Annotated in this window: 47 protein-coding genes (1 of these 47 running past the window's edge); 35 read left to right on the top strand and 12 right to left on the bottom strand. The window is 38.8% G+C overall.

The genetic code is table 11. From position 1 onward, the window contains the following. Window positions 1-132: 132 nt before the first annotated feature. Window positions 133-927 (bottom strand): patatin-like phospholipase family protein, encoded by a 795-nt coding sequence (locus ACKTS5_RS13515; protein WP_408044410.1) that lies wholly within the window; start codon window positions 925-927, stop codon window positions 133-135. A gap of 383 nt (window positions 928-1,310) precedes the next feature. Between ACKTS5_RS13515 and ACKTS5_RS13510 the strand changes: the two genes are divergently transcribed. The 11 genes from ACKTS5_RS13510 (at window position 1,311) to ACKTS5_RS13460 (ending at window position 10,709) form a co-directional block, all read left to right on the top strand. Further along, window positions 1,311-2,285 carry a WD40/YVTN/BNR-like repeat-containing protein gene (locus ACKTS5_RS13510; protein WP_408044409.1) on the top strand — a complete coding sequence of 325 codons (975 nt, stop codon included), beginning with the start codon at window positions 1,311-1,313 and terminating at the stop codon, window positions 2,283-2,285. 384 nt (window positions 2,286-2,669) lie between these two features. Further along, entirely contained in the window at window positions 2,670-4,268 is a 1,599-nt protein-coding gene (locus ACKTS5_RS13505) for an alpha/beta hydrolase (protein ID WP_408044408.1), read from the top strand. A gap of 55 nt (window positions 4,269-4,323) precedes the next feature. Further along, complete coding sequence (locus ACKTS5_RS13500; protein WP_408044407.1) at window positions 4,324-4,857, top strand: hypothetical protein; 534 nt, start codon at window positions 4,324-4,326, stop codon at window positions 4,855-4,857. A 195-nt stretch (window positions 4,858-5,052) separates the two neighbouring features. Beyond that, on the top strand, window positions 5,053-5,595 hold the full coding sequence (locus ACKTS5_RS13495; protein ID WP_408044406.1) for a GNAT family N-acetyltransferase: 543 nt from the start codon (window positions 5,053-5,055) through the stop codon (window positions 5,593-5,595). Window positions 5,596-5,667: 72 nt separating this feature from the next. Then, a complete protein-coding gene (locus tag ACKTS5_RS13490; protein WP_408044405.1) occupies window positions 5,668-6,567 on the top strand; it encodes a hypothetical protein in 900 nt (299 codons plus the stop codon). A gap of 115 nt (window positions 6,568-6,682) precedes the next feature. Further along, the gene (locus ACKTS5_RS13485) at window positions 6,683-7,249 is read left to right on the top strand and encodes a Crp/Fnr family transcriptional regulator (protein WP_408044404.1); all 567 of its coding nucleotides are present in this window, start codon (window positions 6,683-6,685) and stop codon (window positions 7,247-7,249) included. A gap of 64 nt (window positions 7,250-7,313) precedes the next feature. Then, window positions 7,314-7,769 (top strand): DoxX family protein, encoded by a 456-nt coding sequence (locus tag ACKTS5_RS13480; RefSeq protein WP_408044403.1) that lies wholly within the window; start codon window positions 7,314-7,316, stop codon window positions 7,767-7,769. 91 nt (window positions 7,770-7,860) lie between these two features. Continuing rightward, window positions 7,861-8,727 carry a DUF4349 domain-containing protein gene (locus ACKTS5_RS13475; RefSeq protein WP_408044402.1) on the top strand — a complete coding sequence of 289 codons (867 nt, stop codon included), beginning with the start codon at window positions 7,861-7,863 and terminating at the stop codon, window positions 8,725-8,727. Window positions 8,728-8,846: 119 nt separating this feature from the next. Beyond that, window positions 8,847-9,452 (top strand): short chain dehydrogenase, encoded by a 606-nt coding sequence (locus tag ACKTS5_RS13470; protein ID WP_408044401.1) that lies wholly within the window; start codon window positions 8,847-8,849, stop codon window positions 9,450-9,452. Continuing rightward, complete coding sequence (locus ACKTS5_RS13465) at window positions 9,421-10,029, top strand: Crp/Fnr family transcriptional regulator (RefSeq protein WP_408044400.1); 609 nt, start codon at window positions 9,421-9,423, stop codon at window positions 10,027-10,029. Before ACKTS5_RS13470 ends, ACKTS5_RS13465 begins: the two co-directional genes overlap by 32 nt. Window positions 10,030-10,133: 104 nt before the next feature. After that, window positions 10,134-10,709 (top strand): YceI family protein, encoded by a 576-nt coding sequence (locus tag ACKTS5_RS13460; protein WP_408044399.1) that lies wholly within the window; start codon window positions 10,134-10,136, stop codon window positions 10,707-10,709. Between the two features lie 90 nt (window positions 10,710-10,799). Here the strand turns inward: ACKTS5_RS13460 and ACKTS5_RS13455 are convergent, their stop codons facing one another. Next, window positions 10,800-11,795: a helix-turn-helix domain-containing protein gene (locus ACKTS5_RS13455; protein ID WP_408044398.1), complete on the bottom strand. Its 996-nt coding sequence runs from the start codon at window positions 11,793-11,795 to the stop codon at window positions 10,800-10,802. A 353-nt stretch (window positions 11,796-12,148) separates the two neighbouring features. Between ACKTS5_RS13455 and ACKTS5_RS13450 the strand changes: the two genes are divergently transcribed. From ACKTS5_RS13450 to ACKTS5_RS13400, 11 genes are all read left to right on the top strand, one after another. After that, entirely contained in the window at window positions 12,149-13,162 is a 1,014-nt protein-coding gene (locus tag ACKTS5_RS13450; RefSeq protein WP_408044397.1) for a helix-turn-helix domain-containing protein, read from the top strand. Between the two features lie 874 nt (window positions 13,163-14,036). Further along, entirely contained in the window at window positions 14,037-14,282 is a 246-nt protein-coding gene (locus ACKTS5_RS13445; RefSeq protein ID WP_408044396.1) for a DUF2798 domain-containing protein, read from the top strand. Window positions 14,283-14,347: 65 nt separating this feature from the next. Further along, window positions 14,348-15,499: a DUF3500 domain-containing protein gene (locus tag ACKTS5_RS13440; RefSeq protein WP_408044395.1), complete on the top strand. Its 1,152-nt coding sequence runs from the start codon at window positions 14,348-14,350 to the stop codon at window positions 15,497-15,499. 44 nt (window positions 15,500-15,543) lie between these two features. After that, a complete protein-coding gene (locus tag ACKTS5_RS13435) occupies window positions 15,544-16,287 on the top strand; it encodes a hypothetical protein (protein WP_408044394.1) in 744 nt (247 codons plus the stop codon). Continuing rightward, a complete protein-coding gene (locus ACKTS5_RS13430; RefSeq protein WP_408044393.1) occupies window positions 16,280-17,317 on the top strand; it encodes a hypothetical protein in 1,038 nt (345 codons plus the stop codon). The genes ACKTS5_RS13435 and ACKTS5_RS13430 overlap by 8 nt, the downstream gene beginning before the upstream one ends. A gap of 404 nt (window positions 17,318-17,721) precedes the next feature. After that, a complete protein-coding gene (locus ACKTS5_RS13425; protein WP_408044392.1) occupies window positions 17,722-18,654 on the top strand; it encodes a hypothetical protein in 933 nt (310 codons plus the stop codon). A 181-nt stretch (window positions 18,655-18,835) separates the two neighbouring features. Then, a complete protein-coding gene (locus ACKTS5_RS13420) occupies window positions 18,836-19,768 on the top strand; it encodes a hypothetical protein (protein ID WP_408044391.1) in 933 nt (310 codons plus the stop codon). A gap of 2 nt (window positions 19,769-19,770) precedes the next feature. Continuing rightward, window positions 19,771-20,313, top strand: coding sequence for a hypothetical protein (locus tag ACKTS5_RS13415; RefSeq protein WP_408044390.1), 543 nt, complete (start codon window positions 19,771-19,773; stop codon window positions 20,311-20,313). Between the two features lie 10 nt (window positions 20,314-20,323). Next, a complete protein-coding gene (locus ACKTS5_RS13410; RefSeq protein WP_408044389.1) occupies window positions 20,324-29,212 on the top strand; it encodes a LamG-like jellyroll fold domain-containing protein in 8,889 nt (2,962 codons plus the stop codon). A 486-nt stretch (window positions 29,213-29,698) separates the two neighbouring features. Continuing rightward, window positions 29,699-32,032 (top strand): LamG-like jellyroll fold domain-containing protein, encoded by a 2,334-nt coding sequence (locus ACKTS5_RS13405; RefSeq protein ID WP_408044388.1) that lies wholly within the window; start codon window positions 29,699-29,701, stop codon window positions 32,030-32,032. Window positions 32,033-32,182: 150 nt separating this feature from the next. Beyond that, window positions 32,183-32,857, top strand: coding sequence for a hypothetical protein (locus ACKTS5_RS13400; RefSeq protein WP_408044387.1), 675 nt, complete (start codon window positions 32,183-32,185; stop codon window positions 32,855-32,857). Between the two features lie 284 nt (window positions 32,858-33,141). Here the strand turns inward: ACKTS5_RS13400 and ACKTS5_RS13395 are convergent, their stop codons facing one another. The 5 genes from ACKTS5_RS13395 to ACKTS5_RS13375 all read right to left on the bottom strand — a co-directional run bounded on the left by ACKTS5_RS13395 (window position 33,142) and on the right by ACKTS5_RS13375 (window position 37,539). Continuing rightward, complete coding sequence (locus ACKTS5_RS13395) at window positions 33,142-33,573, bottom strand: hypothetical protein (protein ID WP_408044386.1); 432 nt, start codon at window positions 33,571-33,573, stop codon at window positions 33,142-33,144. Window positions 33,574-34,475: 902 nt separating this feature from the next. Continuing rightward, the gene (locus tag ACKTS5_RS13390) at window positions 34,476-35,063 is read right to left on the bottom strand and encodes a CopD family protein (RefSeq protein ID WP_408044641.1); all 588 of its coding nucleotides are present in this window, start codon (window positions 35,061-35,063) and stop codon (window positions 34,476-34,478) included. A gap of 26 nt (window positions 35,064-35,089) precedes the next feature. Next, window positions 35,090-36,106, bottom strand: a complete 1,017-nt coding sequence (gene hemH, locus ACKTS5_RS13385) for a ferrochelatase (protein ID WP_408044385.1) — start codon at window positions 36,104-36,106, stop codon at window positions 35,090-35,092. Window position 36,107: 1 nt separating this feature from the next. Then, entirely contained in the window at window positions 36,108-36,635 is a 528-nt protein-coding gene (locus tag ACKTS5_RS13380; RefSeq protein ID WP_408044384.1) for a TrmH family RNA methyltransferase, read from the bottom strand. Window positions 36,636-36,654: 19 nt separating this feature from the next. After that, a complete protein-coding gene (locus tag ACKTS5_RS13375) occupies window positions 36,655-37,539 on the bottom strand; it encodes a helix-turn-helix domain-containing protein (protein ID WP_408044383.1) in 885 nt (294 codons plus the stop codon). 211 nt (window positions 37,540-37,750) lie between these two features. On the opposite strand from ACKTS5_RS13375, the gene hemA reads away from it, so the two are divergent. The 9 genes from hemA to ACKTS5_RS13330 all read left to right on the top strand — a co-directional run bounded on the left by hemA (window position 37,751) and on the right by ACKTS5_RS13330 (window position 48,072). Continuing rightward, on the top strand, window positions 37,751-39,019 hold the full coding sequence (gene hemA / locus ACKTS5_RS13370; protein WP_408044382.1) for a glutamyl-tRNA reductase: 1,269 nt from the start codon (window positions 37,751-37,753) through the stop codon (window positions 39,017-39,019). Further along, window positions 39,003-40,592 carry a hydroxymethylbilane synthase gene (gene hemC, locus ACKTS5_RS13365; protein WP_408044381.1) on the top strand — a complete coding sequence of 530 codons (1,590 nt, stop codon included), beginning with the start codon at window positions 39,003-39,005 and terminating at the stop codon, window positions 40,590-40,592. Before hemA ends, hemC begins: the two co-directional genes overlap by 17 nt. Before the next feature lie 66 nt (window positions 40,593-40,658). Then, a complete protein-coding gene (gene hemB / locus ACKTS5_RS13360) occupies window positions 40,659-41,624 on the top strand; it encodes a porphobilinogen synthase (RefSeq protein WP_408044380.1) in 966 nt (321 codons plus the stop codon). A 59-nt stretch (window positions 41,625-41,683) separates the two neighbouring features. Beyond that, window positions 41,684-42,973, top strand: a complete 1,290-nt coding sequence (gene hemL / locus ACKTS5_RS13355) for a glutamate-1-semialdehyde 2,1-aminomutase (protein ID WP_408044379.1) — start codon at window positions 41,684-41,686, stop codon at window positions 42,971-42,973. Between the two features lie 90 nt (window positions 42,974-43,063). Then, window positions 43,064-44,089: a uroporphyrinogen decarboxylase gene (gene hemE / locus ACKTS5_RS13350; protein WP_408044640.1), complete on the top strand. Its 1,026-nt coding sequence runs from the start codon at window positions 43,064-43,066 to the stop codon at window positions 44,087-44,089. Window positions 44,090-44,114: 25 nt separating this feature from the next. Next, window positions 44,115-44,732: a TlpA family protein disulfide reductase gene (locus tag ACKTS5_RS13345; RefSeq protein WP_408044378.1), complete on the top strand. Its 618-nt coding sequence runs from the start codon at window positions 44,115-44,117 to the stop codon at window positions 44,730-44,732. Window positions 44,733-44,820: 88 nt separating this feature from the next. Further along, window positions 44,821-45,564, top strand: a complete 744-nt coding sequence (locus ACKTS5_RS13340; protein ID WP_408044377.1) for an EI24 domain-containing protein — start codon at window positions 44,821-44,823, stop codon at window positions 45,562-45,564. A 33-nt stretch (window positions 45,565-45,597) separates the two neighbouring features. After that, window positions 45,598-46,506 carry an oxygen-dependent coproporphyrinogen oxidase gene (gene hemF / locus ACKTS5_RS13335; RefSeq protein WP_408044376.1) on the top strand — a complete coding sequence of 303 codons (909 nt, stop codon included), beginning with the start codon at window positions 45,598-45,600 and terminating at the stop codon, window positions 46,504-46,506. Window positions 46,507-46,755: 249 nt separating this feature from the next. Next, window positions 46,756-48,072: a dihydrolipoamide acetyltransferase family protein gene (locus ACKTS5_RS13330; protein ID WP_408044375.1), complete on the top strand. Its 1,317-nt coding sequence runs from the start codon at window positions 46,756-46,758 to the stop codon at window positions 48,070-48,072. 54 nt (window positions 48,073-48,126) lie between these two features. Here ACKTS5_RS13330 and ACKTS5_RS13325 read toward each other — a convergent pair whose 3' ends face one another. Next, on the bottom strand, window positions 48,127-50,139 hold the full coding sequence (locus tag ACKTS5_RS13325) for an alpha-ketoacid dehydrogenase subunit alpha/beta (RefSeq protein ID WP_408044374.1): 2,013 nt from the start codon (window positions 50,137-50,139) through the stop codon (window positions 48,127-48,129). A 117-nt stretch (window positions 50,140-50,256) separates the two neighbouring features. Here ACKTS5_RS13325 and ACKTS5_RS13320 point away from each other — a divergent pair, with 117 nt between their 5' ends. From ACKTS5_RS13320 to ACKTS5_RS13310, 3 genes are all read left to right on the top strand, one after another. Beyond that, window positions 50,257-50,994 (top strand): DUF6263 family protein, encoded by a 738-nt coding sequence (locus ACKTS5_RS13320; RefSeq protein WP_408044373.1) that lies wholly within the window; start codon window positions 50,257-50,259, stop codon window positions 50,992-50,994. Between the two features lie 225 nt (window positions 50,995-51,219). Next, window positions 51,220-52,152: a helix-turn-helix domain-containing protein gene (locus ACKTS5_RS13315; protein WP_408044372.1), complete on the top strand. Its 933-nt coding sequence runs from the start codon at window positions 51,220-51,222 to the stop codon at window positions 52,150-52,152. 81 nt (window positions 52,153-52,233) lie between these two features. After that, complete coding sequence (locus ACKTS5_RS13310) at window positions 52,234-53,364, top strand: nuclear transport factor 2 family protein (protein ID WP_408044371.1); 1,131 nt, start codon at window positions 52,234-52,236, stop codon at window positions 53,362-53,364. On the opposite strand, the gene ACKTS5_RS13305 is transcribed toward ACKTS5_RS13310, so the two are convergent. The 4 genes from ACKTS5_RS13305 to ACKTS5_RS13290 all read right to left on the bottom strand — a co-directional run bounded on the left by ACKTS5_RS13305 (window position 53,361) and on the right by ACKTS5_RS13290 (window position 57,401). Beyond that, on the bottom strand, window positions 53,361-54,251 hold the full coding sequence (locus ACKTS5_RS13305; protein ID WP_408044370.1) for a TIGR01777 family oxidoreductase: 891 nt from the start codon (window positions 54,249-54,251) through the stop codon (window positions 53,361-53,363). The genes ACKTS5_RS13310 and ACKTS5_RS13305 overlap by 4 nt on opposite strands. 50 nt (window positions 54,252-54,301) lie before the next feature. Continuing rightward, complete coding sequence (locus ACKTS5_RS13300; RefSeq protein ID WP_408044369.1) at window positions 54,302-55,630, bottom strand: M28 family peptidase; 1,329 nt, start codon at window positions 55,628-55,630, stop codon at window positions 54,302-54,304. 5 nt (window positions 55,631-55,635) lie between these two features. Further along, window positions 55,636-56,961, bottom strand: coding sequence for a hypothetical protein (locus tag ACKTS5_RS13295; RefSeq protein ID WP_408044368.1), 1,326 nt, complete (start codon window positions 56,959-56,961; stop codon window positions 55,636-55,638). Between the two features lie 92 nt (window positions 56,962-57,053). After that, the gene (locus ACKTS5_RS13290; protein ID WP_408044367.1) at window positions 57,054-57,401 is read right to left on the bottom strand and encodes a DUF6249 domain-containing protein; all 348 of its coding nucleotides are present in this window, start codon (window positions 57,399-57,401) and stop codon (window positions 57,054-57,056) included. A gap of 141 nt (window positions 57,402-57,542) precedes the next feature. On the opposite strand from ACKTS5_RS13290, the gene ACKTS5_RS13285 reads away from it, so the two are divergent. Beyond that, on the top strand, window positions 57,543-57,671 hold the beginning of the coding sequence (locus tag ACKTS5_RS13285; RefSeq protein ID WP_408044366.1) for an RNA polymerase sigma factor. 465 nt of this gene lie beyond the right edge of the window; 129 of the gene's 594 nt are visible here — the first part of the coding sequence; its start codon is at window positions 57,543-57,545; its stop codon lies beyond the right edge, outside the window.

The following is a 57,671-nucleotide window of genomic DNA, read 5'->3' as shown; positions in this document are numbered from 1 at the left end:
ACGATCTAATTAGCAGTGCCCTAAGCTTACTTATTACTGTAGTAGTTTGTAAGAAAATTCTAAATTGTCCTTATTTAGGAGCAAGTGTCCCCAAAGTAAAAACAGCTCAATTTCCGTTTTATTAGAAATGTGTTAAGCCAATGATTTTTCAAGATAGTCTTTGGCGGAGTTGTATATTTCAGGTACCTCTTTCATAGTAAATCCACTGAATTCACCTAAAGGAAAGCAAACGGTCAAGGTAGTGCTGAAAAATTTGTGTTCTTCAGAGGAGAGCATCAGTAATTTAGAGGCATGACTGATCACTTTAAAGGTACTGTTAAGCTCGGTATTGGTTTTTTCTGACGGATAATCGACATAGCTTCCTATGAGGGGGAGTTTGGAGTCTTTAAAAGGATCGATGGGAAAATTGTCTAAAACACCGCCATCTGAATACAACTCACCTTCGATGCGAATTGGATTGAAAAGTCCGGGAATAGCACAAGACGCCAAAACTGGTTTAATTAAAGCTCCTTTATTAAAATACTGAGTACATCCTTTATTTAAATTTGTGGTACTGATAGTGATCGGAATATCGAGCGCTTCAAAAGTGGTAGCAACTTTTCCCTCCAGTAAATTCGAATAATTGTACGAATTAAAAATCCCTGGTTTTTTAAGGGTGATCCACGAGTATTTAAAGAGTTCTGTAGTTTTAAAAAAATATAGAATTTCTTGTGGACGCATGCCTGAAGCATACATGGCGGCAACTAAACTTCCTGCGCTACAGGCAGAAATATGCGCAATAGGGATTCCGAGCTCTTCTAGTTTTTCTAGTAAAACGAGATGAGCAACACCTTTTTCTGCTCCGCCACTCAATACCAGATTAATAGGGGAGCCCGAAGGTAGTTCTGATAAGATTTTTAAATTACTGTGGTATTTTTCTTTAATCATATGGCTTCTTTTACATCGTCAATACAAGAGAAGAAATTCGCAGTATAGCTAGCATTTATTATAAAAACTAAGCAGACGAATGCAACGTTGGAGCTTGGTAGCAAACTGAGCAAGCTGAACAGGAATTGCCTTCGTAACAGTGAATCCTTGTCGAGGATTGAACTTGCTAAAAGTACTATTTATCGTATAGAAATGGTAGCAAAAAATTAATTTTTTACTGGTAATTATTAAAAGGTAGCGCTGTTGGTTTTAGCCGATTTTATCGGGATTGTTCCGTGCGTATCGCTAATTTTTGTGGGGTGAAAAAAGTAATTTAGTGTAGGGTAATAGGTTGCAATACAGTAGTATTATATATAAACCAAAGAAGTCAAAGTATGAGAAGTATGAGTAAATCTGTAATCTGGGGTGGTCTAATGTTGATGCTTGGAGCTTGTAGCAATGATCCTGCACAGATAGGGGCAGCGGCACCACAAACATCCATTTCGAAAGAGTGGAAAAAGTATGATCTAGGAACTCGAGAAAAGTTAAATACAGTGTATTTTGTAAACGAAAACCTCGGTTTTATTGCAGGGAACAAAGGGCTGTTGTATAAAACGGTTAATGGAGGTGTCGATTGGAAGAAGCTAACTACTGGAGTAAATCACGATTTGGTTAGTATTAGTTTTAACGGTAAGAATAGAGGTGTGGTCAATGGTTTGGTGTCCAGTGATTTGGGTAGCTCTTGGGTAAAGAGTGCCAGTACAGCATCGTATTATTGTTACTACGCAGGAGAAAATAATTTGATAGGAGGAAGCAATTCTTCTTTTGAGGGCACGGTTTTCTTGTCTAAAAATCACGGCGCAACCTGGTCAAAAGCACACCAAATACGACCGAAAACGGGGTTTTATAGCCGTGGATCTTTCTTAGGGAACACAGGGTATTTGGCATCTTGGTATTCGGGGAGGTTGTTAAAAACGAATGATAGTGGAGCTTCTTGGAATGTGATAACAAAAGGAACGACCGTTCCTACTGGAGGAAAACAAATATTCGATGATTTTTTTGATGTACAAGCCATATCAGCGACAACGGTTTATGCGGTATCAAACAGGTACTTGTCAATAAGTGAGGATGGAGGACGAACGTTTAGGGTGCTGTATACCCTAGTTCCGAGTGGAGCAAGTTTAAGAAGCGTTTATGTAGAGGCTGATAGGCTAGTACTTACAGATAGCGATGGCACAGTGCTCTTGAGTACCGATGGTGGAAAAAACTGGACTTTAAAAACACTGAATAAAGGGACCATTTTTACTGATGTTACTATTCATAAAAAGGTGATTTTTGTGATCGGTGACAAAGGGGCATTATGGAGAAAACACTTGTAAACGGACACCGATTCATTTTCTAGTGATAAATACAACAAAGAGGCACCCATGTAGGGTGTTTTTTTGTAGTATTGAGGATGGTGTTTTTAATGTTTAATAGGTTGTTGGTTAGTTAGTTAGTTAGTTAGTTAGTTAGTTAGTTAGTTGGTAAGTTAGTTTTTCATGACGGTTTTGAGAGTGCGTGTGCATTTCATTGAATTTGTAACAGGACCTATTTCCGAAAAATAAAAAGGAGGCTTTTCAAAAGGTGTCAAAGTAGTGTTTCCAGTCAAAAGGAATGACTGAGGAAGTGAAATGTAATCTAAGTTACCTACTTTTTTACAGCTTGGAATACTAAACAAAGACAAGTGTAGTTGTATACTAGTATATTAAAATCTTAGGGTTATGAAAAATAGGTTGAAGTTATTAAACGTCTGTGTTTTTTGGGGGAGTGTTTTAATGTTTGGAACTGTCTTTGCACAGCAACATAAAGCAGGATTGAAGAAAGGTGATGTCTTTACTCGCAAAGTCATACCTGCCGAGCAACATCGTTATCGCATCCATTTAAAAAATGGGATGGGGTTTTTGGCTGAGGTACAAGAACGAGGAATAGATGTTGCGATAGATGTGGAAGATGATAAAAGCATGTTAGTCACGCGCTACGATAGTTCACATGGCATGCAAGGACTTGAAAAAATTGACTTTAGTGCAACTCAAACAGGTTGGTATACTTTTGTGTTTAGTGTCTTGGAAGAATCCGCTTCGGGAGGTAGCTACGAGTTTAAAGTACTGGAGGTACTAGAAGCACTCACCAACGGGAAACGCTTGATGCGAAAAGAATTACAGTCAACCGCCATGTATAACTTGTGGGAATCCTACTTAACGGATAAGAACGCTATTGATCACTTTTTAAAAAAACAGCGACAAAACCACCTTATAGAAAAAATTCCTGGTAATGATAAGGAAATGCTCGTTACCTATTTTTGTGTTCCTAGTAAACATACAGAGTATGTAATGTTAAGTGGAGGACCTGATTTTTTGGGACTGCGTTTTCACCCTTTAGGAACGAGTAAATTGCATTTTGTGAGCCAGAGAGTACCTGTGGACGCTCGATTTGCTTATGGCTTTAATTACTTCGAGAAAAGGAATTTTGGTCCTACCGAGCATATTATAAAAAGAAGTATAGAACACGCTTATGACGGTCTGGTTACCATGCCAGCAGCACCGGAGCAGCCCTATACAGTGATTCGAAAGGGCGTGCCAAAAGGTGAGGTGAAATCCATGACCATAGCAAGCGAAATACTACAGGAGAATCGAAAAATTAAACTGTGCTTACCCGCCGGTTTTGACCGACAAAAGGAGTACCATTTATTGGTAGTATTTGATGGGGAAGCTTATGGTGTAGCTCCGAGAATAAAAGACAGAGTTCCCGTACCAACAATTATGGATAACCTGCATGCAGAAGGAGTTATCAAGCCAACAGTTACTGTATTAGTGGCATCTATGGGGAAGCGAAAGAAAGATATGATAAGTGATAAGTTTTCTAATTTTATAGCGAAAGAGCTCATACCCGGAATTCGCTCGCAATACAGTATAGCTCCCGGACCCGATAAGGTTGTTTTGGCAGGTTCGAGCAGAGGAGGATTTGCAGCGAGCTTTATTGCTTACCAACACGCTGATGTTGTAGGGAATGTATTGTCGCAATCGGGGTCCTATTGGATAAAAGCAGAAACTTCTGAAAATCATTGGATTTATCCAGAGTCCGATGGGAAACTGATCAGGCTGTATAGAGAACAAAAGAAATTGCCACTACGCTTTTACATGGAAGTCGGATTGTACGAGTCAGGAGCGTCTATGCTTGGTATGAACCGACAATTTAGAGATATTTTGGTCTTAAAAGGCTATCCCGTACAATACAGTGAATTTAAAGGAGGGCATAATTATCAAAATTGGAGAGGTACTTTCGCGAAGGGAGTAAAGGCTTTATTAGGAATTCAAAAATAGACCGTTAAGGAAGCATATAGTACCTGTGCAGATTGTGTATCTTTGAACAAAAAAGATGGTCGTTCCAGGAACCCGCTTGCAATTAAAAGAATTGCCAGTAGTAGCGAAATTGAAACAGGATGGATCGACGAAAAAGTTGCTGGATAGTGATGTTTTTCGAGATCCAGCTAATTTTTATAAGTACATTCATTACCAATTTGAATACCCCACAAGTCCAGTAACGAAAAGTCCTAGTTTTGCCTTTGCTGGTATGGAAGTAACCTGCTTAGCGCTAAAAATAGTAGCCGGGAGAACGGTTTGTGTGACGGAGTTTTTTGAAATATCCTTGGTAGAGGCACTGCGCAATAACGAGCTGGTAGTATTGTCAACAGCCAGCACGCAAGTTTCAGGTGCAGCCATGCCCAATTTCTTGGAAGGTTGTAAGGAGATCCGTGAAAATCTTGAACTGTATAACCTCGGAATGTCCATGGATAGTGAGTTGGCTTTCAAAATACAGGATGTCAATTTTAAATTGGCAACAAGCCATCCTTATTATAAGAACCTATTGACAACGAGGGTGTTTGTTGGAGGTTTGGCTTCTGAACTTTAGGATTCGAACTGGTGTTGCGCGCTGTTTTGGTAGTAAAGAGACGAGGAAGGATTCGCAATGCTGTTCTGAGCTATTTGTATGCAGTAAAATAACTGGAGTTGCGAAGGCCGTGACAGGTACAAAACCTTTTCCAAGAACACTGTTAAGTAAAAGCATTGTTGATAAAGATAAGGGAACGAAATATCGAAAGTAAAAATGAAACTAGAAATCAGTAAAGGGGTATGCTTGACTCCCATAAAAATTTCCGATGCCGAGGAGGTGTTTGCTGTGATTAATACGCAACGGACCTACCTCGAACAATGGCTGCCTTTTGTACCTCATACGAAGGAAAAGCAGGACACCGTTAATTTTATAAAATCGGTCCAGACTGCTGATGAGCTATTACAGACTACTTTTGTAATCAGAAAAGAAAATCGATTTGCGGGGGTAATTGGTTTTAAAAATTATACAGCGCATTCCAACAGGGTAGAATTGGGCTATTGGCTGGCAGCGCAATATCAAAAACAAGGATTAATGATTCGCTCTGTGCGCAATTTGGTGCGTTTGGCTTTTGAAGAAACCTCCGTGAATAGCATCGTTATAAAATGTGCCGAAGAAAACTTTCCTAGTATAGCCATTGCCATACGTGCTGGTTTTACCTATACTGAGCTAGAAGAAAATGGGGAGCAATTAACTGTCAATACCTATCGTGACCTTATGGTGTTTAAGCTGACCAAAAGGCATTGGAAAACTCTTTGATTTCTTCAAATAGTTTTGATACTATGGGTGCACACAGTACCTTTGACCTTGAATCCAATTGTATAAAATTCTATGTATAATAAACGTTTTGTTTTGAGAGTAGCTCTTTTGTTGTTGAGCCTCGGCATGATGAGTAATTGTAAGCGTTATAACGGACACCGTATAGATGCTGAAATGGGGTATGAAGTGCAAGAAAATGGAATGACCTGCGACTCCCTACAAATTGTACTCAACGGTAGTCAAGAAGCGAGGACAGCGTTCGTATATGGAGAAAAAGTTAGCTTGACGATGAGCAATGTACGAGGGTTTGAGGAACGCAGAGGTAAAAAATATCCAGGCTGTTCACTGGAAATTTTAAATGCTAAAAATGAAAAAGTGTACGACCTTCCCGATGTTTATAAAAATATCAAACGCGGAATTCACGAAACGCCTTTGGAGCTGACGGCAGGATTTAAAGCGACGTTTGATTATGAAAAAGATGAGAACTTCCTGGCAGTACTGAAGGTATGGGATAAGGTAGGAAAAGGGATGTTGGAGGTGAAACTGCCTTTTACTATCGTTAAAAACGAAGTAGTTCAGATTGAAAATAAAGGACTGAAGTATAGTAATATCTATCTCTGGAATGCTTCGAAGAAAGAAGTATTAGCTTTAAATTCAGTAAGTATTCACGACGATTTGTTATTAGTATTGGATGGAATTTCCGGACTACAACTTAAAGGAACATCCGTGTTTCCTGCATTAGAAATTGAGTTAAAAGACGCGAATGGCAATTTGATTATGTTTGAAGAGAACCTATTTCAACCCTATGAAAGTACAGGAGTAGACCCCAAAGAATTGCAGGAACAAATTTCTCTAAAGTTAAATTTTACTCAAGGAGCAATTTACAACCCCTGTTCTTTAAATGTAGTGTTAAGAGATCAAAATTCATCGAAAAAAATTCACGTCGAAACGCAGTTAGAAATTGAAAATTAAAACAGCCATAGAGGTACTGTTTTTATAAGGAGTATAAGTTGATAGCAAGTCAAAACAGGAGGTGGTTGTGATGCGTTTTCAGTAACTTTAGCAGCAGTCAAAGAAAAGGCTCATTATGGAAGAACTTCGTAAGTATATAGAATTTTTATATCCACTTTCTGAAACAGATTGGAACTATTTCTCCTCCCGATTAGAAGCTTGCAGTTTTGCTAAAAAACAAGAGATACTCACCCAAGGAAAATCAGAACAATATTTGTATTTCATGCTAAAAGGAATCGTACGTTATTACGTGCCTCAGCCTTTTCAGGAGGTTACCTTCGGTTTTTCCTTCCATCATCAATTTGTTACGGGGTACGATTCATTTTTGACAGGACTCCCATCGGCGTATAGTATTCAAACGCTTACTCCAGCCTCCTTCTTGCGAATTTCCAAAGAACAACTTCAATCGATGTACGATAATACTCAAGGAGGAACAGTGATTGGACGAATGATGGCAGAACAACAATACCTCATTAAATCAAATAGGGAAATGGCCTTCCTCACGAAATCACCAGAAGAACGTTATCTGGCCTTGTTTACAGAGCGTCCAGAGCTGATAAAACATATACCCTTAAAGTATTTAGCTTCCTATATAGGAGTAACCCCTCAGGCCTTGAGCAGAATTAGAAAGCGAATTTCGTAACCCAAGTTCATTGATTACCATTTTGCGATTGGAGATTTTTGGAATTCATTAAAATATAAAAGAGATGATTCCATTAGTAATTTTGTTAGTGACCTTTGTTTTGGCACTTGTAAGTATTAAAATTATAACCCAGCAATACCATTTCAAGCTAGCAGCGAGTATAGCGATGTCCGTAATGTTAGTATTCACTGGAACCGCCCATTTTGTATATACCAAAGGAATGGCTTTAATGGTTCCAAAGGTAATTCCTCTAAAAACCACTGTGGTGTATTTGACAGGTGTACTCGAAATAGTGTTGGCCGTTACCCTGGTAATACCAAAAACAAGAATGTTTGCTGGATGTATACTTATTATCTTTCTGATAGTGCTGTTACCAGCGAATATTGTAGCAGCAGCAAATAGCGTTGATTACCGATTGGGAACCTCTTCAGGACCAGGATGGTCTTATTTGTGGTTTCGCATTCCCCTTCAGCTATTTTTTATACTTTGGGCTTATGGCAGCACGCAAATGTACCGCTAGAAAAATTAATAGCTAAAGTGCGGCTGTCATGAGAATAAAGTCATTGAATGTACGTTAGATAGGTACTTTAAAAATTGTAAAAACGAAACTTATGAAATCAAATTTTAAAAAGAAACTCAAAAAGTTGTTAGGGTATATATCCTTGCTTTTTGTGGCATTGTTTATTTTTCGACTCGCCTATGGTTATACTAAGAAGTTAGAAGATACGTCTCCTTACTTGACTAACATCAATAGTTTTACCATGACAAATAGAAATTTTGCTTCTAAAAAATACGAGGTAAAAGCTTCAACGAATCAAGGAGTGATGAAAGTAGATCAGAAGTATGAAAAAATAGCACAAATTAGTACGAAGTCGACTGATTTTGAAAAAGAAGAGCAACAGTCTCGTGCTAAAATTCAAGAGTTGGAGGCACTTATTCAGTTTGAACAAAAAAGTGGTAATAAAGGATATCGCAGTCTGAGTCTGGTTATTGGGGTACCTCCTGAAAATTTTGATGCCTTGTATGCTGAGTTGATAAAGATTGGTAAGGTTGACGAAAAACAAATAACAAAAAAGGACAAAACCAATGAATACAAAGAGTTAAATGCAAAAAAGCATTCACTCGAGAAAATCAGAACCTCTTTGATCGAATTGAAATCGAAAGGAGGTAAGATTGAGGAATACATGGGACTGGAAAATAGAATTTTGGATATTGAACAACAATTACAGGATTTAGGAGTGAGTCTCGGTGATTTTGATGATGAAAATGAATTCTGTACTGTGCAGTTTTCGCTTCAAGAAGGAAAAGAAGTGACAATCAGTTTTTTTCAGCGTGTAAAAGTAGCTTTGGATTGGACCATTAAAGCTTTTCTAAAATTGATGTTCAGTGCGGTATTGATGGTGATTTTTTCATACTTGGTTTTGCTACTTATAGAAAAGTTGAAAGTACTAGAAAAATTAGTTGGTAAAGGTTCCTAACACTTAAGAAAACAGCCAGAGTGCTGTTTTTTTTTTTTTGTCTTCTTTTTTAAGAATCAGGCACCTTCAGGTGCTGCCTGTAAAAGTAGTATCTTGCAGTATAACTTAGATACAACATTATGAAAATAGTAATTATAGGAGGTAACGGAACGATAGGTTCGTATGTTTCAGAGTATTTCAAAACTACGGATGAGGTCATTGTTGCAGGTAGGAACTCTGGAGACATACAGGTCGATATTGCTGACACAGCTTCCTTGGAGAAATTGTTTCAATCAGTTTCAAACATCGACGCAGTTATTTGTATTGCTGGTGAAGCACGATGGGCCGACTTTTCTGAGCTTTCGGAAGAAGACTACTACATTGGAATAAAAAGTAAATTGATGGGACAAGTTAATTTGACCCGACTTGCTGCCGCTAGTTTAAACCCAGGAGGTGTTATTACCTTGTCGACGGGTATTTTAGCAGACGATCCTGTATTGAAAACGGCAAGTGCTGCCATGGTGAATGGAGGAATTCACAGTTTTGCGAGGGCCACAGCCTTGGAATTAAAACGAGGAATACGTTTGAATGTCGTGTCATTAGGTATGGTAGCAGCAGCTTATGACAAGTATAAAGGCTACTTTCCGGGGCACAATCCGGTACCGATGAACAAAGCGGTGAATGCCTATGTACGCAGTGTTAAGGGACGAGGAAATGGCGAAATCATTCGAGTTTATGAGCAATAGTGACGTTTTCGGAGCCTATGTAAAGCAGTATGTTGATTTTGAGCAGGCAGAACTTGATGTATTGTGGTCAAAATCAGTACAACGAACCTATTTAAAAAACCAATATTTGGTGCAACAAGGTGACCTGTGTAATAGCGTTAGTTTTATCATTTCGGGTTGTACGAGAACTTTTTATGCAGATGGTGATGGGCAGGAGCACATTGTTTCCTTTGCTATTGAAAATTGGTGGACTGCTGATTTAGGGAGTTTTATTACGCAAAGCCCTGCTGATTATAACGTACAGTGTATAGAGGCAACTCGTGTAGTTCAGTTTAGTTGTGCTAATTTGGAGGAGTTGTACCAAGAGGTGCCTAAAATGGAACGTCTGTTTCGAATGATTGTAGAACGTGCCTATGTCGCTTCGCAAAAGCGACTTATCCAAAATTACAGCCTGGAAGCTAAAGAACGCTATGTTAATTTTGTAAACCAGTACCCTGAAATTACAAGGCGAGTACCACAGTATATGATTGCTTCTTACTTGGGAATTACCAAAGAATTTTTGAGCAAAATAAAAAGTCAATTGGCTCAAAGCACCTAAAAGGTTAATCTAGATTAATAAACTTTTATAAAGCAGGTTATTTTTTGTGACGCAAAGCTTGAAGACCTTTGTAACTATAATTTAACAACAAATATAATAGTATCATGAAAAATTTTTTGAAAGTAATTGCAGTTTGTATGATGGCCTTGGGTATTTTTTCATTTTCAACGCTTTATACAGGAAGTAAAACGGTTAAGGTTAGCGAAAGTACGATTACTTGGAAAGGCTATAAAATTGGAGGCGAGCACAGTGGAAGCATAAAATTGACTTCAGGTATGTTGGACTTTAAACGAGGAAAATTAACCGGAGGTACGTTTAAAATCAACATGACGAGTATTGCGGTAACGGATTTAAAAGGAAGCTATAAAGAAAAGTTAGAAGGACATTTAAAGTCGGATGATTTTTTTGGAGTTTCGAAGTATCCTGAGGCGACGTTGGTGTTTACTGAGGTGCAGTCGATAAAAAAAGAGACGTACCACGTTCTTGCGAAGTTGACACTTAAAGGAATCACTAAGGAACTGAAATTTGATATGAAAGTAGACGCAACCAGTGCGGAAACTAGTTTGAAAATCGATAGAACAAAGTTCGGAGTTCGATACGGTTCAGCGAGCTTTTTTAATAACCTTAAAGACAAAGCAATTCGCGATGAGTTTGATTTAACAGTACGACTCGTTTTTTAAGAACTGCCTAAGCTTAAAAAAATCCGCTATAGTACCATATAGCGGATTTTTTTAATGAGCCATTCTTTTATACTGTTTACAGCAGTTGTTTTATCCAATCGCATTCACAACTTTTGTAGTGTTTTTATCGTCTGAATGTAACTTTTTGTAGGCAAGTGGCGTTGTTTGTTCTATAGTTTTAAAGGCGCGATAGAAGGCGCTTTTTGATTTAAAGCCCACTTCTTTTGAAATAGCTTCAATGGTATAGGTTTTAAACTGTGCTGACAGCAATAATTTTTTCGATTCCTTGACCCTGTATTCGTTAACATAGGTATTAAAATTGATACCGTACACGCTGTTGATGGCTTTGGAAATTTTTTTCTGACTCAATTTCATTTCTTTAGAAATATCATAGATCGTCAAACTCATGTTTTTGTAGATTTTTGAGGTCTCTAAAAATGTTTCAATACATTGAATTAACTCGTGAGCCTCGTGCTGCTGTGCATCCGTACATTCTTTTTTAAGCCCAACAGTTTTAGTAACAGCACTCGTTTTTTTAGGGCCTGTACTGAGCTCATACCAGATAAGATTGGTAGTCAAGAACAAAGTCAGTAAAGAAAGGAGCATTTTACAATGGTAATAAGGGAGTACTAATGAGAGTATTTTGATGGTGATAAACAACACCAAGAACGTCACAAATACTTTTTGAAGCTGATAAAGTGATGCATCTTTTCTCTTAATGCCAATTTGAAAAAGAAGAAAGATGATGAGTGTGCTGAAAAGTAAATTGAAATAAAACACAAACGAAATATAGCCCTTAAACAAAAGGGAAGTAGTTAAGGTCTGTATGTCTAATCCGTTTGCAAAATACAGCCCAAGCAAATACGTGAATTCAAGGATACTTGGAATCAATACTAAATGACTCCATTTATTAACAGTGCCCTTTTTAATTTTTACGATGTACAAATACAATAAAGGGAAAGATAGGTAATTGAAAAAGTGGGTAAAAATAAAATAGTTATGATCAATCAAATTGGGTACAAACTCAACAAAAACACCTTCAATAGTCTTTACCGTAAGTGAAATTAGGAAAAATGCTAAATACAAATTTCGCTTGCTTTTGGTAAGAAATATGTAAGCGTAATGAAAGTTTTGTATACACTGAACTATGTACACAATCTTGATGATTTTTAGGATATAAAATAGGTTCCACATTTCTTTTTGTTTTTCTTATGTTTAGATAGGAAGTCTTATTATATACTCAAAACTTACACGTTTATTGCCAATCAATTTTTTGAATTAGATGGTGTTTTTGATAGGATGTATTGTTTGGATCCATATAATGAGTGAGTTAGATGGGTTCGAGGTTGGGTGAAAATTGAATGTACTCTGGGAAGTATTATTTGGAGAAAATTGGTGGAATTCTCTTTCCTTTTTTATTTTTGCCAAAATAACAGTTCATGCTAAAGGTTATTCATATCATAACACTTGCTCAGGGAATCTTCCTCCTTTTTGTGTTGTTGAAATCACGAAAAAAATTTCGAAAAGTAAATTTTTGGCTACTCGTAGCCAGCGTTTTTTCGATTATTTTGTACTCTTTTGGCGATGATGACCACAATTTATTTCGTATACATACAGATTGGTTCTTTTTTCATGAAACCTTGCTAATAACCCTTTTCGTGTTATTTGTCAAATACTTTGAGGCAGCGACAGAAGTATTTAAAAAGAGAGATTGGTTGTTTTTTATTCCTTATGGTTTAAATTGTTTACTCCATTTTACAAAACCCTATTTAGAAGGGACGGCCTTAACTGTGGTGAAGGGCTTGCATGATGTTGTTGAGTTGTCGTTTGTAGCAATGTTATTTTATACTATTTTCTTCATCATTGAAAAGCACAAAGAAAAATGGTTGCTTTTTTTTGTAATTCCCCTTACTGTAATTTTTATTATTGATGAGTTGAGTTATTTTATCACCGGAACCAATGAGTGTCCTTTTGACCTCGATAAATTTGGAAATATTTTGGTGTCCATGTGCCTGTTTTATTTTGTGTTGTACAAGCTGATTACAGCACCCAAATCCATACTTCCCAACCCAGATAAAAAAGCCTACAAATCGTCTAGTTTGGATACAGAAAGCGCTTTGCGTTTAAAGGTGGCTATTGAACACTTGATTGAAGAGGAACACTGGTTCAAAAATCAAAAACTAACGGTTCAAATGGTGGCCAAAGAGTTAGGGGTACAACGACAACAAGTATCAGAAGTTCTCAATATGTACATGAAAATTGGCTTCCAAGATTATCTTAATACCTGTCGTGTGAATGAATTTATGAAGGTCCTCAATGAAGAACGTTATCAAAATTACACACTTCTTGCTATCGCTTTTGAGGTAGGTTTTAGTTCAAAATCTTCTTTTAATACCACCTTTAAAAAAATGAAAGGAATGACTCCTAGCCAGTACAGAAAGTCAGTAGTGTAATGCTGAGGTCTTTGTTTTTTGTTGAGTAAAAAACCATCTTTTTTTACTAGGATACTTAGTGCAAATAGTACAAAATAGGTAGAATAGTAGCGCTAAATAGTACTGAATTCGTATTTCAGGTCTCGTTACTTTAAAAAGTGTGATTTGAGTTAAGTGTTTATTTATTAGTGTTTTGATTTTCTTTTTTTATTTGATTTAGTTCAGGATTCGTTTCCTGAACCTCTAAATTTTCGTCTTTTCCGAATCCGCAATTACTTTTGTCGTCGCACAAAATAAAAACCCTTCTAGATATGCGAAAACAATATGATTGCATAAAAACATATCTAAATTATTTTAATGTGCCCTTTGGAATATTTTTCATGCTGCTCATGGTAAGCTCAGGAAAAAATCAGGAGTCAGTTTCTGAAACGGAGATGGTAAATCTTCGAAAGGAGGAACAAACTCCAAAACAATTTAGTTTTCGAAATAAGCGACAGTCAGAGCATCAAAATAATGTAAGGTTGTTTTGGGATCCTGTTTTGTCAGATGCAGATTTTTTTCAAGAGTGTGATAACTAAGAATTTTCTTTGAGTTGGTGAAAAGGGAATAAGTAAAGCAGGTTAAAGTAAAAGCTTAGATATGCCGATGGCAGAGTGGGATGTATATCCTTGATTTTTGAATGTTCGGGTACAGAATTCTGTACCCGAGTTCAAGAGTTAAAATTAGAAGTTTAAAATTAAAAGTTGAGAGGATATACTTTTATCGCAGACAGTACTAAAAGCACGGAATTCGTGTTTCTCCTCAAAATTGTGAATACATCGGTATCGCGTGTGTTTAATTTCCGTGAAATAACGTACTGTTTGCGTTTTAATCCTTTCGTGATAACACCTAGTAAATGAGAAAACTAAAAATTAGTAAATATTATTACCAGCTAACATTTACCTTGTTAATGGCACTCTTTATGTCCCTGTTTATGTCGTTTTATATGAGCATACTCATGAATAATTTGGAATTACCTAACTGGGACACGTGGCTGGAAACATGGCTAAAAGCTTTTTTAGTTGCCTATCCTTTTGCCTTGATCATGTCGACACTCGTTCGATTGTTAACCAATAAAATATTTGAAGTACCCACGTCCTAACTTCAAACGCTATTCGTTTAAGTTGAGGTGGGTGTGTACCATTAATCCTTTGAAATTATAAAATTATGAAAAACGTTCTCGTAGTTATTGGACTGTTATTGATATCCCTTCAAGGGGCGTGGTCCCAACAAAAGCACCGACATGGAAAAGGAGCTGGGCAACATGAACATCACGAAGAGCACGGCACGGAGCATGCTATTGCAACCAAACAAATGCGTGAAGCAGCAAGGGAGTTTATAAAAAGTTTAAGTCCTGAACAAATGAAAGAGTTGGTGTATGATTTTGAGGATGATAGTAAAAGAACCTATTGGACCAATGCACCTACCCATAGCCAAGCCAGAAATGGATTACCAATTGGGAGGTTGAGTATTGCACAACGAGTGTTGTTTCATCAATTGTTAATTGCATCGACTAGCTCTCAAGGCTATTACAAAATTTGGGCGGCTATTCAAGGAGATGATGAACTAAAGCTCGAAGGTGAAAATAGAGAGTTGACCAGTGAAAAATTTTATGGAAAAAATCAGAGCCTAGGAGCCATTGGGTATTATGTGTCGTTTTATGGGAATCCACTCAAAGACACCCGTTGGGGTTATATGTTAACTGGGCATCATTTGGCGGCTAATTTCACCGTTATTGATGGTAGCACCACTTTTGTGCCTATGTTTTACGGTTCCGATCCAAAGTATATCAGCCATGGGAAGCACGCTGGGTATACCTTTTTGCCCAAGGAGCGAAACAGAGCTTTGACCTTATTAAAAAATTTGGATAAAGAGCAACTCAAACGAGTGGTAATTCAGGAAGAGTATCCGTCAAATAAGTTTGGGCCAATCGATTTTCAAGGACCAGGAAAAAAAGATACCCCTATAGAAAATAGAGGAATTAGAGCAGACGAATTGAATGGAAAACAACAAAAATTACTTTGGGTACTCATAGAGGAGTACGTTCGAAATGCCGATTTTGAAACTGCCGAATCATGGTTGGAGAAAATTGAAAAGGACGGAATGAACACCCTGTATTTTATGTGGATGGGACCTACCGACGGCAGCGAAAAAATTTTCTTTAGAGTCAATGGACCTTCCATTTTGATTGATTTCGCAGATCAGCGAACGGGATTTGATTGGAATACGCATCCGCATACCATCGTAAGAGATCCTTCAAATGATTATGGCGAAGATTGGATGCAGCGCCATATAGAGGAATACCACAAAAGAAATTAAAGGAAATCAGTTAAAAAATTGGAGTAGGTTTTAGGGTGCTTAGAATGAATAGTATTGAGTTGGTAATTGTAATTCCTTGTGATGATTTGGGCAAACGTTTGAAGAGTGAACAGATCAAGAGGTTTTTAAGAAAACAAAAAAATGTTGCACTAGTTGTAGTAGGCTACGGCAAAGCTAGTGGATTTGGGTTGGTAGAAGAATTACGAAGGTGCTTCGAACAACGCATTTATATTTTTCAAGATAAAAAACTGGGCGATAGCGGCGCAGCCGTGCGAATGGGGGTATTGCAAGCTGAGGTATTATTTTCGGTAGAAAAAATTGCATTGCTGGAACCGGAATTATCCATATCACTTGACGAAACGTTGCGCTTGAGCACCTGTATTTCATCGAAAGTTCACGTTGTGTTAGGAGCCCGTGTACCTAAAATCGATAGTAGCTATCCGGAAAAAGAACCTCATAGTGTACTTCAAGCAATTCGAGCTTATTGGCTATGCCGGAAAACAGGGCTGCGTTTTTTTGACCCTTCCAGTCCTTGCATTATCATTAGGCTTCCTTTGGTGAAACAATTATTTCAACATCCTTGGTACCGACCTTCGGTATATCGTATGGAACTATTATTCCGTTTATCAGAGCTCTACGGAAGTGATTCACTCAAGTATTTAGTAAGAGAAATTCCGGTTAAAAGCTGGCAATCACCTTGCAAACCAAAGTTCCCGTTATCATCAATGATCAAAGAGCAATTCAATGTACGACGCTTAAGTGGGTATTATAAGAAAGTAAATGGATAAAAATTCAAAAGAGGCAGAACTGTTATTTCTGAAAAACGCACTGATAGCCATGGTGTTATTGCGTTTTGTTACCTATTATGTAATAGGACTGTTTGATACGTCACTTGAAGTTAGTTTAATCAACACTTTTGAAGGATGCAAAGAATCAGGAACGGCAGATCATTTATTGTGCTGGATGTATCGAGGTATTCGAAATTACATTCCCTTTAACTTTGTTGCCTTTCAATTGCCCTACTTTTGTGTAATAGGACTCTTACTAATCCAGTATAAAATTGTATTTAAGCTCGATAAACGAGCCTTTTTTTTGAGTGCCATCGTATTTCTAGCCATCCCAGATTTTTTAATTCAATCAGCGATAGCGAATACGAATAGTATATGGACTTGTTTACTTCCATTTTTTCTCCAGTTCTTCCAGCAATTTGTTCGAACGGGAAAGAAAATGATTCCAACTTTAGTAACTGCATTGCTTTTAGGCTTTTTTTTGGATGGTGTATTAGTGTGCTTGTTCGTATTACCTCCGATGTTCGTTTGGTTTGCAGTTCAGCGAGAAGAACTAAAATTTCAAGGAGGCCGAGGGAGTACTTTACTTAGACTTTCCGGAGGGTTAGTGTTGCTAATCTGGTGTTTACCTTGGTGTAAAGATGGAACTGTTTTTTTTAATCCGTTTTGGTGGGAAACCCATTTTATAAGTAATCGAGAAGAATCGTGGAGTGTATGGAGTGTACTCGTGTTGTTCGTCTGTATTAAATTATTCAAAGCTTTGGGAATTGGGCTTATGGAGTGGGTACGGGTTTCCGAAAAGCGCGAAAAAGTCATACAGTTGCAGTTGTTTTTTGTATTGTGGATACTCGGACTTTCTTTCGTACTTCGCAAGCCTGCGGATAATTACCTGCTGTTGTTTCCAGTAATTTATCAGTTATTTTCTCTTCAGTATTTCAGGCCTTTGAACTTGAATCGGTTGATAGTATATCTATTGGGTTTCTTTAGTTGTTCCTTGTTGGTAGTATACGGTTGCATAAGGGTGCTCTAGAATAAAAACGAATCATAGGTTTAACGGAAGCGACGTTTGAGCTAAAAAATAAGAGGAGTTAATTAGCATTCGTACAGATTGCCAAAATCAGGATTGTAATTAGGTGTGTATTTCGTGATTCAGAACTTGTAAGTAGTTGTTTTTTAGCGGTTTTTTGGGTGTTGTAGCTACATTTGTACTCGTATATTTTGATTAAATGTGAAAAAATAAAAAGCGAATGTAGTTCTTAAAAGTACAGGTTTATCACATTACGTGATGAGTTGTTTTTTGTTTATCATCTGGGTAGTGATTGAGATGTAAGCTACCCAGATTTTTTTTGAGTTATCGAGATATAGAATCAAGAAACGAGCCAAGCCTCTTTCAGTAGTAAACCCGTAAAACCACAATAATTAAATAGTTATTTTATGAAGAAAAAAAATAGAATAGTAATCACCCTTGCTTTGGCATTAGGTATGACAGGATCCCTACGAGCACAACATGTTATTCAAACGGTTAGGGCTATCGATATCAAAGCGGATACCGATGTGCAAGGAGGTCATGAAGGAATACGATTTTTCACCAGAAATCAACAGCTTCTGGGACTGTTTCATAATGGAGGCCGATTTTATACGAACCTAGCGTTAAATCAATCATTGGATGTCGGAGGTAATGCTGTTTTTTCAGGAGGTACTCAGTTTAGAGGAGTAATGGAAGCTGATGCCAAAGCCTACTTCAATAACCGCGTGGGGATTGGTACTTCGAATCCTGTAACCGGATTGCACTTACAAAACAAGGATTTCAGAATTGACAATGGTAGTATTCAAAGTTGGGGGGCACTTGTGTTCCGTCCAGATGTAGATAATTCAGGAGACGATGTCGTTTCGTTCAGAACGAGTACTAACAGAGAAATGGCTAAACTAGATGATGGAGATTTATTTCTACGATCGTTCAATGCCACTACAGGGGGAATTATTAGCTCGAATGGGCCTTTAAAATTACGACCAGGAAACGATGGAACTGGCGACGATGTTGTTTCGTTCAGAACGGGAAGTAATGAAGAAATGGCACGTTTGCAGAACGGAGTGCTAACACTTGATCAAGTACGATTAAACGTAAGTACTTTTCCAGATTATGTGTTTGATACTAACTATGCACTAATGCCCTTAGAAGACCTCGAAAAGTTTATCGAAAAAAACAAACACCTTCCTAACATGCCTTCAGAGCAAGAAGTTATTACTTCCGGGATGAGTGTTGGAGAAATCAATCTTAAACTCGTAGAAAAGGTAGAAGAGTTAACCTTGTATTTGATTCAGTTAAAAAAGGAAATCGCTGAGTTGAAGCGAGAAAAATCCCACTAAATTTTAGGTACTATCAATTAATAGTAGCCGAGCGCATACTTATAAATATCGGTACATGCGGGTTCATTAAAACAATGAGCCAAGGGTTTGTATGCTCGTATTTTAACGATGGATGAGTTGGTTTTGTTGCTCGGAACTAGGGATTTATAAGTTCGAAAATAACCCAAATTTATATACGATTATGAAAACAATTAAAATAGGTTTAGTAGCGCTTGCTGGGCTGTGGTCCATGTCAACCCAAGCACAGCGAATCATAGAAGATAATCGAGCGATTCAAATTAAAGCCGATATCGATAATAGTAACGGACTTCACGGGACGTATGAAGGAATACAGTTTTATACCGCAGGGAGTAAATTGTTTCAATTAAGCCCAAACTACGTAACGGCTTATGAACCATTCGTATCAAATGAAACAGCCATCCTAAAAAAAGATGCCACCATAAAGGGAGCTCTAAATGTAGAAGGAAATGCGGAGTTTTCGACCAGAATAGGTCTTGGTACCTCTAATCCTGCTGTAGGATTTCACGTAATTAGCAAAGATATACGTGTGGATGGTGGGCAATTTCAAAGTAATGGAATGGTAATATTACACCCTGATGTTGACAATACAGGGAATGATATCGTCTCTTTCCGAAACAGTACTAATCAAGAAATGGCAAGAATACATGATGGAGTTTTAACTTTAAAAGGAGGTAATACCATTCAGTCGACAGGCGCATTGACCCTACGTCCAGATATTAGCAATTCAGGAGATGATTACATTTCTTTTAAAGACGGTTCAAATCAAGAAATGGCGCGTTTACAAGACGGTCGGTTAACGCTTGATCAAGTGCGATTAAACGTAAGTACTTTTCCGGATTACGTGTTTTCAAAAGAATACAAACGTATGCCGTTACTGAAAGTGGCGGAATTTGTCAAAAAATACAAGCACTTACCCAACATGCCATCGGAAAAAGAGGTGGTAGCCAACGGAATGGACGTCGGACAAATTAATATAAAATTGGTCGAGAAGGTAGAAGAGTTAACCTTGTATACCATTGAGCAAGAGCAAAAAATCGAATCGTTGAGTAAACGATTAGCGGCTTTGGAAAAAATGTTGAATACTAAAAATTAAGTATGAAAAAGGTGAACATAGCGTTGCTGTTTTTTGTCCTTTTATGGGGGCTGTCTGTAAAGGCACAGCAACAAACACAGTTGTTTAGGTTTGTGCATTTATCGCAAAGTTCAAATCTAAAAATGGCCTTAATGCACAAGTTGTCATCACATGAGGTCGAATTAAAGGAACTCCAATCAGAAGAGTTTTCAGAGACAACCGGGTATCTTCAAGCGTGTATTTTAAAAAGAATCGGTACTGAAAAGGGACGTGTTTTGATAGCTTCGGCTAAGGCCCCAGAGTATTTTTTACAGTATGACGCCTCATCAAATAGCCTAAAGTTTTTAAAAATAGCACCAGGTGCAGACCTCGAACCCTATACTTGGGAGTTGATTCTTAATAAGGAGTCGGACACTAAGTATGTCGCTTTGCAGTCTGCAGTTGGAAGTCGTTTGGCAGTTAAAGTGTTGCCATCAAACGAATTGGAGCTGTCAAGCAGAGCCGTAGATACTGCGCTAGACCAACGGTTTTCTTTTCAATTGGAAAAAATGAGTAATGTTTTTTAATACACAGTAAATGAATTTAAAAATATACCTACAAAAATTGATAATGTGTTGCTGTATTTTGTTTGCGGCAAGAAGCACATTTAGTCAGTCGAGACCTCCTGTTTTAATTTTAAAAGGAGACAATCAGTACACGACGCATTTTGATACGCAAAATAAACTAACGAGTCAATTGCTAAATGCTGGGCTTAACGGACAAGCGACCGTCGAATTTTGGGTGATGAAAGCCCATACTAAATCGGGAATGACACTTGGAGGGAATGGAACCTGGAAACTGTCGACCTTAACCAAAGGAGCTCAAGCTTTTTCATTGGAGGGGATTGATGGTCAGTTGGTGATTACTACGGGTGCAGCTAATGAGGTGATTTCCTTGGCTGGAGCTGATGGTTTTTGGAACAATCATTGGCGTCATATAGCCTTTACAATCAATAAAGAAGCACAGAGTTTGCGCGTATATGTTGACGGTGTTCAACAAGCGAATTTAGCTTACCCAACAACTGATTTTACCCCTGAGCAATTATATATGATGGTGACGGAAGACGATCAGTTGAGTATTGCTGAGTATCGCGCATGGAATAGAGTCCGTAACGCCGATCAAATTTTAGAAGGTATGGGACGTACCTTTGCCAATGACAATGCACAAAATTTGGAACGACTCGGTAACAACGGACTGGTAGTCGTATACGGAAATGATAATTTTTCAACAGAGAAAGTATCTAATCTACCGTTGATGCAGACGAAATGGAACAATATGATCAGTAGTTCCTTAGGAGGCGATCATCCTACCGAAGGTCGTGTGACAAGTAGTCTGTTTAACATGCATGAAGAGGAGTTTGTGTTGGCAGAATTAACGTCGAATGCAGATCATCCAATTTACAACTTAACCGATGTCATGCTCTATGCTTCTGATGGTGAAGGACGCAATGCTTCAGGAGCGATAGTTAAACTTCGTTGGCCTCATTTGGCGAACGCTACCAATTATGTAATCTCTCGAAGGAATTTAGCAGATCCCTCATCGTTATTTACAGATATCGCTACGATGCAACCGACATCGAACAATCCTATTTCATCCTATTTAACCTATGAAGATGCAGGAGTGTTACCAAATGAGTTGTACGAATATCAGGTGATTGCTGATGGTGTGGTTGGAAGCAAACCAGGAGTAGATAACGGTTTTGTATTTGCGAACGGTGTAGCCCATGGAGAAGTGAAAACAGCGACTGAAATTGCAACGCAAGATGCTTTATTGGAAGCAGAAACTGCTACAGGAAGTATTCCGGGAGCCGCATTGGAGTTTTTACCATCAAGCAGTCCTGTTAAAATCAATGATGTTAGCTTATTCGAGATAGCAGAAGGTTTTGGAACTATTGAATTCTGGTACAGAACCCCTGTAGCAGGATCGGGAACAAATACGATTTTTAAGTTAAGTGATGGAGAAATTAGAATTAGTGAATCAACTATTCAGGTAGTTTCACGTAATCCGCAAAATCAAGAAAGTACCTTAACGTATTTGCAAACTGCGAAACCGACTGATACGGAATGGCATCATTACGCTGTGACCTTCAGTCCAACAGGAGGAGCCTTATTTGTAGATGGAGGTGTAAAGCAACCGACCAATAAAGAAAATCCGGTGGTAGCCAATGCTACAACGCAGTTACCTTTTGTTGTTGGTTTGGGGAAATCTTCTTCTTTTTCGTTTAATGCAAGGGCAGAGAGCAACTATCAACTCGATGAGGTGCGTATTTGGAGTACTAAACGAAATGCAACAGAAATTTATAAAAATTGGAAGTACTTTTTAGGAGCTACTACAGCGAGTGATTTAATGGCGTATTATCGTTTTGATATGCGTGATGCGCATAACATCTACAATCAGTCAGCCATGTCATTAGGGCGATTTAGAGGAGTTTCATTGAGTTCCTTAAAAACAGTAGCGCAACCGTATAGAAAGGTTCAAGAGGAAGGGCAAACTACCAACGTTCCATTGACGTATGCGGTTTATACGGATCATGAAGGTAGGTATCGTTTTACCAGTTTAAATTCGGGGCGTCAAAGTCAGGGAACCCCTGTGAATTATTTAGCGTATCGAATTAGACCTTCTAAGCCGAATAATGAGTTTTCGCCAGAAGCAGAGATTACGAACATAGAAAGAAGTTTAAACCCTGAAGAACCAGGAGCTATCAGTTTTACCAATATATCAGCTTATGATATATCAGGGAAAGTAGTGTACTTAACAACGCTACCGGGCCAGGCTGAAAAAGTAGAATTCCCTACGATACAAAGTACAGGAATTAAATTAGATGGTACCGAAGTAACAAGTACAGAACCTGGTGCATTGGTCAGAACGAATAACCAAGGAGTTTTCCGTATATCTGGAGCGCCTGGAGGACATAGAATTGAGGTAGGACAACCACAATTTGAGGATGCTAGTATCGATGTAGATCGTGTGAGCTTAGATTTCAAAGGTAACGGATACGCGGTAACCAAATCGAGTGTTGAGGAAGTTGTTGGTCAGGGATTTACCTTGTCTGGATTTGTGAAGCCTGACGTGGAAACTGAAGCAACCGCATCGGGAGAGAGTACTGCCATTCCGGAGGTTCAAGCCATTTTACAATGGGGGGAACTTAGTTTAGAGTTACGTGAAAATTCTAATTTAGTCTTGGTTTCTTCAGGAGTAGACCTCTTATCTAAGCGTTTGATGAATTCTGGAGCGTACGTCTTTTTTGCGATTACCAGAGATGTAGAGAATAACGTAATCGGATTGCGTGTCGAAGACGACAATCAAACCGCTCCTTATAGCGAACAAGCCATAAGTGATAAACTGTATTTAGGTGGAGTTAAAGTAGCCGATGGAACAGTTACAGGAAGTAGCTTTGCTAATTTAGATTGGGTAGAGTACCGCAACGCGTATTATACGCCAAACGAATTGTATAATGTGAAACGAGGTTCCATTGTTGCCAAAGATAAAGCAGCACTAAAACTGTCTTACAGTTTTGAACACTTGAAAGGAATGCGTGCTATGAACTTGGCAGAAGTCGATTCGTCAAGAGAAAATAACTACTTTGAGCTCTTAGGCGATGCCTATTTTAACAATCAATCAAGTTCTAATTATATTCGTCAGTTTGCATTTGATTATAAGGCTTTTGAAACCGGAGATGCAGCGGCATTAGTAAACCCAGCAAAGAACTCGGAGTACTTGTTTAATTTAATAGAACCAACCGGGAATATTAATTTTGAAAATACTACGAGACGATCATTTGTTGGAAATATTGTAATTCCGTGTAACTATAATGTAGGGAATTGGACAGGGAAAATTGTACGTACTGATGTTCAATTTCCAAAGTATGAACGCACTATTGTTGCGGCAAATTTTAATGCGGAAAGAAATGTATTTACCGTAAATGATTTATTACCTGGTCAATATAGAGTAGAGTTAACTAGAGAAGGTTCAACAGATTCCGTACAATCGTCAATTATTGATTTGCGTAACGGAAACAAGAGCTACGATTTTGAATACAGAAATTCACTGGAAGCTTCGTTAGAACTCTATGCAGTAACCAAAGATCAGTTGGAGTCTTTTGAATCTATGAGTGAATTAGAAGCTCATAAAATCAATCCTACTTGTGGCTCAGATCAATCTATTTACAAGCTAGAAGCAGGTCAGAGTATCTTGGCATCTGTTTCAGTATTTGAAACCTATGATGGAGGTCGCTGTCCAGTAGAAGGAGCAACTATTAATTTGAACGGAGAAATGATCATTGCTCCAACAGAAGGTAGTACTGATAAGTTTGGTAAACAATCCTTTTTAACCTTCGCTGGAAATCCCAACTTTATCGGGGATTACCTGCGTAATGTAGCCATTGCGGTTAGTCATAACAATCGTAATATTTCCGTATCGAAATCAGCGTATATTACAGGAGCGCAACGAGGAAATCAAGACTTTACTTTAACCGATCCTACAGTTGGGTTTGTTTTGTATGATCCGCCAGGAGATGCTAGTTCTTCGACATTATCGAGAGGAGCGACCTATTCTTTCAGCAAATCAGTGGGAGGAGGATTAGATTTTTCAACAGCAACCTCTATTACAGCAGGTTCTGATATTGAAACGCAAATGGTTTCTTTGGCTATTGCGGCACCTTTAGGAGTCGGAGTAGGACAAGGTATTATTTATACTGTAGTGGAGCAAGAGTCGAGTTTTTCAGGGAATATCGATGCTAATTTTACCTACCGTCATTCTGAACAAAATGGCTATAGCGTTTCGTTAGATAAGTCTATTAGCACCTCTTCAGGTGAAGATATCGTAGGAGCGGATGCGGATGTATTTATCGGAAATTCGTTAGTACTGACCTTTGGAACGGGTAAAACCCTAATAGTGAACGATGACTGTCAGCCTGTTGTTGATTACGATAAAAAGGTAATGACTGCAGACCAGCCTACACCGTTCGTATATACACGTCAGGATATTGAAGATCGTATTATTAGAAATTTACAAGCTTTATTGATAACTAAATTTGATGCGTTGAATCCACCGACAGCGGAGGAGCTTGCCAATAGAAGTTCGTTGGATTATCAGACAACCATCGATGGATTTAATATCGATACCAATGCACCAGGATTGGATAAAGAGGTGTTGAATTACGTGTATCAAATTCAGCGATGGAAAGAAATTGTTCAGCGTAAAACTAGAGCGGAGCAACTGACATATATGAACGAGCAAACTAATTCATTTGATAGTACCACTTCTTCTTTGAGTACAGTTGGTTCTGATTTAGGGAATTCGGTAACTAAACTTGATACTCAAGTATCTTTTAGTGGTGGTAATTCGACGACCTATACTTTGACCAGAAATGTTGAGACCGGTAGTCAAAACTCAGGAGGTTCTACTTTTGGAGGAGGAACGACCTTGGGGACTAGATTTAGCATTGCAGGAGTAGCATTGAGCGTTAGTACGGATATCAAAACCTTAGGCGTGGTTGAAGCGAGTAGTGGTTCAACAAATAGCAATGCCAGAGTAGATACCTTTACCTTATCAGACGGTGATGTTGGTGATCAATTTAGCGTTCGTATCGCACGTGATAAAATGTATGATACACCTATTTTCTATACTGTTGCCGGACAAAGTGGATGTCCGTTTGAATCGGGAACAGCACCGAGAGAAGGGGTAGAAATTACTGTTGATAATGCGGTGAAGCACGGTACCGGTGATGGATCAATATTGTACAATTTGACCTTGAGAAATACACAGGTAGCCAATGATGCAACACGTAAAGTTTATATAGTAGGTATGAATGGTGCTTCGAATAGTAAAGGAGCCCAGGTATTCTTAAACGAATCTCCAATTTTTGAGCCTACAACTGCGTCAACTATTAATTTTGGTTTGGATGGAAATTCACCTACGGGTGTTCAACGAGAAGTACAGGCGCAATTGCGTATCACCAGAGGTATGGATGCTCCAGAAGATATCTCCTATGAAAATATAGGAATTCGTATTTACTCTGCCTGTGAACAAGCGGGTGATGGATACCGTAGTTATCGAGTAGATGAATACAATGAAGTTGGAGTAGTACCTTTCCAAGAAATTTTCGTAACAGCTCACTTTACTGGAGCTTGTGTAAGTGAAATTGAAGCTGATTTACCAGCAAACGATTGGGTGGTGAATAACAATAGTAAAGACCAATTAGCTTTTAGATTCCGAATACCAGAAGTGGCGAATAACTTGGTTGATGATGATTTCTCAGTAGCCTTGGAGTATGCCCTGCCAGGAAACAATGAAGCTTATGAGTTGAAAAAGCTAACACTTGCAGAGTTAAAGGAAAACATGGACTCAGCAACTGGTTTTATTAACTATACTGCCGATGTTTCAGGCCTGTCTGACGGAGAATACCGTTTCAGAATTGCACCTGTTTGTGCCGATGGAGGAGCTAATTTACCGGCGAGCAGAAAGAACCCAACGCCTTTTGTTACCGGAAGAATTGCCCGTTTAGCACCGACAATTATCGGTACCAACCCTGTAAATGGTGGCGTGTTGACAGAAGGTGAAATCACCTTAGAGTTTAACAGAGCAATCAATCCATTAACCGCAGTTAATAGTAGTTTCTCCTTACGTGGAATTTTAGGAGGAGTACCAAGAGATTTAATCTCTGCCGAATTCGATAATGTAAATGATGAGGTGACGGTACCACATCAGGAAGCGTTTAATTTAGATGCTGGAGAGCCATTTACCATTGAAATGTGGGTGAACCCAAGTTCGTTACCTACTGGTTCGACAGTGGTTCCTATCATTGAGAAAGGAACAAATTTCAATGTCGGATTGAATGCACAAGGTAACATTGTGTTGAACAATACAGTAGTGAGCCCACAATCTTTACAACCGTTTAACTGGACGCATGTAGCGGTAACCTACGATGGTAACCAAACTGCAACTATTTATTACAACGGAGTATCGGTTGGGTCAGGAAGTATCACAGCATTAACAACCAATACGGATCCGATAGAAATCGCTAAAAATGAAGGCGGAAACTCGTATGTAGGAAAATTAGATGAAGTACGAATATGGACTATCCAAAGAAGGCCTACTGACATCGTTGCTAAAATGGACGAGCAGTTAATTGGGAATGAACTGAATTTGGTAGCTTATTTTGTATTTGATGATAATGCCTTGGAAGGAGCCAATGGTGCTCCGGATGAAGCTATTAGAGATTATACTGGTAACGCCATCGGAACTACGCATTCAGGATTGAGTTTTGTTACTGGAAGCGCCCATGCAGCGCCGTTAGATATAACTAAAATGGCCAAGAATTTACAGTTCACAGTAACCACTTCTCATAACGATACTCAAGTCCATCTTACTCCGGTATTCGATGCTTCGTTTGTCGAAGGGGCTCAGCTCACGGCAATGGTGCTCAATAGGCGTTTGGAAGACCCATCAGGAAACAAAACCTTAGGGAAAGCCTGGTCGTTTGTAGTCAATAAAAATACCATCCGTTGGAGTCAAAACAATGTTCGCGTGACTCAAGTTCAAGGTACAAGTACGCAAATAACAACGGTAGACCTTGATAATTCACAAGGAGGAACACCGGTGAAATATCGCTTTAAACAGTTGCCTTCATGGTTGTCTGTTCATAAAAATGGAACGGTAATCGAGGAAAATAGTTTCCAAGATTTAGCAACTGGTTTTGTGGAGCGAGATTTAGATTTCGTAGTGGCTCCGTATTTGAATCCTGGTATTCATGAAACAGATGTGTATATTGAAGTGATTCAACGAGTGAATAACCAAGATGTGCCAATAGGAGTAGAAGCGTTCCATATAGAAGTAGAGGTAACCTGTGAGGCTCCTGATTTTGCAGGAAACTTTAATTCTAACGATTACTTTGGAAGCATGAGTATTAGCGGAAACTTGTTTATCAATGGAGAAAAGTCATTGGATACAGGTGATGTTGTTGCTGCCTACCTAAATGGTGAATTCCGTGGTCAAACAACAGTGAGTACCGGTGGATTCGTAAACTTAAGTGTTTTTGGAAATAACGGAGAGTCAGGTGCCTTGGCCTTTAGGGTATGGGATGCTTCGACATGTACCGAATACCAAGGAATTGAGGAAACCTATAGTTATAATTTCCGCGCTCGCATCGGATCAGCAAGTGCTCCTGTCAGCATGACGGTAGGAAGTAAAATTTCTAAGCGTATAGTGCTGGCCGCTGGATTCCAAGAGTTGAGTTTTAATTTACGTGACAACAGTACGTCAATGAATTTATCACTACAATCGATCAAAGGATTGACTGCTGGAGATGAGATTTATGACCTCGAAACCACTAGTTTATTGGCAACAGTTGCAGCAAATGGAAGCTTTATTCTTAGCAATGGGGCTACGAATCAGTTAGACACGCGTAAAGCGTATTTAGTAAGAACAAGAGCGTCGAAGTTAATTAGCATTGAAGGAATTCACGTTCCTATAGATACCGATATCCCTGTACTAGCGAATGCAGATACTGCAATTCCGTATTTCCCAACGGATTTACAGACCTTGCCAATAGCGCTCCGTTCTCTGAATTCAACGACCGTTAGTATTGGTGACCGTATTGAACGTCGCGGTTTACAAGCAGAGTATACCGCCGATGGTTGGAAAGGAAGTTTGACTCATATGACACCGAACTTGGGATATATTTACCGAGCGTCAAGAGCAGGAGTGTTAAACTACAGTGGTATTGCCAATACTCCGGCACCAGTTGCTAGAGGAGCTAATGCAGCAATTGCTGAAGAAGACTACCTTGAAAGAGCAGCCAAGTTAAATTGGAGAGTCGATCGCAATGCGTATCCGAACTTTATGTATATGGTTGCGACCTTAGATTCTGAAGAACTCGATGTAGCACAAGAACACCTGATTGCCGCTTATGTAGATGGTAACATCAGTGGAATTGCGAAACCGATGTTGATCGATGGTGCTTATCACTACTTTGTCGGAATTGGAGGATTTGCTAAAGGAGCGATTAGTTTTAAATTATACGATGGAGAGCATATTGTAAGCTTAGACAATACACTAGAATTTGAGCGTTCGGCGCATGTAGGAACGGTTGAAAATCCTTTTGTACTGAAACATACCCTCAAATCAGAAGACTTGGTTGACGGAATGGATGCAGTGTATAGTTTAGGTCAAAATGAACCGAATCCAATGACAGATGCAACTAAAATTACCTTCCAAGTAGCAAAAGACGAATACGTAGAGTTAGCCTTATTCAATGTAATGGGACAGCAAGTACATTCTTTTGTAAAAGGCTGGGTAAAAGGGAAGGAATTACATACTATTAACTTTAAGAAAGAAGAAAGTGATAGACCACTGGCTTCTGGTGTATATTTCTACCGATTATCAACAAGTACCAAGACGATGACTAAGAAATTGGTTATCCGATAGGTGTTTTGTGTGTATTTGATGAAGAAAGGAGGCAGTATTGCCTCCTTTTTTCGTTTGTTGATATGTCTGTAAATGGAAAAAGGAGCTCTTACGAACTCCTTTTCTATATTACGAAATAGAAGATTACCCCCTTCATGATAATCTATTCCAGCAGTTTAGACGAGATTCTTATCGACTCTTACAAAATAAAATGTTAAAAAAAATAAAAAGAAACTAGGGCTTATTGGAAATGGCAAGTCAAAAGTCTCAAAGTCAGATTTTGAAACCTGAAGAGAGGTGTTGTTAAGTGGTTTGTTAATAGTGTTTTAGGTGTTTTTTACCGGGTGATGAAGTCTCAAATCTGAAACTCGGACTAGTGCGATGTATGGCCAATGATTGGGAATGGTACTTTTGACTAACAATTCGAATTGCGGCTATACTATCAGAATTTTAAAGGAGCTATTGAGCTCTTGGTTTTAAACACAAGAATTACTAAAAACACAAAGAATGATAAGTAAATTACAAGCATTCGCCTGTGCTTTCATTATAGGAGGGCTAAGCCTTCAAGCACAGTATTCAGCCCCGGCTCACAAATCGAGTGTAGGAACAATATTAGATTTTAAAAAACATACTAAAACCCCTCGTCGTCAGCAATTGGGAGCTGATTATATGACCCGACATTGGGAATATATCAAAAAAATACCGCTAAACATGTTTTTAATGGGTGGGTCTCATCATTTTACCTTTGATAAAGGTACAGGGCCTTGTGCTCCTCAGGGGGCTACAGTAGCAGAACAAATTAAAGGAGGAGTGCGTTATGGTGATGTTCGATTGACGGCTGTAAAGAGTTCAGGAAGCTTCTACTTTGAAGCGGACCACGGAAGTTTATGTGTGGCAGAATCCACACATTTTAAAGATGATATTAAAGGTATGAAAAGCCTATTAGGTACTAATGATCTTTTTATTTTTCACCTTAAGAATATTTATAATTTTTCTGATTTTGATAAAAGTGAACTTCATAGAGATTTAAACAAAGTATTTGAGACTACCTTTGGAGCAGATATGATTACACCAAATGAGTTAGCCAAAGCTGGGTTGACCATGGCGACGGCTAGTTTGGAAGAATTGCGCAAATTGGGGAGAATTATAGTGATTTCCCCTCAGGTGGGGGGTACTACAGCTGCGCCAAATGGAAGCAGTATTCTCTATTCGAACAAGGGAGATAGAACCATGGGAGATACTCAGTACAATAATATCTCTGATGAAATAAGTTATCCGTATAAGTCTTTTCAAAAAATTGGTGTAGGAGGTGAAAATGTCCGCGTATTAAACTTTTTAACCGAGTATTTGCGCAAAACCAATGCGATTTCAGTGAATTCTTTAGGATTTAGCGAGAAGGATGCATTTCTCAGCGGAAATACTTTTAGCCTAAGAAAAGATGGAGAGGCTTGGAATCACAGCGTATCAAGAGAAGAAAAAAATGGGAGACCAGGAATTTCTATGCTACAAGATATGTTGTTGAAGACGGATAAGGGGTTTGCGTTTAATGTAGATGGTGTAGAGTATGGAGCAAAATCGTCAAGAGATGTTTTTGCCATCTTATTAGACGGAGTGTTACAACGTTGCAAACCTCCTACGTTGATTGAGAGCGTTAAAACACCGAACGGTTATCGCTTAGAATTGGCTTGGGGAAAAACTTGGATACGTCAAAAGCCCATTGAAATTTGGGGATATGATATCGCAGGGAAAATTTGGAAAAAGGTCAGTGATGTTACCGCGTATTCAAATGACGGAGGATCATCGTTTTTAACAGAAGTTCCGAACGCTGGGTATTATTATATAGTAAATAAACTGTCAGGATATCGCAGTCCTGTGTACAACGTAGGAAATCAAAGAATTGTATTTGATCACGGAAAAGCCGAGCTGCCGTATCACTTTAATTTTGAAAACTCTTTGGAAAATATCGGAGCTGTAAAAGGAGCAAAACTGAAACTCACTATCCCTGGCGGTGGAGGTTTGACTTATAAAAAAGGAGCGAAAAGTACCTATGCAGCCATCAAGGGGAGTAGCTTTTTCAATTTGATGTCGGCTTCTGGGAAAGGTACCGTTTTTGACTTCTATGGGAATACTACATTTTCTGTTTGGTTTAATAAATCAGGGCACTACAGTTTTGATTTAAGTTCAGGTTACTACGAAGATGGTTCAACGCTAGCGATGCACATACCCACGCGATTTGCTCAAATTCAAACGCGAATAAATAGGGTTGTTCAAACCAATTTATGGAATGCAATGCACGCAAACGCATGGTATCATTTGGCGATCGTTAAAAAAGGAACATTGCTGTCATTTTATATCAATGGCAAAGCTGTGGGGACCAGTAATGTACTTCAAAAAGTGAAAGGTGATGGCTATTGGAGAATTTCAAAGTTGTTAGAGAACGAATGGACGGATGTATTGCATATAGATGAGTTGAAAATTTATAACAAAGCCCTAACTGCTACTGAGTTGACAAGCGAGTACGAACAAGGGAATCCCGAAACTGTGAATCGCACTACAGTCGCTCGTCCTACTTTAAAAGCGACCTTAGCTTCAAATTTTCAGGTGTATCCAAACCCAGCGAGTAGTTTTGTTAGTATTGCAAACCCAGGAGTTGCCTCTTCCGTATTAAACACGCTTACGGTTTCGGATTACGCAGGACGTGTAATACTGACGAAGTCTTTTCGTTTTAGTGCTGGCCAGCCTTATTCGTTAGCTCTCAAAAAAATACTTCCAGGGCACTATACACTTAAAGTGACATCAAATCAAAAAGTCTACACTGGAAAAATTATGATAAAAAAATAATTTCAAAAAAAAACATTGTAGGTAACCCTTTCTTTATCAGTTTGATATAGGAGGGGTTTTTTGATGTGGTATTGATTTTTTAAGGGGTTTCATAGGGTAAAAATAAACAAGCTAGTATTAGTTGTGTAAACATTGAAAATAATTAGAGAGATGAAAAAAATAATAATTAGTACCCTGTTATTGAGTGGTTTGTTGTTGTCTTCGTGTTCAAACGATGATCAGATTAAAATTCCGGATAATGGTAACAATACTACGACAAAAGCGATCGTAACTTTTGATTTTGAGAAGGCGAAACAATTCTATCTTCCAGTTAAAGACGCTGCCGGAAAAGTGACAAAACAACCCATTAAGAATATGAGTGAATTAAAAGCTGGTGATTCAGGATGTGGGCGTATGCATCGCGGAAAAGCTGGGGAGTTTAAAAAGTGGAAAGGCTATGATTTTTCGGCCAACAAAACTACGTTCGTAGGTTATGATATGGGACGTTGTGGAGGTGTTTCTGAAGGGAAATCATTCGGAGATTTTGAGTTCAAAAAGAACTATGGTAAAGGAGAATTAAAATTGAGGTTTAAGTATTACAAGCCTGGAGATTTAACCGGTTGGACAGGTTATTTCTTAGATGTGTACTTGACGAAAGAAGGAGAGGAGAACCCTACAAAGAAATACTTAGTCAAAGTAACTCCAAAAGTAAATAAAGCCGGATGGGTGGTGCATGATCAGGTATTGGATGTAGCATTTCCAAAAGGAAAGTATGCCGTTGTCATCGCTGGTGGAGGTGCTGGAAGTGTTGGGATTGACGATATTCAGTTGTATCCAACCAAATAATAACGAGAGCAGTGTGTCTTTAAAGGCATACTGCTTTTTTATAAAAAAAAACAACTACGGTTGCCCGTAGTTGAATGCGTAATTGTTTGAAATATTATTTGAGGGTGCCCCCAAATATAGTCCAAACTGAAATTATGGGCAATACCTAATAACCCTAATCCTATATCAGGGTTTTCCCTGATGCGGTTATTAACGTATTGACTTTATGAGCATTTGATAGATTTAATGCTCGGGGGACCACAAAAAGCAAACAAGTTGTTTCGGGGGACAAAAGTTGGCGTTTGCTAATCGGATTTTGTATAAAAGGTTTCGAGAGTCACAGTGACTTCGACGCCGGTTTTTAAGGTTTCTATATAGCTGCTTCGAATCACAATTCTATCATTTGTAATGTAGGCAACTTCTTTACTATTGTCATAGATAATCTGGTAACTATTGGTTCCAGTTTTTTCCCATTTGGCACTGTTCATAACGAGGATACACGGTGAGTTAGGGCTAGAGGTTCTGTAGGTTTCTAGACTGATGTTACCGTTTTCAAGCGCAATGAGCTTGTTGTTATCCATGCAAGCTTCTTGTACATCAGCTCCGTTATTCATTACTTTTTCAAGTTTCCAAGTTCCAATTATAGGTTCGTTATTTTCTGGTAACTCATGCTCGTTACCTGAGCAGCTCACTAAAATGCTTAATAGAACTGCAAAGAGAATGTGGGGGGGGCTCATTGGTTTAAAATTTTAAGTTTCTTTTAAATTTCTTACATACTATTTTTTTGGGTTTTAGATAAGATCTGTTAAAGTTGGTTAGTCAATTAAAGTAGTGTGTAATCAATGGACCTAAGTACTGTTGTGTGATACCGTATTCATAGTGATGGATTTATTTTAGTGCATTAATCTCCCAGTACCTCATTGTGAGAATGAGTGTTCGCCTTGGTACAAAAATAGTGTACCATTGAGTGCCTTCCCTGCTTTTTTCAGCAGTAAGTATCCTTTCGTAAAAAAATACTTTTACGATATGAGTTAGAAGGGTAAGAAGGGTTAAACAGCTAATTGCTGTAACATTAGTGATTTACGCGGTTGTGATACGCCGCAGTTTGTTGAAAGAATTGTCGATGTGGTAGGTCATCATAATTTCTAATTCTTTTTGTTCTCTTTTGCAAATTTTATCACAGATATTAATCAAAGACAGTTCCGGGTTGAGTGCTGTCAATTAATACCATTGATACCTTTTTTAAAGTTGCAAAGCGCAACTTGAGTCCTGAAACACTTTTAGTGTTTTCTCGGTCAGTATCTTTTAATGTAGTGTTGTACCTCAGTTTGTACTATCCGGAAGGTGTAAGCCTTGTTCATTGGGTTGGGGGGGAGTAGTATGAACTTCAACTCTGGGTTAGAGTTGTGTTGGTTAGGTTTTCACTGTTTTAGAATACGTTATTAGTGCCTGTGGTATCAGGAGGAGGTGCTACTCACAAAGCTCCTGAGTAAATTTTTCTTCATCTTATACATATAGTTTTCTTTTGAGACCTTAAGATACTAAAAATCAAACTAGATGGCAATGTTTTTGTTGGTAAAATATTGAAAATCAGGAAAAACACTGTAGTGTTCGAGCGTGTTTTTCCTGATTATGTGTATTATTCTTCAGTTTTTTCTTCGTCTAGTAGTTTTTTCTCATGAGCATCCCAGCTTTTTTTAGCTCGTATTCTCTTATAGAGCTTTACACAAAGCATTAAAATGATGGAGAACAATAAAATCCCAATCACGCCCCAAATCCAGCTAATGCTGTTTTTGAGAACTACCAGAAAAACGATGGCAAAAAGTAATATGGTAGCTACTTCATTCCATAGTCGTAGTTTAAACGCGGAATATTTGATAATGTTGTGCTGCAACTGTTTGTAGATTGCATGACAGGCTCCGTGATAAAAATACAAGGCTAATACGAACGATAGTTTTACGTGCATCCATGGTTGCTCTAAGTAGTAAGGACTCTTAATAAGCATCCAAAAAGCAAATAGACTGGCGAGAATTGCACTTGGCCAGGTAATAATGTACCAGAGACGCTTTTCCATGAGTTGATATTGTTTTTGGAGAATCTCTTTTACCTGTGCTTCTTTTTTTTCTGCTTCTGCGTGATATATAAAAAGACGTACAATATAAAATAACCCTGCAAACCAGGTAACTACAAATATGATATGTAGTGCCTTGACATATTCAAAATCAATGTGCAGTAAGTCCATAATACAGGTTTTTAATTGTTAAATTCTCGTATCCATTTGGCGATGACACCAACCCATTCGTCATTGTCATTAATACAAGGCACGGTGTGGAATTCTTCTCCACCGGCTTCTAAAAATTCGTGTTTACCTTCCATGGCAATTTCTTCGAGGGTCTCTAAACAATCAGAAACAAAGGCCGGAGTCACGATAGCGAGTTTCTTGATGCCCTCTTTTTCTGCTTTGTTAACAATGGTTCTATCCGTGTAAGGCTGTAACCAAGGGTCAACTCCTAATCGAGATTGAAAAGAAGTACTTACCTTATCTTTGTCTAAGCCCAGTTTTTCAATCACGTTTTTGGTAGTTTGGTAGCATTGATGACGATAACAAAACTCATGCGCTTTGGACGGTGTATTGCAACAGCTTCCATCAATTTTACAGTGAGATTTAGTGATATCCGATTTGCGAATATGACGTTCGGGAACCCCGTGATACGAAAACAATAGGTGATCGTAGTCCTTATCGCTTAAATAATCCTGAATGCTGTTTGACAAAGCGCTAATGTATTCTGGCTGGTTGTAAAAGGCCGGAACATCAGTGATTTTCATATCGGGGAAGTGCTTTTTTCTAAGTTCTTCTGCCAAAACTACGATAGTTTCGGTGGTTGCCATGGCAAACTGAGGATACAGCGGAACGAGTAATACCTCTCGAACACCACGTTCGTATAAATCTGTAAGTCCTTGTTGAATGGAAGGACTACCATAGCGCATGGCAAGGCCTACAGGAATTTCTGATTGTTCTTGAACTTTGGCCTGTAATCGTTCTGATAATACGATTAAGGGAGATCCTTCTTTCCACCAAATTTTTTGGTAGGCGGCTGCCGATTTTTTAGGTCGGGTATTTAAGATAATTCCTTTGACAATAAAGGTACGTAACCATAAGGGTAAATCGATTACGCGTTCATCCATTAAAAACTCCCCTAAATATTTCTTTACATCTTTAGGTTGGGTGCTATCAGGTGACCCTAAATTTACCAATAATACTCCTTTCATATTAATCAATGGGTTTTGGATGTGGTTTTATAATGAGTTGATTGCTTACTTCGTACAATGTGATGGCAAGACTGTGAATGACATTCATAGACGAGTTCCTACCGTACATAGGGATGGATACTGTGTAGTCCGCTAAGGACACTTCGTGTAACCCCTGCCTTTCGCTGCCCAAAAGTAAAACTATTTTTTCGTGTGCACGAAAATCAAAATTTCTTAATTCAATGCTTTCATCAGTAATTTCTATACCTATTATAGTATGCCCAGTCGATTTGAGCTCGGCAATGAGTCCGCTGAAGTCATTGTAGCGTTCATGGTTAATTTGATCCAGAGTGTTGCGAGCAGTCTTTTTAACCGTCCTGTTGGTCAGTGTCGGAGAACTCTCGTGCAAATAGATTTTGTCGACTCCGTAGCTCTCGGCAATCCTAAAACACATGCCGATATTTTCAGGAGTTCGAATAGTGTCACAAACTATGGTAATAGGGAACTTTTGTTCGCGGTTGTCGATGTCGTAATGGGTGAGTTGTTTCATAAAAAGAGCAACTGTAATCTTATTGATTTAGACTGATAATGTATTGTTTTGGGGTAGTACCAAACTTCTTTTTGAATGCTGCGATAAAATGACTAGAAGTACTGTACCCGACTTGAAGCCCAACTTCGTTGACATTGTACTTATTACTTTCCAGCAATTGTCGCGCGAATTCCATTTTGTAGTCGAAGAGAAAACTGTAAACGGTGTCACCGTAAATTTGTTTAAATCCTTCTTTGAGCTTTTTTAAATTAAGCCCAACTTCATTGGCTAGTTCCTGCAATGTTGGTGGTTCGCTCATTTTCGAAATGATGATGTCTTTTGCTCTGCGTATCTTTAATACTTCGCGATCATCAATTAGGAATGGACAGTATTCGTCTTCGGTATTTTCTCCGCTATCAAAATGCAAGCTCAACAGCTCGTAGGTTTTTCCTTTAATATATAGGTCCTTGTTTGAACTGTGACTTTTGGCGGCAAAAATTTGTTGCAAGACCAAAAGAACATTGTCTTTTATCGCGGTATTATCGTAGTATTTTTTGTTTTTATTATTGTCACTCAAAAAGGGTATATAACTCGCTTCACTTGAAAACAACGAATGGAACTTCTCAATAGTGATTAAAACAGATATTAAGGAAGTCTTCGGTAATATTTCCAAATTAATTGGTAAGTGCTGCTGCGGGTTGTATAAAAAAATGGAGTGCTTGTCTAGTACGTTAAATGTATAACTGTTGTTATTGAAAAAAAACTTGCAATTGCCTTTTACACAGTAATGTAGTTGAATGTAGCTGTTGTCAATATCGCGATGAAAGCGCTCACTTTGATCGCTGTTGTTTTGAAATTTTAAAACGTAAAATCCCTTCTCCAAGGAGATTTCTCTAAAAGAACTTTCTGCGACATTTTTTGACATGAACAAGTATTTTTACGGAACTAGGTTTATTTAGAATCATTCTATATTAAAACGCTTCTACTAGTAGGGTTTTAGCAAAATTACACATTTTTAGGTGGTTTAGCTCGATAAAAACTACAAAAATCTTCAAACGACATTAAAAGTTCTTCTAGCGATATTTTTAACGAGAGAATCTTTATATTTTTGACTGATTTTTTGGAAGAAGATTTGAATGTATACAGATAATAGACCTACGAAATTTTACAATATAGGAGTTAGTTATGTAAAAGCTGACGCCGAAACACGTGGAAAGTTTTCCTTGTCAAAAGAAGGACAGCTCGCGTTACTTCAAGAAGCAAAGGAAAGAGGATTGGGAGAGCTCTTTGTGTTGTCTACTTGCAATAGAACAGAAATTACCGGATTTGCCGAACACCCGTTTCAGTTGATTAGCATGTTGTGCAATCATTCGGAAGGGAGTGTCGAAGAGTTTGCACGCGTATCGTATGTAAACAAAAACCAAGATGCCATTGAGCATTTGTTTCGAATGGGAACGGGCTTGGATAGTCAAATTCTCGGTGATTACGAAATTGTAGGACAGTTACGACAGGCTTTTAAGCAGGCGAAAGAAGCCGGAACAACCAATGCTTACTTAGAACGATTGCTCAATGCTGTGATGCAAGCCAGCAAACGCGTTAAAAACGAAACAAAGTTGAGTTCAGGTACTACTTCAGTATCGTATGCAGCCGTACAGTATTTGATTAAAAATATGCCGGACTACAACGAAAAGAATATTCTGGTTTTCGGTTTGGGTAAAATGGGAAAACACACTTGTCAAAACTTAGCTGAATATACTAAAAACAGACAAGTGAGCTTGATTAACCGAACTGTAGAAAAGACCGATGCCTTTGTAAAAGAACACACTTTTATCAAAAAAGCAGTTTTTGAGGAGTTAGCCACTGAAATCGAACAAACTGATGTGTTAGTAGTGTCGACAGGAGCTGACAAGCCAACGGTGACTGCGGACCATATCACTTCCAAAAAGAACTTGTTGATTCTCGACCTATCCATGCCTGCCAATGTCAGTAAAGAAGTGGCAGAGATGGAAAATGTAACCGTGGTAAATGTCGATGAACTTTCGAAAATTACCGATGAAACCTTAGCGGTGCGTAAGCGAGAAGTACCTGTGGCGGAAGGGATAATTGAAGAGCATAAAGAGGAGTTTAACGAATGGTTAAATCACCGTCGTTTTACACCAGCGATCAATGCGTTAAAGCAAACCTTGATGGCCATGCAACAAGACGAAATAAAATTTCACAAGAAAAAAATAGCCAATTTTAACGAAGAACAGGCGGAAGAAATAACTTCGAGATTCATTCAAAAAATTACCACCCAATTTGTCAAACATTTAAAAGATGAAAAAACTTCAGTAAATCAAAGTATTGAAGTGATGTCAAGAGTGTTTGGAACCAACATACAAACAGTAGATGCAGAAGATCATTAGAATAGGTACTCGTGAGAGCGAGTTAGCCCTTTGGCAAGCAAACAAAGTACGAAAGCAGTTAGAAGAACTAGGATATGAGACAGAAATCGTACCAATCAAATCAACGGGCGATATTATCTTAGATCAGCCGTTGTATGAATTAGGAATTACAGGGATTTTCACGAAAAACCTCGATATAGCCATGTTAAATGGTGATATTGATATCGCAGTTCACTCCATGAAAGACGTACCTACGGTACTTCCGAAAGGCATTGTACAGGCCGCGGTATTGAAAAGAGCGAATTTTCACGATATCTTGGTGTTAAAAGATACGGAAGAGTTTATGGGGCAGCCTACAGGAACCATTGCTACCGGAAGTTTACGACGAAAGGCACAATGGTTAAATAGGTATCCAGGACACCGCGTTGAAGATTTGCGAGGAAATGTGAATACCCGATTGGAAAAGCTAGATAACAACGATTGGAACGGGGCCATTTTTGCTGCCGCCGGGTTGGAACGTATCGGAAAACGCCCTAAAGGAGCGGTTTCTCTTTCTTGGATGATCCCTGCACCTGCACAAGGAGCTATCATGGTAACAGCCTTGGAAGACGACGAATATTGCAAAGATGCCTGTGAGCAAATCAACGATAGAGATACGGAATTGTGTACCGGTATTGAACGCGAGTTTTTAAATCGCCTCGAAGGAGGGTGTACCGCACCAATCGGAGCGTTAGCGATGATTGATGAAGTGAATACCCAAATCGTGTTTAAAGGAGTGCTTTTGAGCCGTGATGGTCAGAAGAAAATTGAGGTAACGAAGAAGGTAAAGATGGGAGGGCACAAATACTTAGCCAAAGATTGTGCCAATCAAATTATCGATAAAGGAGGAAAGTTTATCATGTTGGAAGACGAAGGAATCGATAAAGAATTCACGATTTACTCTACCAAGACCTTATCAGAAAATCAAAAGAAATTAATTCCGACCCACGTAGGCGTTCAGGACAGTGATTTTATTAAAATCCGCTTTAATCGAATTGCTCCTAAAGTTGTGAAATCACCGCTTAAACACGTGATTATTACAAGTCAGAATGCTGTAGAAGCTCTTGTCAATAGCTTTGGGAAAGAGGAGTTGCAGTTTGAGCATATCTACTGTGTAGGAAGGAGAACAAAAAAGTTAATAGAACAAAAAATAGGACCGGTTGCACACGTTGAAAGAAACGCTAAAAAACTCGCGGCGCATTTGGTAGCTACCTTAAACGGAGAGGAAGTAACTTACTTCTGTAGCAACTTACGCATGGATACGCTTCCAGTAAGCCTGCGAGACAATGGTATTGAAGTTCATGAAGTAGAAGCTTACAAAACGATGCACAGTCCTGTAGTTTTGGAAGACAAAGTAGATTTGGTACTGTTTTACAGCCCGTCAGGTGTAACTAGTTTTATGGAGAAGAATGCGGCGAATATCAAAGCACTTTGTATCGGTGAGTCCACTGCAGTAGAAGCGAGAAAACACTTTGAGCAGGTGGAAGTGGCAAAGATGCCTACCGTAGAAAGTGTACTCGAATTAGCTGCACTACAATTTAAAAAGGAAGAATAAAAAATAGTCATACTAAAAAGATAAAAGAGGATTCCTTTTTTATCTTTTTAATTTTATACAAAACAGATGTTCAGAACCCGTAGATTAAGAAAAACTGAAAATATACGCAGACTTGTTCGTGAAACACAGTTATCGATAAATGATTTCATTTATCCTTTGTTTATAGAAGAAGGAACAGGGATCGAAGAAGAAATCCCTTCTATGCCCGGTATCAAACGCTATTCTTTGGATACGATTGATAAGGAATTGCAAGAAGTAGTAGCCTTAAACCTACCCGCAGTATTGTTGTTTGGAGTACCAGCAGAAAAAGATGATACCGGTACAGAAACCTGGAATGACAACGGAATTATGCAGCAGGCGATTCGGTATATCAAAAAGAACTATCCGAGTTTGTACGTCATTACAGACGTTTGTTTCTGCGAGTACACTTCTCACGGTCATTGTGGCGTAATTTGCGATCACGATGTGGATAATGATGCTACCTTAGTAAACTTGGCGAAACAGACCATTTCTCATGCGAAAGCCGGAGCGGATATGGTAGCGCCTTCAGGAATGATGGACGGTACTATTGCCATGATGCGTGAAGCACTTGATCAAAGCGGTTTTCCTAATTTACCAATTATGGGCTATTCTGTAAAATACGCTTCTGCTTATTACGGTCCTTTTAGGGAAGCAGTGGATTCTACGCCGTCTTTTGGAGATCGACGTACCTATCAGATGGACCCAGCTAACCGAGATGAAGGAATGCGTGAAGCCACTTTCGACGACCAGGAAGGAGCTGATATACTCATGGTAAAACCGGCGTTGTCTTACTTAGATATCATCAGGGATCTAAAAAATAATTTCGATCGTCCTATCGCTTGTTACAATGTAAGTGGTGAATACGCCATGATCAAAGCAGCGGCTGAAAAAGGATGGATTGACGGTGATCGCGTTATGATGGAAACACTTTTGTCAATGAAACGTGCAGGAGCTGATATTATCATTACCTATTTTGCTAAAGAGGCAGCGCGTATCTTGGCCAAGCAGTAAGGAGAAACAACGAAGTACTAACGTATGGAATTCGAGAGAATTCACTAAAAAATAAAGAAATGGATTTTTCTAAGTCGAAAAAATTATATCAAAAAGGACTTACTAATTTGGTAGGGTCTGTAAATTCACCTGTGAGAGCATTTGCTTCTGTAGGTGGAAATCCACTGTTTATAAAAAGAGCAAAGGGGAGTAAGATAGAAGATGTAGATGGTAATGATTACGTAGATCTCGTACTTTCATACGGACCTATGATTTTAGGGCATCGCCATAAGAAAGTTGAAAAAGCTGTGAAGAAAGCACTTAAAAATGGATATTCATTTGGTGCTTCAACCAACGACGAAATTAAATTGGCAAAAATTGTTTGTGATGCTTTTCCAGGCATGGACAAAGTTCGTTTTGTAAACTCAGGAACGGAAGCGGTGTTGAGTGGAATTCGTTTGGCCAGAGCTTTTACAGGACGCGATAAGATTATCAAATTCTCTGGTTGTTATCACGGACATCAAGATGCCTTGTTAGTTGCAGCTGGGTCAGGATTGGCAACCTTGAGTTTGCCGGGAAGTAAAGGAGTGCCAGAAGGCGCGGTAAAAAATACTTTAATAGCAAACTACAATGACCTCGATAGTGTAAAAGCGCATTTCGAAGCACACGATGACATTGCAGGGGTTATTTTAGAGCCTGTAGCAGGAAATATGGGAGTGGTAACTCCGCAAAACAATTTCCTTAAAGAATTAAAGGAATTCGTAAACGCACAAGGAGCGTTGTTAATTGTCGATGAGGTAATGACTGGATTCCGTTCGACCTTTGGTGGTGCCCAGGAGCTATTTGATGTAGAAGCCGATATTACCTGTTTAGGTAAGGTAATTGGAGGAGGTTTCCCAGTAGGAGCTTACGGTGCACGCAATGAAATTATGGAAATGGTGGCGCCTTTAGGTGGTATGTACCAAGCGGGGACTCTCAGTGGAAATCCGATTGCTATGGCAGCCGGAATCGCTACCTTGACTACCTTAAAAAAGCAAAATCCATTTGAAAAATTCGATGAAATTGCAAAAATTATCGAAGTATTTTTATTAGAATCCGCTAAAAAATACGGAGTAGATTTGACTGTGAATCGCTTTGGTTCTATGATCAATCCGTTCTTTACCAAAGAAAAAGTAACGAATTTTGAATTGGCGCAAACCTCTGATACATCGAAGTTTGCTGCCTTTTTCTGGGAGATGATCAAAGGAGGCGTGTTTTTGCCACCTTCGCAATTTGAAGCGTGGTTCTTGTCTTCTGCCATCACAGAGAACGATTTGAAACGCATTTCGAAAGCAATTGATAATGCAATGAAAGTAGTAGCTAATATGTAATTTAAATGAGTTATTACGACTGAGTACTTTTAGCAATTGATTTGCATTAAAAATTACTTTAGTATATTCGTAATGACGGAGATGAACGAAATGATTAAAAACGATTTATTTTTAAGAGCCTTAAAAGGGGAAACAGTGGAGCGTCCTCCAGTATGGATGATGCGTCAAGCGGGGAGATATTTACCAGAATTCATGGAAATTCGTAAGAAATATGATTTCTTTACGAGATGTAGAACTCCAGAGCTGGCATCAGAAATTACCGTTCAACCTATTCGCAGGTATGGAATGGATGCGGCTATCTTGTTTTCAGATATCTTGGTAGTACCTCAAGCGATGAACGTTGAAGTGGAGATGAAGCCTAATTTTGGACCTTACCTTCCCAACCCAATCCGCGACAGAAAAAGTTTAGATCAGGTAATTATTCCAGATGTACACGAAGAATTGGGCTACGTTATGGACGCTATTAAAGCGACCAAAGAAAAATTAAACGACAAAATTCCGTTAATAGGATTTGCAGGGTCTCCGTGGACTATTTTGTGCTATATGGTGCAAGGTCAAGGGTCTAAGAATTTTGACAAAGCTAAGGAGTTCTGTTTTACCCAACCCGTTTTGGCACACGAATTGCTTACTAAGATAACACAGACCACTATTGCGTATTTAAAAGCAAAGGTAAAAGCAGGTGTCAATGCTGTTCAGGTTTTTGATTCTTGGGGAGGAATGCTAGCTCCTGCCGATTATCAAGAATTTTCTTGGCAGTACATCAATCAAATCATCGAAGCGCTCAAAGACGAAGTACCGGTTATCGCCTTTGGTAAAGGATGTTGGTTTGCATTAGATGTGATGGCCAAATCAAATGCTTCTGCATTGGGAGTAGACTGGACGTGTTCACCGAGAAATGCACGTTACTTAACGGGAGGAAATATTACTTTACAAGGAAATTTTGACCCATCGAGATTGCTTTCTCCACCCGCTGAAATTAAAAAAATGGTAAACCAAATGATAAATGAGTTTGGTAAAGACAAATATATTGTTAACTTGGGGCATGGAATTTTACCCAATATTCCACTAGATAATGCCAAGGCATTTGTGGATGCGGTGAAGGAATATAAAGTTTAAATATCACCCCCTTAAATAATTAATTATGAAAAAATTATTACTTGTATTACTAGTGCTGACAGTTCAACTGGGTTACTCGCAATCAAAGGAATATTATAAGGATGCAGTGAATAATTGTATTGTTAATTCCAACAAAGATGCAGCGATGCTCAATGATATCGTAAACAACTGTGTTAAGGGTAAGTATATCGCAAATTACGATTTTACGACAGTTGATGGCGAAGTGATTAGCACTGATAAAGTGGATAAACCAATTTTGTTGATTGCCGCGGCAACGTGGTGTGCACCTTGTTGGGGAGAAATTCCTGCACTGAACAAAATGGTTGAAAAGTACGATGGACAAATGCAGTTTGTAATGATTTTTTGGGATACGAAGGAGAATGTTGCAAAGATGGCAGAAAAGCTTGACAAAAGAATTAAGTTAGTTGCTTCGGAAGCAGAACACGCTGATAAATCGACGATCGAAGTAAATGGGTTTATCCATATGTTAGACTACCCAACAGCCTACTTAATCTCGAAAGACAAGCAGATTTTGAACTTTAAGAGAGGGGCAGCAAGCCCGTCTAAAAAATTGACTTGGGAACAGGTTAATGAAATGAACGAGAAACAATTGGAAGAATTTGTAAAGCCTGTTTTACAATAGGTCAAATAAATACTTAACAAAATACTAACAAACCTCTTTCTATATTTAGAAAGAGGTTTGTACTTTTATGGGGCTAAAAATTCTATGTATGTTTACATCTATGCTAGAAGGCCTCAGTGCCTACGGAAAAGCTTTTTCCGTGTTGTCTGAACTTAAATTGTGGAAGTATTTCGCAATCCCCATTATCATTAGTTTGTGTATTGCATTGTCGGTTTTCTCCGTCGTTTACGGTTGGGCTGACGATTTAGGAGCCTATTTGGCAACCGCATGGCCCTGGGAATTCGGAAAAGAAACCGTTACTACCATAAGCACAGTCGTGAGCGGACTCCTCATTGTGATTATCGGCCTATTGTTGTACAAACACCTGGTACTCGCTTTTTCGGCGCCGTTTATGTCGCCAGTCTCTGAAAAAATCGAGGCACATTACTATCCAAAATCTACCGAGGTAAAAACCGAAGCTAGTTTTTCTTCGCTCTTGCTACGAGGTGTGCGTTTGAGCATGCGTAACCTTACCCGTGAAATTTTACTGACCTTAGTGTTGTTATTGTTGAGTTTAATCCCTGTAATCGGTATATTTATGACCGTAGCACTGTTTTTAGTACAAGCCTATTACGCAGGCTTTGGTAATATGGATTTTACGCTAGAACGCCATTACCAATATAAAGAGAGTATACAATTTGTGAAGAGAAATAAAGGGATGGCCATAGGTAATGGACTCGTATTTATTTTATTTTTATTGGTTCCTTTTATCGGTGCCTTACTGGTATTACCGCTCTCGGTTACTGCTGCAACGTTGACAACTCTTCCTAAAATTAAGGCAGAAAACACCTAAGTTTGGTTATTTTTGCCTTACAAATGAAATGACATGAAAGAACAGTTTTACGCATATATTCAAAATTTACAAGATACCATTACATCGACCTTAGAAGGAATCGATGGGAAAGCCCGTTTTCAAGAAGATCTTTGGGAGCGTAAAGAAGGAGGTGGAGGTAGAACTCGTGTGATTGAAAACGGAGCCGTTTTTGAAAAAGGTGGCGTGAATATTTCTGCTGTTCACGGTGAACTACCTGAGGTACTAAGAAAACAATTCGGAGTAGCACACGGTGAGTTTTACGCCTGTGGTTTGAGTTTGGTAATCCATCCAGTAAATCCTATGGTTCCAACGGTACACGCGAATTGGCGTTATTTTGAAATGTATAACGAAGCTGGTGAAATCGTTACCCAATGGTTTGGCGGAGGACAAGATTTAACTCCTTATTATCTCTTCGAGGAAGACGCAGTACATTTCCATCAAGTGTGTAAGCAAGCATGTGATCCTCACCATCCTGATTTTTATGCTCAGTTTAAAAAGCAATGTGATAATTACTTTTGGAATGCTCACAGAAATGAAGCTAGGGGACTAGGAGGGTTGTTCTTTGATTATTTAAAAGAAACACCGGAATTTAGTATGCAAGACCGCTTTAACTTTGTGACGGAAGTAGGGAATAGTTTCCTGAACTCATACGTGCCTATTGTTGAAAGAAGAAAGGAGTTACCCTATACAGCGGAACAACGCACTTGGCAAGAGGTTCGAAGAGGACGCTATGTCGAGTTTAATTTAGTACACGATAGAGGTACCCTGTTCGGGTTAAAAACCAATGGACGTATTGAGAGTATTTTAATGAGTTTGCCTCCAAAAGTACAATGGCAGTACAACCAGCATCCTGAAGAGGATTCACAAGAAGCAGCATTACTAAAAGTATTGGCGACACCCAAAGATTGGTTGTCTGCGTAGCTTCGGTATTGCCATGACGGTCAATTAGTTGTTGCCACGGAGAATAGCTGAATACGGCTTTTGAAATTAGAATGTGGAATATTCAAAATAAAGCTATTTATTGATAGTATTTTATAAAAAACACCTTGTTAGAGGTGTTTTTTTGTGAATAATGTAAAAAGGATTCAGAATTGTACCAATGATTTTTTGCGAAAAACTCGAAAAAATCATTAGTTTTTAGTAACTTCGCAAGCATTAAAATCAGATACTATGGCTAGATACGAATTGAAGTTGCCTAAAATGGGCGAAAGTGTTGCTGAAGCAACCATTACTTCTTGGTTAAAAGAAGTAGGAGAAACTATTGATATTGACGATACTGTGGTAGAAGTTGCTACGGATAAAGTGGATAGCGAAGTACCTAGTGAAGTAGAGGGAACCTTGGTGGAAATTTTGTTTGAGAAAGACGCTGTGGTTCAAGTAGGAGATACTATAGCGATTATAGAAACTGAAGGAGGAGAGACAGCAAGTACTGACAGTACTGCAGCACCTGTAGCAGAAGCAGTAGCAGAATTGGAAGAAACCATTCAGGAAGTAGTGGCCAGTAAAACGGAAGAGGTTCAAGATTATAACGGAACGCGTTTTTACTCACCATTGGTAAAGAGTATTGCTCAAACCGAAGGAATTTCATTAGAGGAATTAGAAACGGTTGCAGGATCAGGAAAAGAAGGTCGCGTAACGAAAGCTGATATCTTAGCGTATATTGAGTCGAGAGGGACAGCTAAAGTAAGCACTCCGGCGCCAGCAAAACCAGCGGAGAAGAAAGCACCTGCAGCACCTGCAGCGGCTAAACCAGTTGCGACACCAGTTACTTTAGGAGGTCAAGACGAGGTAATAGAAATGAGTAGAATGGGTAAATTGATTGCGAAGCACATGGTAGATTCTGTGCAAACATCAGCCCATGTTCAGTCATTCATTGAAATAGACGTAACCAATATTGTAAAGTGGAGAAACAAAGTAAAAGACGCGTATTTAAAGCGTGAAGGTGAGAAATTGACCTTTACTCCAATCTTTATGCAAGCGGTTGCACAGACGATTAAAAAACATCCGTTGATTAATATCTCTGTTGATGGTGATACCATTATTAAAAGAGGAAATATCAATTTGGGAATGGCAGCAGCCTTACCTGACGGAAACTTAATTGTTCCTGTTATTAAGAATGCAGATCAGTTAAACTTGGTTGGAATGACCAAACAAGTGAATGATTTAGCAACGAGAGCAAGAGCAAATAAATTGAAGCCAGATGAAATTCAGGGAGGTACCTACACGGTAACTAATGTAGGAAGCTTTGGAAGTATGATGGGGACTCCTATCATTAACCAACCTCAAGTAGCGATTTTAGCACTTGGTGCTATCGTTAAAAAACCATCTGTGATTGAAACACCAGAAGGAGATTTTATCGGAATTCGCCATAAAATGATCGTCTCTCATTCGTACGATCACCGTGTTGTAAACGGTGCTTTAGGAGGGATGTTTATCAAAACCTTTAAGGAAATATTAGAAGCTTGGGATGTTAACCAAGATATCTAAAAAGCATAGCTAGATTTTATAAAAAGAGCCGACACAATGTCGGCTCTTTTTATTTTAATAGGCTAGGAGTTCTTTCAAGACAGTTTTGAGTCGTTCTTTAGGCAGGTAGTTGGCCTCTAATGCCTTGGCAAAAGGTATTGGAGTATCCAAGCTAGCAACGCGACGCACGGGGCCGTCTAAGTGCTCAAAACAATTTTCTGTGATGAGTGCAGAGATTTCACTAGAAAGACTTCCAAAAGTTGAATCTTCTTGTAAAATAAGTACTTTCCCTGTTTTTTTGACTGATTCGTAAATCGTTGCCGTGTCTAGGGGCTGTAAAGTTCTCAAATCAATGAGGTCGGCACTGACGGTATCCAATTCGTGTAAGCAGTCCAGAGCCCAATGGACACTGGCTCCAAAAGTAACAATGGTCACGTCATCACCCTCTTTGAGAACGCCTGCTTTTCCTATAGGCAGCTCGTAATAATCGGTAGGTACCTCCTGGTAAATACTTCGATACAAGGCTTTGTGTTCGAAAAACATGACAGGGTTAGGATCGTTTACAGCGGCAATCAAAAGCCCTTTAGCGTCTTTAGGAAATGCTGGATACAAAACTTTCAGACCAGGAGTTTTTGTAAACCAAGCTTCGTTGGATTGAGAATGAAAAGGTCCTGCCCCAACACCTGCTCCACAAGGCATACGAATTACAACATCTGCGGCCTGTCCCCAACGATAATGGGATTTGGCTAACAAATTGACAATCGGATTAAATCCGGTAGACACAAAATCAGCAAATTGCATTTCAACGACTGCCTTGGTATTTTTAACAGCCAACCCATAGGCGATTGAAACGATGATGGATTCACAAATAGGAGTATTTCGGACGCGTTCCTTACCGAAAGCTTCGACAAACCCCTCTGTTATTTTAAAAACACCTCCGTATTCAGCGATGTCTTGTCCCATAATGACTAGGGAAGGATGTTTTTCCATAGCCTGGTACAAACCTTCGGCAATGGCATCTACATGACGGATGTTTTTTGTCTGTTTTGTAATGGGAGTATTTATAGGAAGATGCTTTTTAAAGACATCTTGTAATTCCTCTGCTACAGTGGAAGTAATAGCCGGTTCAGCAAAGGTTTTTTGTAAGTGTTCTTGGATTAAATTTTTATAGGTAAGCTGTATTTGTTCGTCAGCTTCGACGTCTAAAATTCCTTCTTCTAACAAAAATTGGCGGAAATTGTCCACTGGATCTTTCAGAGCCCATGCATCCATCAGTTCTTGCGGTACGTATTTGGTACCACTGGCTTCTTCGTGTCCTCGCATGCGAAAGGTTTTGAATTCTACCAATACTGGGCGCGGGTGTTGACGTATGGAAGCACTGAGTTCAGAAATTTTCTGGTAAACTTCGATGATGTTGTTTCCGTCGATAATATGAGATTCCATGTTATAACCTTTACCGCGGTCAGCGAGGTGTTCGCAATGGAATTGTTCATTAGTAGGGGTGGAAAGTCCGTATCCATTGTTCTCAATACAAAAGAGTACAGGTAACTGCCAAACAGAAGCGACGTTTAAAGCTTCGTGAAAATCTCCTTCACTCGTAGCGCCATCACCGCAAAACACGGCACACACTTTAGCTTCATCTTGTAACTTATGGGCCAAGGCTATTCCGTTGGCAATTCCTAACTGAGGCCCTAAATGAGAAATCATTCCAACCAAGTGATAGGCCTGGCTTCCGAAGTGAAAACTGCGATCCCTGCCTTTGGTAAAACCATTAGCTTTTCCTTGCCATTGTGAAAACAAGCGGTATAAAGGAATATTTCTACTCGTAAAAACTCCTAAGTTCCTGTGCATAGGAAGTATGTATTCATCAGCGGCAAGGGCCGCAGTTACGCCAATAGCAATGGCTTCTTGTCCAATACCACTAAACCATTTTGAAATTTTACCTTGCCGAAGTAACAGGAGCATCTTTTCTTCGATCATTCTTGGTAAGAGCAATTTCTTGTATAGGCTTAGTAGTGTTTCTTCTGATAGCTCATTGGTATCATAAGTAAGGGTAAGTTGTTTGTTTTTTGAAGTTGAAATGCTCATAATTAGCTGTATAGGTACTCAAATTTGAGTAAAAAAAAAATAGAATCAAAATCAGATATAAGAAAATTATGAATTTTTAATTGTGTATATTCGCAAAAACGAAAAAATCGACAGAAAATGACTAAAAAAATTATGGCTTTGTTACTTTTTGTAACGAGCATTACTTTTGCACAAGAAAAGGTAAAATTGCGTACCAATTACAAGAAAGGAGATTCGTATACCATAAAAGTAAAAACAGCTCAGGTAATGGGACTTGGTGTTATGACCAACGATATGAATATTCATATGGATCAAACCGTTACAGCAGTGTCTGGTAATGAGTATGACATGGAGGCAAAGATCACAAAGATGACGATGGACATGAAACAAGGTGCTATGGCTATTTCGTACGATTCTTCAAAGAAAGAAGAAGAACTTAGTGATACCGGTAAAATGATGCACAATCAAATGAAGCCAATGTTGTCTGCTACGATTACTATGAAAGCTAACAACCGAGGAAAAGTGTTGAGCACTAAGGTAGAGCCTCAAGTACCAGGTGTAGACGATTTCACCAACCAATCAACCAATATTGAGTATCCAGCAGAAGCCGTAAAGGTAGGAGATTCATGGTCTGATAAGAAATCGAAAAAAGGAATGAATTTCAACTATGTATATACCGTTAAGTCAATTACTGCAAAGCAAATAGACTTGACAATTTCGGGTACTGTTGACGGAATGGCAACAGGAAAAATTACAGGAACAATGCATATTGACAGAGCGACAGGAGTGCCTTCTAGTTCTAACTTAGATTTAGCGCTTAAAGTTCAAGGACAAGACTTATCTACAAAGATTGAGTATACGTGTACAAAGAACTAGTAGCTTGCAAAAGATACTTTTAAAAAAGCTCAGATTTTTATCTGAGCTTTTTTTGTTTTTATCTCATAATTAAAGCATCTTGCTATAGTGAAATTATCGAGCGCTTTATTATTTTTTTTTAGTGCCCTTGGCGTGTTCAATGGGTTGTTGATCAGTTGTTATTTCCTCATTTTTGCAAAGCAAAAAAGGGTACAAAATACCTTGCTGGGAGTATTGCTATTGGTGATGAGTATCCGAATAGGAAAATCTGTTTACATGCTTTTCGTGGCTCGTGAGGATCGCAATTTACTCGTATTGCAAGTCGGGCTATCGGCCTGTTTCCTGATAGGTATTTCTCTCTACCATTACATCTTAGCGACCTTGAAGGGCTATGAAAGGATACCGAAAGCATGGAAAATACACTTTTTAATCCAAGCTATGCTCATAGCTATTATCGGAATGATGTATCCGTATGATAGGTACCCAGCGCTATGGGGAAATTATTTTATCCAGGGAATTTATACCTTTTGGGCTTTTTATGTGCTGCGAACTGCTTTTGTACTACGCGGCGTTTTGAGAAAGTTAGTAAAGCGTGACCCAAACAGTACTGTACTCGAATACTGGCTTGCTTTTGTGTGGGCTGGAAACCTATTAATCTTATGCTGTTATATCTTGGGATATTTCTATTGGTATATTACCAGTACGCTGGCTTTTTCGTTTGTTTTGTACGCCTTGGTCCTGTTTATTATGAGTAGAAAAAATGCAAAAGAGATTTTTAGAGAGCCCAAAGAGAAGTATCAAAGCAAAAAAATTGTCGCTGCCGAAGCCTGTGCTTTACACGAGAAACTAGACAAGGTACTGGCAGCTGAGGAGGTATTTACAAATCCTAGCTTAAAACTTTCTGATTTGGCAAAATTAGTAGGAGTTCCCGCACATAAATTATCGCAGTTTCTCAATGACAATTTGGAACAGAGCTTTGTAAATTACATCAACACCAAACGCATTTCACATGCCAAAAACCTTATTAAAGCACATCCAAATTACACGCTTGAGGTAATCGGATATGAGTCTGGATTTTCTTCAAAGTCTAATTTTTACGCTTCATTTAAAAAAATTACTGGACAGACACCCAATCAGTATCGCATTGAAAATAAGGAGTCTGAGGGTGCTGATTTGTAAATTAGGACGCCTGAATTATAACCTGTGAATCAAATATGCCTTTGATACTGCAGTTTTGTGTAAAATTCAAAACTGTAACTGATGAAAAAATTATTATTGAGCATCGTATTCTTAATGGGGCAATTAGCTTTCGGTCAAATTTCCGAGAATGCGAAAGAGAAGGAACTGGTGGCCAAAACAATTCAAAATTACATTGATGGAAGTTCCTATACCCAGCTCGAAAAATTGGAAAGCGCATTTTATCCGCAGGCGACCTTGTATTTGACCATGCGTGACGGCTTTCGAAAAATGAGTGTTAAGGATTATATGTCATTATTTAATCCGGCAAAAGCAAATCAGTTTAACGGAAGGAGAGGGAAGCTATTGGATATTGCCGTTGTGGAAGACATCGCAAGAGCAAAAGTGTCGATTGAGTTTTCAAAGTCAAATATGGAGTATATCGATTTGTTTCTGCTGAAGAAAATAGCTGGAGAATGGAAAATTATAAGTAAAACCGCCACTCGTTTGCCGGAGCCTGAAAAAAAGAAAATACTATTCGTCGTTTCCAATGCTCATTTTTACAAAGGTTCAACGCTTCCTACAGGGAATAGTTTTTCAGAAATAGTGAATGCATATGACGTATTTGTTCGTGCAGGTTATGAGGTAGATTTTGTAAGTCCGAAGGGAGGAGCTATTCCTTTGGCTTATATCAATACTTCTGATACCATTATTAAACAGTACTTGTACAATGCAACGATGATGCAAAAGTTAAAAAACAGTAAGCGTCCAGAAGATTTGGATGTATCAGCCTATGCAGCCGTTCAGTATATTGGTGGGGGAAGCGCCATGTTTGACGTTCCACAGGACGAGCAATTGGGAGCTAAAATCATGCAAATTTACGAAGAGCACAACGGCGTAATTTCTTCCGTTTGTCACGGAACAGCAGGAATCGTTCATTTAAAGAAATCGTCAGGAGCTTATCTCGTTGCTGGAAAACGCGTAAATGGTTATCCAGATGCTTTTGAAAATCCGAAGAAAGCCTATTACAAAACACTGCCTTTCTTGATAGGTAAGACTATTGAACAACACGGAGGAACGTTTGTTTATGGCGATAGAAACAAGCCTTATGTCCTCGTTGATGGACGTTTGGTAACTGGACAGAATTACCTTTCCTCAAAACCTGTTTCAGAAAAGGTAATTGAACTTATCGAAGCCGCGAAAAATTCTAATTAATTCTTGCGATATAAATTATCCAAAGCTGTGAAAAGTTTTGGGTACTTAAAAGGGTAGTGTTTCTGTGTTTTTTCCGCAGAGATGCTACTTCCTTCCAAAACAATACTCGCTAATTCTCCTAGTAGGAGTTTTAGTACAAAGCCAGGAACATTCAGTGGCAACAAAGGCTTTTTAAGTGTGCGGGCCAGAGCTTGCATAAACGAGTGATTGCTGTGCTTTTCTGGAGCTACGGCGTTGAAAACTCCCACAAGAGTTTCGTTTCGAACAGCCTCTAGGTATAAACCACATAAATCGTCAATGTGAATCCAAGGCAGCGCTTGCTTACCTGAACCCAGAGCATTTAAAACTAGGGGAGTATTCATTTTTTTAAGAGCGCCACCACCTTTACTCAAAACAACTCCCGTCCTGAATATGCTCACAGGGATGGAGAGATTGTCAAATTGATGTCCCGCTTGTTCCCACGCTACACAAAGATTGGCGATGAAATCATTGCCAGGAGCATCAGACTCTTGAAAAACACGATTGCCTGTGACCGAACCGTAATATCCAATTCCCGAGGCACTGATGAATTTTTTTAACGGGATTTCTAAGTCTCGTACGTATTGGTACAAAAGTTTTGTCGAATGAACACGACTGTCTACGAGTTCTTTTTTTCGATTGGCAGTCCATTTTTTATCGGCAATGCCAGCACCGGCTAAATGAATAATGTAACTAACACCTTCAAATGCGCGTTTGTCAATGGTATTGGCTTTTAAATCCCAAGCGAATTCTCCTTCGTTTTTAGGCGTTCTTGTTAAAATATGTACCTTGTAATTAGCAGCGGTTAAGCATTCGTTAAGCGCTTTTCCTATAAGTCCAGTTCCTCCTGTAATGAGTATTGTTTCCATAAGGTAAAAATACGAAAACTCTTATTTGGAGACATGATAAATAAGAGGAGTTATCGCATAATTTTCGACGGAAAACTAACCATACTCTCACTGCCGTCTTTACCGATGGCTGCTACTCCAAAGAAAAAATTATCAACGACAATTCCTTCGAGCGTAAAGGAATTTACATTACCAACACTTCTGCTGTAATCCCAAGTAGGAGAGGTAGTGTTTCGCCAGTAAATTTTGTATCCCAGTGCACCAGGCACTTTGTCCCAACGAAATGTTGCTGCTGGAGCCACCATACCACCAATGGCTACGTTTTTAGGTGCTGTGGGCGCGTTGGCCAGGGCGGCTAGGCTTATGGCGTTGACAGCGGTAAGTTTTTGCGTGTATTTAAAATTGACAAACTCGAGACGATCACCGTATCGAATCCCATTTTCGGTGCGAATATCTTGGTGCTGTTGTGTGTAGTTTTCGTGAGTTTCCATAATGCGTATTGCAGCAAATCCTTGATCGTTAAACGGTCTGTGATGACCTCCTCTTCCAAAACGATCGAGACGGTACACCATCATCGGACGCATTTCTGGCATATAGCGTTGTACTGTTTTGTGCACATAGCGTGCAAGTTGACGTGAATTACCGTCAACTTCACCGCCGTAATACCTGCGGGCACGTCGCTGTTGCTCGGTTTCTGTGGGAGGTGTTGGCTCCGAAAAAATACGAAAGCTACGATTGTCAATTACACCGTCGACTCCTCGGATATTTCCAATCATATCGTTGTTGATGAGTCCGATGATATTCCAGCCTTTTTCTTTGGCGAAGGCTGCCAAACCTTTACCACCAAATAAGCCTTGTTCTTCACCTGATAAGCCCACGTATACGATACTGTTTTCAAAGCGGTACTTACTCAATACTCTCGCGGCTTCAATGGCTCCTGCCATCCCAGTTGCGTTGTCATTGGCACCCGGAGCATCGTCGGTATAGTTGTTGGGATCTGAAATTCGCGAGTCGATATCTCCACTCATAATGACGTAGTTGTTCGGGAAGGTTGTGCCTCGTTGAACGGCAACGACATTCACTACAGAGACGTCAAAGGGAATGCGACTATTACTGCCTTTTTTTACTAGGTTTTTTTGATAGAACACTTCTAAACAGTCCTGACAATCTTCAGAAATTTTGTCGAATTGTTTTTTTATCCAGCGTCGGGCAGCTCCGATACCTCTTTGGGTAGATAGCGTATCGCTCAAAGTGTGTCGCGTGCCGAAATTGGCTAAAGTCGTAACGTCATCTTTTAGTCGGTCACTGCTTATCGCATTGATAATTTGATAGTATTGTGCCTCTTGTTGTGCGTAGGCTGAATAAAAGAAACAAAGGAATAGGAAGCTGTAGAGTTTCATAAGTCTTAATTTGGATAATACCAAAATGGAATTTTGGTATCGATTAGGTGAATCGTATCATTTTTTCTTTTTCGTTTTCGTATTAATTGGAGTACGTGTTTTCCTTCTGATAGCGATTTTATTGGGATGATACTTTCCATTCCCATTTGGTGCTGTTTGTTCCTGCTCATTAAAAACTCAACAGGATAGCTTACAGAATCAATTTTTACCGTATGCATTTCGTTGACTACAGTTATTAATTTTTGTACTATGCTGTCTCTCTTTTTTCGAGATAAAAAGACTCGGTTGTTCATCTGGAACTTGGTTTTTAACCCCCGAGCATCTTCTTTGGGTTTCAAATGAGGCGCGTATTTGTATATGCGTTCCTCGAAATTTTTGTTGTAGGGCTTGAATAATTTGAGGTATGGACTACTGATCACCTTGGACTGAATACTCGCTTTTTGAACAAAATCAGTTCTCTTGAGAAGCTGATCTTCGTATTTCTTGTAGTCCAAATACAAAGAAGAGTGCTTTTCAACCTTGTCCAGATAGTTAGAGTTTTGATATTTTGCAGTATTGATAATCAAAATGACCAAGTACATTGGAACTAGCAGAAAACTCAGACGTTTGGTGAACTTGTTATCTAAAAAGTTATACACTAACGGTCGGTACAGAAAAGAAAGCGTTAAGTATTTAAATACTGAGTAGAAAGGAAAGTAAATTTTACTTAACACGCGTTTCTTTTTTAAATATCCTTGGGTAATAAAATCGATAAAGACTAGGATTGACCCAATGCTTAAAAAAATAAAGAGGAGGACTCCGATCGTGATTCTCGGTACTTCGGGAAGTTGTTCGTTGCTCATCAAGAAAAAAGCAATTCCCACAAAACTCAATCCTACTAATACCAGAGAGAGCACGTAAAAGATGAGCAAGAATGATGAAGCAAACATAATGCTACAGTAGTTTTCCAAGTTGGCGACGTATTTGTCAAACGAAACGATGCGCTTTCGCAGGTGTTTGTCAAAGCGTTCGTGGTAGTTGAGCGTGTCGAAATCAATGTCACCAGATACGTAGCGGAGGCCTAAGGCACCAATCCACAAACCCCGTAAAACAACGTGAATGATTAGGTTGAATAGTAAAATAGAACAGGCTATTTTGGCTAGGGAGAGCAGTACATAGCGATAAATTTGGTTTTCTTCGCTAGCTATAATTCGGGCTACGTTGATTTCCGGATAGGCTGAGAAGAGCCCGAAAATGGCAAAACCAGAAATAATGAGTTCTAATTGCCAGCTTTCTTGTTGTAATTTGTTGAGTAATGCTTTAAAGTGTTTGCTATCGTGATTTGAACTCATCTAGTAGTAGTTTGGTGCTTTAAAGATACACAGATTTATACAATGAAAAAACCTCCTACAAGAGGAGGTTGGACCCTGAGGACTAATGCGGTTTATTTCGTGTCTAGGTTCTTGGTTAGGTGGGAACCTAAAAAGAGTCCCAAACCTCCCATGGCAAAAATCATTGCCGGATACAGTGCTTCTTCTTGTAAACTCGTATAATTATTTAAGAGCAACGCAAAAAAGATTCCCAATCCAATTCCCATGAGTAAGAGTGATAAATTCAGTACGATGACTCTACCTGTCAACGTGGAGCGTTTTTTCTCGCCTTGCATAAAGATTTTAGCGTCAACACCTTTTTCAATGAGTGCCAATCGCTCTTTATTTCTGGTTGAATAGAATAAATAGAAAATTCCGAAGATTACTGAGAACAAAAACATGAATACTAATGCTACTTCCATAAAATTTATTTTAATTGATTAATTTTAACCTGTTTCGATGGTATGACCTGTCGGAATAAAAAAAGGTTACAACAGAACAAAAATAATTTTTTTTTGGAATAGCTGTAACCTTTTATCATACGGGGAAGTCTAAGCAACACAATGACTATTATTAACGACCAATACTACATAGAACAAACCTTACGCGGAGACAGGAATGCCTTTTCGGTACTCGTTGATAGGCATAAGAATTTAGTGTTTAGTTTGGCTTTAAAGATGGTAAAACAGCAA

Origin of the sequence: Tenacibaculum litopenaei, assembly GCF_964514025.1 — a bacterium.
In the GTDB taxonomy this organism is placed as follows: Bacteria; Bacteroidota; Bacteroidia; order Flavobacteriales; family Flavobacteriaceae; genus Polaribacter; species Polaribacter litopenaei.
This window is presented reverse-complemented; position numbering and strand designations above follow the sequence as displayed.

What these genes read in the sequence shown, in the direction of transcription:
- ACKTS5_RS13410 (WP_408044389.1), top strand. Translation starts at nt 20,324, where the DNA reads ATGAATTTAAAAATATACCTACAAAAATTGATAATGTGTTGCTGTATT.
- ACKTS5_RS13310 (WP_408044371.1), top strand. Translation starts at nt 52,234, where the DNA reads ATGAAAAAATTATTATTGAGCATCGTATTCTTAATGGGGCAATTAGCT.
- ACKTS5_RS13425 (WP_408044392.1), top strand. Translation starts at nt 17,722, where the DNA reads ATGAAGAAAAAAAATAGAATAGTAATCACCCTTGCTTTGGCATTAGGT.
- ACKTS5_RS13505 (WP_408044408.1), top strand. Translation starts at nt 2,670, where the DNA reads ATGAAAAATAGGTTGAAGTTATTAAACGTCTGTGTTTTTTGGGGGAGT.
- ACKTS5_RS13500 (WP_408044407.1), top strand. Translation starts at nt 4,324, where the DNA reads ATGGTCGTTCCAGGAACCCGCTTGCAATTAAAAGAATTGCCAGTAGTA.
- ACKTS5_RS13320 (WP_408044373.1), top strand. Translation starts at nt 50,257, where the DNA reads ATGACTAAAAAAATTATGGCTTTGTTACTTTTTGTAACGAGCATTACT.
- ACKTS5_RS13430 (WP_408044393.1), top strand. Translation starts at nt 16,280, where the DNA reads ATGGATAAAAATTCAAAAGAGGCAGAACTGTTATTTCTGAAAAACGCA.
- ACKTS5_RS13325 (WP_408044374.1), bottom strand. Translation starts at nt 50,139, where the DNA reads ATGAGCATTTCAACTTCAAAAAACAAACAACTTACCCTTACTTATGAT.
- ACKTS5_RS13375 (WP_408044383.1), bottom strand. Translation starts at nt 37,539, where the DNA reads ATGTCAAAAAATGTCGCAGAAAGTTCTTTTAGAGAAATCTCCTTGGAG.
- ACKTS5_RS13345 (WP_408044378.1), top strand. Translation starts at nt 44,115, where the DNA reads ATGAAAAAATTATTACTTGTATTACTAGTGCTGACAGTTCAACTGGGT.
- ACKTS5_RS13445 (WP_408044396.1), top strand. Translation starts at nt 14,037, where the DNA reads ATGAGAAAACTAAAAATTAGTAAATATTATTACCAGCTAACATTTACC.
- ACKTS5_RS13420 (WP_408044391.1), top strand. Translation starts at nt 18,836, where the DNA reads ATGAAAACAATTAAAATAGGTTTAGTAGCGCTTGCTGGGCTGTGGTCC.
- ACKTS5_RS13435 (WP_408044394.1), top strand. Translation starts at nt 15,544, where the DNA reads ATGAATAGTATTGAGTTGGTAATTGTAATTCCTTGTGATGATTTGGGC.
- ACKTS5_RS13400 (WP_408044387.1), top strand. Translation starts at nt 32,183, where the DNA reads ATGAAAAAAATAATAATTAGTACCCTGTTATTGAGTGGTTTGTTGTTG.
- ACKTS5_RS13405 (WP_408044388.1), top strand. Translation starts at nt 29,699, where the DNA reads ATGATAAGTAAATTACAAGCATTCGCCTGTGCTTTCATTATAGGAGGG.
- ACKTS5_RS13510 (WP_408044409.1), top strand. Translation starts at nt 1,311, where the DNA reads ATGAGTAAATCTGTAATCTGGGGTGGTCTAATGTTGATGCTTGGAGCT.
- ACKTS5_RS13300 (WP_408044369.1), bottom strand. Translation starts at nt 55,630, where the DNA reads ATGAAACTCTACAGCTTCCTATTCCTTTGTTTCTTTTATTCAGCCTAC.
- ACKTS5_RS13515 (WP_408044410.1), bottom strand. Translation starts at nt 927, where the DNA reads ATGATTAAAGAAAAATACCACAGTAATTTAAAAATCTTATCAGAACTA.
- ACKTS5_RS13305 (WP_408044370.1), bottom strand. Translation starts at nt 54,251, where the DNA reads ATGGAAACAATACTCATTACAGGAGGAACTGGACTTATAGGAAAAGCG.
- ACKTS5_RS13330 (WP_408044375.1), top strand. Translation starts at nt 46,756, where the DNA reads ATGGCTAGATACGAATTGAAGTTGCCTAAAATGGGCGAAAGTGTTGCT.
- hemB (WP_408044380.1), top strand. Translation starts at nt 40,659, where the DNA reads ATGTTCAGAACCCGTAGATTAAGAAAAACTGAAAATATACGCAGACTT.
- ACKTS5_RS13440 (WP_408044395.1), top strand. Translation starts at nt 14,348, where the DNA reads ATGAAAAACGTTCTCGTAGTTATTGGACTGTTATTGATATCCCTTCAA.
- hemE (WP_408044640.1), top strand. Translation starts at nt 43,064, where the DNA reads ATGATTAAAAACGATTTATTTTTAAGAGCCTTAAAAGGGGAAACAGTG.
- ACKTS5_RS13490 (WP_408044405.1), top strand. Translation starts at nt 5,668, where the DNA reads ATGTATAATAAACGTTTTGTTTTGAGAGTAGCTCTTTTGTTGTTGAGC.
- ACKTS5_RS13380 (WP_408044384.1), bottom strand. Translation starts at nt 36,635, where the DNA reads ATGAAACAACTCACCCATTACGACATCGACAACCGCGAACAAAAGTTC.
- ACKTS5_RS13485 (WP_408044404.1), top strand. Translation starts at nt 6,683, where the DNA reads ATGGAAGAACTTCGTAAGTATATAGAATTTTTATATCCACTTTCTGAA.
- hemF (WP_408044376.1), top strand. Translation starts at nt 45,598, where the DNA reads ATGAAAGAACAGTTTTACGCATATATTCAAAATTTACAAGATACCATT.
- ACKTS5_RS13395 (WP_408044386.1), bottom strand. Translation starts at nt 33,573, where the DNA reads ATGAGCCCCCCCCACATTCTCTTTGCAGTTCTATTAAGCATTTTAGTG.
- hemA (WP_408044382.1), top strand. Translation starts at nt 37,751, where the DNA reads ATGTATACAGATAATAGACCTACGAAATTTTACAATATAGGAGTTAGT.
- ACKTS5_RS13315 (WP_408044372.1), top strand. Translation starts at nt 51,220, where the DNA reads ATGAGTATCCGAATAGGAAAATCTGTTTACATGCTTTTCGTGGCTCGT.
- ACKTS5_RS13450 (WP_408044397.1), top strand. Translation starts at nt 12,149, where the DNA reads ATGCTAAAGGTTATTCATATCATAACACTTGCTCAGGGAATCTTCCTC.
- ACKTS5_RS13295 (WP_408044368.1), bottom strand. Translation starts at nt 56,961, where the DNA reads ATGAGTTCAAATCACGATAGCAAACACTTTAAAGCATTACTCAACAAA.
- ACKTS5_RS13475 (WP_408044402.1), top strand. Translation starts at nt 7,861, where the DNA reads ATGAAATCAAATTTTAAAAAGAAACTCAAAAAGTTGTTAGGGTATATA.
- ACKTS5_RS13460 (WP_408044399.1), top strand. Translation starts at nt 10,134, where the DNA reads ATGAAAAATTTTTTGAAAGTAATTGCAGTTTGTATGATGGCCTTGGGT.
- ACKTS5_RS13495 (WP_408044406.1), top strand. Translation starts at nt 5,053, where the DNA reads ATGAAACTAGAAATCAGTAAAGGGGTATGCTTGACTCCCATAAAAATT.
- ACKTS5_RS13465 (WP_408044400.1), top strand. Translation starts at nt 9,421, where the DNA reads ATGGCGAAATCATTCGAGTTTATGAGCAATAGTGACGTTTTCGGAGCC.
- ACKTS5_RS13480 (WP_408044403.1), top strand. Translation starts at nt 7,314, where the DNA reads ATGATTCCATTAGTAATTTTGTTAGTGACCTTTGTTTTGGCACTTGTA.
- hemH (WP_408044385.1), bottom strand. Translation starts at nt 36,106, where the DNA reads ATGAAAGGAGTATTATTGGTAAATTTAGGGTCACCTGATAGCACCCAA.
- hemC (WP_408044381.1), top strand. Translation starts at nt 39,003, where the DNA reads ATGCAGAAGATCATTAGAATAGGTACTCGTGAGAGCGAGTTAGCCCTT.
- ACKTS5_RS13340 (WP_408044377.1), top strand. Translation starts at nt 44,821, where the DNA reads ATGTTTACATCTATGCTAGAAGGCCTCAGTGCCTACGGAAAAGCTTTT.
- ACKTS5_RS13415 (WP_408044390.1), top strand. Translation starts at nt 19,771, where the DNA reads ATGAAAAAGGTGAACATAGCGTTGCTGTTTTTTGTCCTTTTATGGGGG.
- ACKTS5_RS13470 (WP_408044401.1), top strand. Translation starts at nt 8,847, where the DNA reads ATGAAAATAGTAATTATAGGAGGTAACGGAACGATAGGTTCGTATGTT.
- ACKTS5_RS13290 (WP_408044367.1), bottom strand. Translation starts at nt 57,401, where the DNA reads ATGGAAGTAGCATTAGTATTCATGTTTTTGTTCTCAGTAATCTTCGGA.
- hemL (WP_408044379.1), top strand. Translation starts at nt 41,684, where the DNA reads ATGGATTTTTCTAAGTCGAAAAAATTATATCAAAAAGGACTTACTAAT.